This window comes from Bradyrhizobium sp. AUGA SZCCT0222, assembly GCF_018130205.1.
In the GTDB taxonomy this organism is placed as follows: domain Bacteria; phylum Pseudomonadota; class Alphaproteobacteria; order Rhizobiales; family Xanthobacteraceae; genus Bradyrhizobium.
Genome location: NZ_JAFCLX010000040.1, coordinates 1 through 56,637, shown reverse-complemented (window position 1 = coordinate 56,637; position 56,637 = coordinate 1). Strand labels below are relative to the sequence as shown.

At 63.5% G+C, this 56,637-nt stretch carries 53 protein-coding genes and 2 riboswitches (1 of these 55 only partly in view); of the genes, 30 read left to right on the top strand and 23 right to left on the bottom strand.

Features of this window, described 5'->3' with window-relative positions:
* From ybgF to ftsH, 4 genes are all read left to right on the top strand, one after another.
* On the top strand, positions 1 to 280 hold the final stretch of the coding sequence (gene ybgF, locus JQ629_RS27880; protein WP_249135315.1) for a tol-pal system protein YbgF. Its footprint begins 806 nt before the window's first position; only the last 280 of its 1,086 coding nucleotides appear in the window; its start codon lies off the left edge, out of view; its stop codon occupies positions 278 to 280.
* 1 nt (position 281) lies between these two features.
* A complete protein-coding gene (locus JQ629_RS27875; protein WP_212415338.1) occupies positions 282 to 1,106 on the top strand; it encodes an alpha/beta fold hydrolase in 825 nt (274 codons plus the stop codon).
* Positions 1,107 to 1,161: 55 nt separating this feature from the next.
* A complete protein-coding gene (gene tilS / locus JQ629_RS27870; RefSeq protein ID WP_212415337.1) occupies positions 1,162 to 2,190 on the top strand; it encodes a tRNA lysidine(34) synthetase TilS in 1,029 nt (342 codons plus the stop codon).
* Between the two features lie 258 nt (positions 2,191 to 2,448).
* Positions 2,449 to 4,371, top strand: coding sequence for an ATP-dependent zinc metalloprotease FtsH (ftsH, locus tag JQ629_RS27865; protein ID WP_192736823.1), 1,923 nt, complete (start codon positions 2,449 to 2,451; stop codon positions 4,369 to 4,371).
* Positions 4,372 to 4,610: 239 nt separating this feature from the next.
* On the opposite strand, the gene JQ629_RS27860 is transcribed toward ftsH, so the two are convergent.
* From JQ629_RS27860 to JQ629_RS27835, 6 genes are all read right to left on the bottom strand, one after another.
* Positions 4,611 to 5,660 (bottom strand): aromatic ring-hydroxylating oxygenase subunit alpha, encoded by a 1,050-nt coding sequence (locus tag JQ629_RS27860; protein WP_212415336.1) that lies wholly within the window; start codon positions 5,658 to 5,660, stop codon positions 4,611 to 4,613.
* Positions 5,661 to 5,667: 7 nt separating this feature from the next.
* Positions 5,668 to 5,865, bottom strand: a complete 198-nt coding sequence (locus JQ629_RS27855) for a hypothetical protein (RefSeq protein ID WP_212032890.1) — start codon at positions 5,863 to 5,865, stop codon at positions 5,668 to 5,670.
* 45 nt (positions 5,866 to 5,910) lie between these two features.
* Positions 5,911 to 8,277, bottom strand: coding sequence for a 5-methyltetrahydropteroyltriglutamate--homocysteine S-methyltransferase (gene metE, locus JQ629_RS27850; RefSeq protein WP_212415335.1), 2,367 nt, complete (start codon positions 8,275 to 8,277; stop codon positions 5,911 to 5,913).
* 105 nt (positions 8,278 to 8,382) lie between these two features.
* Positions 8,383 to 8,583: riboswitch (cobalamin riboswitch) on the bottom strand.
* Positions 8,584 to 8,602: 19 nt separating this feature from the next.
* On the bottom strand, positions 8,603 to 9,535 hold the full coding sequence (gene prpB, locus JQ629_RS27845) for a methylisocitrate lyase (protein ID WP_212415334.1): 933 nt from the start codon (positions 9,533 to 9,535) through the stop codon (positions 8,603 to 8,605).
* Between the two features lie 10 nt (positions 9,536 to 9,545).
* Positions 9,546 to 10,718 carry a bifunctional 2-methylcitrate synthase/citrate synthase gene (prpC, locus tag JQ629_RS27840; protein WP_212415333.1) on the bottom strand — a complete coding sequence of 391 codons (1,173 nt, stop codon included), beginning with the start codon at positions 10,716 to 10,718 and terminating at the stop codon, positions 9,546 to 9,548.
* 11 nt (positions 10,719 to 10,729) lie between these two features.
* On the bottom strand, positions 10,730 to 12,280 hold the full coding sequence (locus tag JQ629_RS27835) for an MmgE/PrpD family protein (RefSeq protein WP_212415332.1): 1,551 nt from the start codon (positions 12,278 to 12,280) through the stop codon (positions 10,730 to 10,732).
* A 175-nt stretch (positions 12,281 to 12,455) separates the two neighbouring features.
* Here JQ629_RS27835 and JQ629_RS27830 point away from each other — a divergent pair, with 175 nt between their 5' ends.
* The 3 genes from JQ629_RS27830 to JQ629_RS27820 all read left to right on the top strand — a co-directional run bounded on the left by JQ629_RS27830 (position 12,456) and on the right by JQ629_RS27820 (position 18,444).
* Positions 12,456 to 13,877, top strand: a complete 1,422-nt coding sequence (locus tag JQ629_RS27830) for a short-chain fatty acyl-CoA regulator family protein (RefSeq protein ID WP_212415331.1) — start codon at positions 12,456 to 12,458, stop codon at positions 13,875 to 13,877.
* Between the two features lie 154 nt (positions 13,878 to 14,031).
* Positions 14,032 to 14,252: riboswitch (cobalamin riboswitch) on the top strand.
* Positions 14,253 to 14,369: 117 nt separating this feature from the next.
* Complete coding sequence (locus JQ629_RS27825; RefSeq protein ID WP_212415330.1) at positions 14,370 to 17,285, top strand: ribonucleoside-diphosphate reductase subunit alpha; 2,916 nt, start codon at positions 14,370 to 14,372, stop codon at positions 17,283 to 17,285.
* Between the two features lie 28 nt (positions 17,286 to 17,313).
* Positions 17,314 to 18,444 carry a ribonucleotide-diphosphate reductase subunit beta gene (locus tag JQ629_RS27820; RefSeq protein WP_212415329.1) on the top strand — a complete coding sequence of 377 codons (1,131 nt, stop codon included), beginning with the start codon at positions 17,314 to 17,316 and terminating at the stop codon, positions 18,442 to 18,444.
* 10 nt (positions 18,445 to 18,454) lie between these two features.
* Here the strand turns inward: JQ629_RS27820 and JQ629_RS27815 are convergent, their stop codons facing one another.
* Entirely contained in the window at positions 18,455 to 19,972 is a 1,518-nt protein-coding gene (locus JQ629_RS27815) for a hypothetical protein (RefSeq protein WP_212415328.1), read from the bottom strand.
* Between the two features lie 197 nt (positions 19,973 to 20,169).
* Complete coding sequence (locus JQ629_RS27810; RefSeq protein WP_212415327.1) at positions 20,170 to 21,147, bottom strand: phosphatase PAP2 family protein; 978 nt, start codon at positions 21,145 to 21,147, stop codon at positions 20,170 to 20,172.
* A gap of 265 nt (positions 21,148 to 21,412) precedes the next feature.
* Here JQ629_RS27810 and JQ629_RS27805 point away from each other — a divergent pair, with 265 nt between their 5' ends.
* Together JQ629_RS27805 and JQ629_RS27800 are read left to right on the top strand one after the other, a co-directional pair.
* Positions 21,413 to 22,087: a TetR/AcrR family transcriptional regulator gene (locus JQ629_RS27805; RefSeq protein ID WP_192736811.1), complete on the top strand. Its 675-nt coding sequence runs from the start codon at positions 21,413 to 21,415 to the stop codon at positions 22,085 to 22,087.
* A gap of 125 nt (positions 22,088 to 22,212) precedes the next feature.
* Positions 22,213 to 22,638, top strand: a complete 426-nt coding sequence (locus JQ629_RS27800) for an OsmC family protein (RefSeq protein ID WP_212265604.1) — start codon at positions 22,213 to 22,215, stop codon at positions 22,636 to 22,638.
* A gap of 124 nt (positions 22,639 to 22,762) precedes the next feature.
* Here JQ629_RS27800 and pyk read toward each other — a convergent pair whose 3' ends face one another.
* The gene (gene pyk, locus JQ629_RS27795) at positions 22,763 to 24,199 is read right to left on the bottom strand and encodes a pyruvate kinase (protein WP_212415326.1); all 1,437 of its coding nucleotides are present in this window, start codon (positions 24,197 to 24,199) and stop codon (positions 22,763 to 22,765) included.
* Positions 24,196 to 24,780, bottom strand: coding sequence for a DUF1036 domain-containing protein (locus JQ629_RS27790; RefSeq protein WP_212032877.1), 585 nt, complete (start codon positions 24,778 to 24,780; stop codon positions 24,196 to 24,198). Before JQ629_RS27790 ends, pyk begins: the two co-directional genes overlap by 4 nt.
* 197 nt (positions 24,781 to 24,977) lie before the next feature.
* Here JQ629_RS27790 and JQ629_RS27785 point away from each other — a divergent pair, with 197 nt between their 5' ends.
* From JQ629_RS27785 to JQ629_RS27775, 3 genes are all read left to right on the top strand, one after another.
* On the top strand, positions 24,978 to 25,280 hold the full coding sequence (locus tag JQ629_RS27785; protein ID WP_212032876.1) for a DUF1244 domain-containing protein: 303 nt from the start codon (positions 24,978 to 24,980) through the stop codon (positions 25,278 to 25,280).
* Between the two features lie 312 nt (positions 25,281 to 25,592).
* Entirely contained in the window at positions 25,593 to 25,865 is a 273-nt protein-coding gene (locus JQ629_RS27780) for a DUF2312 domain-containing protein (protein ID WP_079600063.1), read from the top strand.
* 182 nt (positions 25,866 to 26,047) lie between these two features.
* A complete protein-coding gene (locus JQ629_RS27775; protein ID WP_212415325.1) occupies positions 26,048 to 27,814 on the top strand; it encodes an adenylate/guanylate cyclase domain-containing protein in 1,767 nt (588 codons plus the stop codon).
* An 86-nt stretch (positions 27,815 to 27,900) separates the two neighbouring features.
* On the opposite strand, the gene mepK is transcribed toward JQ629_RS27775, so the two are convergent.
* From mepK to JQ629_RS27750, 5 genes are all read right to left on the bottom strand, one after another.
* A complete protein-coding gene (gene mepK, locus JQ629_RS27770) occupies positions 27,901 to 29,556 on the bottom strand; it encodes a peptidoglycan L,D-endopeptidase MepK (protein WP_212415324.1) in 1,656 nt (551 codons plus the stop codon).
* Positions 29,557 to 29,823: 267 nt separating this feature from the next.
* Positions 29,824 to 31,992: a L,D-transpeptidase family protein gene (locus tag JQ629_RS27765; protein ID WP_212415323.1), complete on the bottom strand. Its 2,169-nt coding sequence runs from the start codon at positions 31,990 to 31,992 to the stop codon at positions 29,824 to 29,826.
* Between the two features lie 353 nt (positions 31,993 to 32,345).
* Positions 32,346 to 33,851, bottom strand: coding sequence for a sigma-54-dependent transcriptional regulator (locus JQ629_RS27760; protein ID WP_212415322.1), 1,506 nt, complete (start codon positions 33,849 to 33,851; stop codon positions 32,346 to 32,348).
* A 102-nt stretch (positions 33,852 to 33,953) separates the two neighbouring features.
* Positions 33,954 to 34,589, bottom strand: a complete 636-nt coding sequence (locus JQ629_RS27755) for a TerC family protein (protein ID WP_212415321.1) — start codon at positions 34,587 to 34,589, stop codon at positions 33,954 to 33,956.
* A gap of 126 nt (positions 34,590 to 34,715) precedes the next feature.
* Positions 34,716 to 35,051, bottom strand: coding sequence for a hypothetical protein (locus tag JQ629_RS27750; RefSeq protein ID WP_212415320.1), 336 nt, complete (start codon positions 35,049 to 35,051; stop codon positions 34,716 to 34,718).
* A 101-nt stretch (positions 35,052 to 35,152) separates the two neighbouring features.
* On the opposite strand from JQ629_RS27750, the gene JQ629_RS27745 reads away from it, so the two are divergent.
* The 14 genes from JQ629_RS27745 to JQ629_RS27680 all read left to right on the top strand — a co-directional run bounded on the left by JQ629_RS27745 (position 35,153) and on the right by JQ629_RS27680 (position 45,999).
* Positions 35,153 to 35,485, top strand: a complete 333-nt coding sequence (locus JQ629_RS27745) for a helix-turn-helix domain-containing protein (protein ID WP_212415319.1) — start codon at positions 35,153 to 35,155, stop codon at positions 35,483 to 35,485.
* Complete coding sequence (locus JQ629_RS27740) at positions 35,482 to 35,925, top strand: hypothetical protein (protein ID WP_212265616.1); 444 nt, start codon at positions 35,482 to 35,484, stop codon at positions 35,923 to 35,925. Before JQ629_RS27745 ends, JQ629_RS27740 begins: the two co-directional genes overlap by 4 nt.
* A 40-nt stretch (positions 35,926 to 35,965) precedes the next feature.
* Complete coding sequence (locus JQ629_RS27735) at positions 35,966 to 37,843, top strand: M3 family oligoendopeptidase (protein WP_212415318.1); 1,878 nt, start codon at positions 35,966 to 35,968, stop codon at positions 37,841 to 37,843.
* A 74-nt stretch (positions 37,844 to 37,917) separates the two neighbouring features.
* On the top strand, positions 37,918 to 38,505 hold the full coding sequence (locus JQ629_RS27730) for a dioxygenase family protein (RefSeq protein ID WP_212415317.1): 588 nt from the start codon (positions 37,918 to 37,920) through the stop codon (positions 38,503 to 38,505).
* A gap of 72 nt (positions 38,506 to 38,577) precedes the next feature.
* Positions 38,578 to 38,859, top strand: a complete 282-nt coding sequence (locus JQ629_RS27725) for an AbrB/MazE/SpoVT family DNA-binding domain-containing protein (protein ID WP_212415316.1) — start codon at positions 38,578 to 38,580, stop codon at positions 38,857 to 38,859.
* Complete coding sequence (locus tag JQ629_RS27720) at positions 38,856 to 39,242, top strand: type II toxin-antitoxin system death-on-curing family toxin (RefSeq protein WP_212415315.1); 387 nt, start codon at positions 38,856 to 38,858, stop codon at positions 39,240 to 39,242. The genes JQ629_RS27725 and JQ629_RS27720 overlap by 4 nt, the downstream gene beginning before the upstream one ends.
* Positions 39,243 to 39,322: 80 nt before the next feature.
* Positions 39,323 to 39,475 (top strand): aa3-type cytochrome c oxidase subunit IV, encoded by a 153-nt coding sequence (locus JQ629_RS27715; RefSeq protein WP_212032862.1) that lies wholly within the window; start codon positions 39,323 to 39,325, stop codon positions 39,473 to 39,475.
* 136 nt (positions 39,476 to 39,611) lie between these two features.
* On the top strand, positions 39,612 to 40,736 hold the full coding sequence (locus JQ629_RS27710; RefSeq protein ID WP_212415314.1) for a Re/Si-specific NAD(P)(+) transhydrogenase subunit alpha: 1,125 nt from the start codon (positions 39,612 to 39,614) through the stop codon (positions 40,734 to 40,736).
* A gap of 19 nt (positions 40,737 to 40,755) precedes the next feature.
* Positions 40,756 to 41,073: a proton-translocating transhydrogenase family protein gene (locus tag JQ629_RS27705; protein WP_009398926.1), complete on the top strand. Its 318-nt coding sequence runs from the start codon at positions 40,756 to 40,758 to the stop codon at positions 41,071 to 41,073.
* A 43-nt stretch (positions 41,074 to 41,116) separates the two neighbouring features.
* Positions 41,117 to 42,514, top strand: coding sequence for an NAD(P)(+) transhydrogenase (Re/Si-specific) subunit beta (locus JQ629_RS27700; RefSeq protein WP_212415313.1), 1,398 nt, complete (start codon positions 41,117 to 41,119; stop codon positions 42,512 to 42,514).
* A gap of 17 nt (positions 42,515 to 42,531) precedes the next feature.
* Complete coding sequence (locus tag JQ629_RS27695; RefSeq protein WP_212415312.1) at positions 42,532 to 43,338, top strand: alpha/beta hydrolase; 807 nt, start codon at positions 42,532 to 42,534, stop codon at positions 43,336 to 43,338.
* Between the two features lie 57 nt (positions 43,339 to 43,395).
* Positions 43,396 to 44,493, top strand: coding sequence for a calcium:cation antiporter (locus JQ629_RS27690; RefSeq protein WP_212415311.1), 1,098 nt, complete (start codon positions 43,396 to 43,398; stop codon positions 44,491 to 44,493).
* 31 nt (positions 44,494 to 44,524) lie between these two features.
* Complete coding sequence (locus JQ629_RS27685) at positions 44,525 to 44,809, top strand: cupin domain-containing protein (RefSeq protein WP_211999437.1); 285 nt, start codon at positions 44,525 to 44,527, stop codon at positions 44,807 to 44,809.
* A 230-nt stretch (positions 44,810 to 45,039) separates the two neighbouring features.
* On the top strand, positions 45,040 to 45,999 hold the full coding sequence (locus JQ629_RS27680) for a hypothetical protein (RefSeq protein ID WP_349631330.1): 960 nt from the start codon (positions 45,040 to 45,042) through the stop codon (positions 45,997 to 45,999).
* Positions 46,000 to 46,209: 210 nt separating this feature from the next.
* On the opposite strand, the gene JQ629_RS27675 is transcribed toward JQ629_RS27680, so the two are convergent.
* Together JQ629_RS27675 and rpsU are read right to left on the bottom strand one after the other, a co-directional pair.
* Positions 46,210 to 46,842: a tetratricopeptide repeat protein gene (locus tag JQ629_RS27675; RefSeq protein ID WP_212390245.1), complete on the bottom strand. Its 633-nt coding sequence runs from the start codon at positions 46,840 to 46,842 to the stop codon at positions 46,210 to 46,212.
* Positions 46,843 to 47,035: 193 nt separating this feature from the next.
* The gene (gene rpsU, locus JQ629_RS27670) at positions 47,036 to 47,344 is read right to left on the bottom strand and encodes a 30S ribosomal protein S21 (protein ID WP_192736788.1); all 309 of its coding nucleotides are present in this window, start codon (positions 47,342 to 47,344) and stop codon (positions 47,036 to 47,038) included.
* 263 nt (positions 47,345 to 47,607) lie between these two features.
* Between rpsU and aqpZ the strand changes: the two genes are divergently transcribed.
* Complete coding sequence (gene aqpZ / locus JQ629_RS27665) at positions 47,608 to 48,330, top strand: aquaporin Z (protein ID WP_212265624.1); 723 nt, start codon at positions 47,608 to 47,610, stop codon at positions 48,328 to 48,330.
* Between the two features lie 43 nt (positions 48,331 to 48,373).
* Here aqpZ and JQ629_RS27660 read toward each other — a convergent pair whose 3' ends face one another.
* Together JQ629_RS27660 and purE are read right to left on the bottom strand one after the other, a co-directional pair.
* Positions 48,374 to 49,474, bottom strand: coding sequence for a 5-(carboxyamino)imidazole ribonucleotide synthase (locus tag JQ629_RS27660; RefSeq protein ID WP_212415310.1), 1,101 nt, complete (start codon positions 49,472 to 49,474; stop codon positions 48,374 to 48,376).
* Positions 49,471 to 49,959: a 5-(carboxyamino)imidazole ribonucleotide mutase gene (purE, locus tag JQ629_RS27655; protein WP_212415309.1), complete on the bottom strand. Its 489-nt coding sequence runs from the start codon at positions 49,957 to 49,959 to the stop codon at positions 49,471 to 49,473. Before purE ends, JQ629_RS27660 begins: the two co-directional genes overlap by 4 nt.
* A gap of 150 nt (positions 49,960 to 50,109) precedes the next feature.
* Between purE and JQ629_RS27650 the strand changes: the two genes are divergently transcribed.
* Positions 50,110 to 50,790: a GGDEF domain-containing protein gene (locus tag JQ629_RS27650; RefSeq protein WP_212415308.1), complete on the top strand. Its 681-nt coding sequence runs from the start codon at positions 50,110 to 50,112 to the stop codon at positions 50,788 to 50,790.
* Between the two features lie 151 nt (positions 50,791 to 50,941).
* Here JQ629_RS27650 and JQ629_RS27645 read toward each other — a convergent pair whose 3' ends face one another.
* The 3 genes from JQ629_RS27645 to JQ629_RS27635 form a co-directional block, all read right to left on the bottom strand.
* Positions 50,942 to 51,193 carry a hypothetical protein gene (locus JQ629_RS27645; protein ID WP_212032854.1) on the bottom strand — a complete coding sequence of 84 codons (252 nt, stop codon included), beginning with the start codon at positions 51,191 to 51,193 and terminating at the stop codon, positions 50,942 to 50,944.
* 23 nt (positions 51,194 to 51,216) lie between these two features.
* Positions 51,217 to 51,429, bottom strand: a complete 213-nt coding sequence (locus JQ629_RS27640; protein WP_192736783.1) for a hypothetical protein — start codon at positions 51,427 to 51,429, stop codon at positions 51,217 to 51,219.
* A gap of 334 nt (positions 51,430 to 51,763) precedes the next feature.
* The gene (locus JQ629_RS27635; RefSeq protein WP_079538570.1) at positions 51,764 to 51,970 is read right to left on the bottom strand and encodes a YdcH family protein; all 207 of its coding nucleotides are present in this window, start codon (positions 51,968 to 51,970) and stop codon (positions 51,764 to 51,766) included.
* Between the two features lie 239 nt (positions 51,971 to 52,209).
* Between JQ629_RS27635 and JQ629_RS27630 the strand changes: the two genes are divergently transcribed.
* Entirely contained in the window at positions 52,210 to 52,395 is a 186-nt protein-coding gene (locus JQ629_RS27630) for a YdcH family protein (RefSeq protein WP_192736781.1), read from the top strand.
* Between the two features lie 101 nt (positions 52,396 to 52,496).
* Here JQ629_RS27630 and JQ629_RS27625 read toward each other — a convergent pair whose 3' ends face one another.
* Positions 52,497 to 53,600, bottom strand: coding sequence for an NAD(P)/FAD-dependent oxidoreductase (locus tag JQ629_RS27625; protein WP_212415307.1), 1,104 nt, complete (start codon positions 53,598 to 53,600; stop codon positions 52,497 to 52,499).
* 261 nt (positions 53,601 to 53,861) lie between these two features.
* Here JQ629_RS27625 and JQ629_RS27620 point away from each other — a divergent pair, with 261 nt between their 5' ends.
* On the top strand, positions 53,862 to 56,564 hold the full coding sequence (locus JQ629_RS27620) for a sensor domain-containing protein (RefSeq protein ID WP_212415306.1): 2,703 nt from the start codon (positions 53,862 to 53,864) through the stop codon (positions 56,562 to 56,564).
* The last annotated feature ends 73 nt before the right edge of the window (positions 56,565 to 56,637 follow it).

The window sequence follows — 56,637 nt, the reverse complement described above, 5'->3', positions numbered from 1 at the left end:
CGATCCCCTGATCGCGGATTCGCAATATTGGCTTGGCGAAAGCTTCTTCCAGCGCCAGCAATATCGCGATGCCGCGGAAGCCTTTCTCGGCGTCACCACCAAGTTCGACAAGTCCGCAAAGGCGCCGGACTCGCTGCTGCGGCTCGGCCAGTCGCTGGCGGCGCTGAAGGAGAAGGAAGCGGCCTGCGCCGCGCTTGGCGAAGTGACGCGGAAATATCCGCGCGCCTCGGCCGGCGTGAAGGCCGCCGTGGACCGCGAGCAGAAGCGGGTGAAGTGCTGAGGTGAGTTCCAATCATCGGATTGCGTCCGGCCGCGCCACGCTGGCCGCGGAAGTCGTCGGCAGCGGCGACCCTGTCGTCTTTCTGCACGCCGCCGTCTGCGATAGCCGCATGTGGCGCGCGCAACTGGATGGCGTCGGCGCTACCCATAAGGCTATCGCCTACGATCAGCGGGGCTTTGGCCAGACCCGCGCCGAAAAGCAGGACTATTCTGCAGTCGCGGATTTGATGGCGGTGATTGACGCCATGGGGAACGGCACGCCGGCGATCCTCGTAGGATGCTCGCGCGGCGGCGGAATCGCGATCGACGCGGCCCTTCGGCACCCATCAGATGTCCGCGCCCTCGTTCTCATCGCGCCCAACGTGACCGGCGCGCCCGAGCCGATCTATCCGCCGGAAATCAAGGGTGTGATGGCTGAGCTGCAGGAAGCCCAAGCGGTCGGAGATTTGGATCGGGTGAACGCGATCAAAGCTCGCCTTTGGTTGGACGGTCCGCTGGCGCCCGAGGGTCGTGTCACGGGCGAGGCTCGCCGGCTGTTCCACGACATGCACGCCATTGCGCTGCGGTCGCCGCCGACCGGGTCCAACCTTGATGTCGCGCCCGCCTTCCATCGTCTGGACGAGATATCGGCGCCATCGCTTGTGATCTGGGGTGACCTCGACTTTCCCTTCGTTCAAGACCGGTGCCGTCATGTTGCAACTACGATGCCGAACGGGTCGCGTCATGAGTTGGCCGGCGTCGCCCATCTGCCGAGCCTGGAGCGACCGGCGCACATCACGGGCTTGCTCACAGAGTTCATCAACCGCTGCTCCGGCCGTCGAGGATAGGCCATCCCGCATCAAGTGCGGGACAGCCCTCGCTTGAAAACGCTATGGTCGGCTCATGGCAGAGGACGACCATTGCGCGATCACGGCGAGCCAGGCGAAACTTCTGTTCGCCGACTGGAAGGCTGCGCCCGCGATCGTGCTCGCCGTTTCCGGCGGACCTGATTCCATCGCCCTGATGTGGCTCGCCGCGCGCTGGCGCCATGCCCTGACGCGCGGGCCGCGATTGATCGCGGTGACCGTCGATCACGGCTTGCGGGATGAAGCCGCGCGCGAGGCGCGTGAAGTCAAAAAGCTCGCCAGGCATCTCGATCTGCCCCATCGCACGCTGCGCTGGCATGGCGCCAAGCCGAACACGGGCGTGCCGGCCGCGGCGCGGGCGGCGCGCTATCGCCTGCTGGCGCAGGCCGCGCGCGCTGGTGGCGCGACCCATATCCTCACCGCGCATACCCGCGATGACCAGGCCGAGACATTGTTGATGCGGATGCTGCGTGGCAGCGGCATCGCCGGTCTGGCGGCGATGGCGCGGCAATCGGAACGCGACGGCGTGTGGCTGGCGCGGCCGTTGCTGGATGTCCCGAAATCGCAACTGATCGCGACATTGAACAAGGCCAGGATCGCCTTCGCCGATGATCCGACCAACCGCGACGTCAATTACACGCGGCCTCGTTTGCGGGCGCTGATGCCGGCGCTGGCGGAAGAGGGCGGCGATGCCAGAATCCTGGCGCGGCTGGCGTCGCGGCTGGCGCGGGCCAATGCCGCGCTGGAAGTGCTGGTCGATGGCGCCGAGCGCTATCTGGCGCTGAGGGACCGCCATGACGCCGCGCGTTTTGGCTTCGATGCGTCAGCCTTTGCGGGTCTGCCTGAGGAAATCCGGCTTCGGCTGCTGATGCGGGCCATCGACCGCGTCGGTCACGAGGGGCCTGCGGAACTCGGCAAGGTCGAGGCCCTGCTGACGGTGCTGGATCGGGCGGTATCGGAAGGCCAGCCGAGGTTGAAACAGACCCTCGCGGGCGCCGCAATCAGCCTGATTGGAGGTCGAATTCACGTCGAGCCGGCTCCCCCGCGTCGTCGCAGGCCGGGATGAGAGGCAAGCCCAAGCCTCGATATCCCGTCATAAACCGGCGGGGAGTCTTAACCACCCCCGAAAAACGCTGATTCTTACGCCATTATTTGACCGGGAATCGCGCTAGGATGCGTTAAATAGTCCTGCGTGGTTCCCTTGGCATCGACCCAGGCGCCACCTAGATTGTAAGCAGTGCTCCGGGGGTTTCTCACCTGACGACCCAAGGTTTACTGCCCAAGGACATAAGGCCGCGATCCGCGCGGCCACGAAGGAAGATCGATGAACGCCAATCTGCGCAATTTCGCCCTCTGGGTCATCATTGTTTTGTTGCTGTTGGCACTGTTCACGCTTTTCCAGAATCCGGGTCAGCGCGCGTCCTCGCAGGACATCACGTTTTCGCAGTTCGTAAGCGAGGTCGAAAAGAACACCGTCCGCGACGTCGTGATCCAGGGGCCGGAAATCCACGGCACCTTCACCAACGGCTCCAGCTTCCAGACCTACTCGCCGAACGATCCGTCGCTGGTCAAGCGCCTGGTTGATGCCAAGGTGAACGTCAGCGCGAAGCCGCCCGGCGACAACGTGCCGTGGTTCGTGTCGCTGCTGGTCTCCTGGCTGCCCTTTATCGCGCTGATCGGCGTGTGGATATTCCTGTCGCGCCAGATGCAGGGCGGCGCCGGCAAGGCGATGGGCTTCGGCAAGTCGCGCGCCAAGATGCTGACCGAGGCGCATGGCCGGGTCACCTTCGAGGACGTCGCGGGCGTCGACGAAGCCAAGCAGGATTTGCAGGAAATCGTCGAATTCCTGCGCGACCCCGGCAAATTCCAGCGCCTCGGCGGACGGATTCCGCGCGGCGTGCTCCTGGTCGGCCCTCCCGGCACCGGCAAGACGCTGATCGCGCGTGCGGTCGCGGGCGAAGCCAACGTGCCATTCTTCACGATCTCGGGCTCCGACTTCGTTGAAATGTTCGTCGGCGTCGGCGCCAGCCGCGTCCGCGACATGTTCGAACAGGCCAAGAAGAACGCGCCCTGCATCATCTTCATCGACGAAATCGACGCGGTCGGCCGCCATCGTGGTGCCGGTCTCGGCGGCGGTAATGACGAGCGCGAACAGACCCTCAACCAGTTGCTGGTCGAGATGGACGGCTTCGAGGCCAATGAAGGCGTGATCCTGATCGCGGCGACCAACCGTCCCGACGTGCTCGATCCCGCGCTGCTGCGCCCGGGCCGTTTCGACCGCCAGGTCGTGGTGCCGAACCCGGATGTCGTCGGCCGCGAGCAGATCCTCAAGGTCCACGTCCGCAAGGTGCCGCTGGCGCCGGATATCAACCTCAAGACCATCGCGCGCGGCACGCCGGGCTTCTCCGGCGCCGACCTGATGAACCTCGTCAACGAAGCCGCCTTGACCGCCGCCCGCCGCAACAAGCGCATGGTGACCCAGGCCGAGTTCGAGGAAGCAAAAGACAAGGTGATGATGGGCGCCGAGCGCAAGTCGCTCGTCATGACCGAGGAAGAGAAATTGCTGACGGCCTATCACGAAGGCGGTCACGCCATCGTCGGCCTCAACGTCGTCGCCACCGATCCGATCCACAAGGCCACGATCATCCCGCGCGGCCGTGCGCTCGGCATGGTGATGCAGCTGCCCGAGCGTGACAAGCTGTCGATGTCGCTCGAGCAGATGACGTCGCGGCTCGCGATCATGATGGGCGGCCGGGTTGCCGAAGAGCTGATCTTCGGCCGCGAAAAAGTCACCTCGGGTGCGTCATCCGACATCGAGCAGGCCACGCGCCTGGCGCGCATGATGGTGACGCGCTGGGGCCTGTCCGAGGCGCTCGGCACCGTGTCCTATGGCGAGAATCAGGACGAGGTTTTCCTCGGCATGTCGGTGTCGCGCACCCAGAACGCATCGGAGGCAACGGTTCAGAAGATCGATACCGAGATCCGACGTTTCGTCGAAGACGGCTACAACGAAGCGACGCGCATCCTCACCGAAAAGCGCGCCGACCTCGAAGCGCTTGCCAAGGGCCTGCTCGAGTTCGAGACGCTTTCCGGCGATGAGATCATCGACCTGCTCAACGGCAAGAAGCCGAACCGCGAGTCAGTGCTTGAGCCGACCACGCCGCGCGCGTCCGCTGTGCCGCCCGCCGGCAAGTCGCGCCCGCGCCCCGATCCGGATCCCGGCCTGGAGCCGCAACCGCAGGCCTAAGTGGGTTTGCACCTGGAATAGAAAACGCGGCGGTGACGCCGCGTTTTTTTATGGTGGCGTCCTGGTCCGGCGCCATGAGGATCAACGGCAAGACGTGGGAGCGGCTTGGTAAGCTGCCGACGGGGACTTGACACTCCGTCATTCCGGGGCGCGCGTCCTCGCGCGAACCCGGAATCTCGAGTTTCCCCGATGTGCAATTGCACATCTGAGGTTCGACGCTTCGCGTCGTCCCGGAATGACTACCGGGTCGGCTCCCCGCACTCCCGCAACAGTTTTCGCAGCGCGTGGATCGGCGGAAATACTTCCCTGTTCCAGTCGGCGCCTTGCGCGTCATGGGCGGCCTGTTCCATTTCGACGATGTCGCAATCCTCCGAAAAGACCCGGTTGGTGAACCAGGCCAGCACCGGCCAGCCGAGATCGAGGATGCCGGGAATTCTGGGCTTGCGCACCGACAGCACCACGAAGGTCCGGTTACGGCGCTGCGCGGCATCGATGGGCGTGTAGCCGAGCCATACGCTGAGAACCGGTGCGTCGCCCTTCGTCCACATCTGCAGGGTCTGGTAGGGATATTCGGTGCGCACCGTCATCAGGTCGCGCGCCGTGCCGGCACGGCCGCGCAGGCCGCCGACGATGACGGCCTCGCCAAGGGGCGGGTTCTCGCCAGGCCGGGCAAAACTGTAATCGACTTCCATCCAGCGTTCGCCGGCGCGGCTGCCGAGATAGCGCGGCACGACTTTTCCGGTGGTGCGCCGGTGCAGGAACTGATGGTTCATGTCCATCAAATTCTCATGCATGAAAGTGTAGTGGCAGGCGACGAGCTTGCCGAACCGCCGTGTCTTGTAGGCGTTATCAGCGGCTGCGCCGATCTGCGGCAAGGGGGCGGCGGCAGGCCCTGTGCCGGGCCATACGAAGATCAACCCGTCGCGTTCGAAGCAGGGATAACGGCGGACGCCGTTCGGCCTCTTGCCCTTGCCGAGATAGGGGACGTCGACGCAGTCGCCCGACGCGTCGTAGCGCCAGCCGTGATAGACGCAGCGTAGGGTGCAGCCATCGACCGTTCCCTTCGACAGCGGCACCTGGCGGTGCGCGCAGCGATCTTCAAGCGCGAAGATCGCGCCCTCCCTCGGGCGCACCAGCACGATCGGTTCGCCCGCAAACCGCGCCGCGAAAGTCTGGCCGGACTTCACCTCGTGCGACCATGCGACCGGATACCAGTGATCCGGATTAGCGCCAACCTTGCGAAGATCGACAGAACCTTCCGACCAGGCATTATCAGGCCTCACCGTCATCGCGTCGTTACACCTTTGCCAGCGGTCCGAGATGCAGCGCCATGATCTGTTCCGGCGTCTCGGTGACCTCGATGCGCTGGCCGTCGCCGCCGACGAAGGCGAGCACGGTGCGCTCGCCGTCGCGCCACATGCTGCCGACCAGCGCGATATTGATGTGGGTGGCCTGTCCCGTCTCGCACCTCGTGCATTCGATCCAGAAGCGCATGGCGTATCCTTTCAATGGTGCCGGGATGAGAGACGGGGTGGGCGTTTAAGCGAGCGCCCGCAATTCGCGCGCGGCGGCGACCATGTTGACCAGAGCGGGCCGCACCTCTTCCCATTTCCGGGTTTTCAATCCGCAATCGGGATTGATCCAGAGCTGGGCGTCGGAGAGCCGCAGCCGCGCCAGCTTGAGCAGGTCAGTCATCTCAGCGGTTTCAGGCACCCGCGGCGAATGGATGTCGTAGACGCCGGGGCCGATTTCGTTCGGATAGCGGTAGTTCCTGAAAGCGTCGAGCAGTTCCATCTTCGAGCGCGAGGTCTCGATCGAGATCACGTCGGCATCCATCGCGCCGATCGCATCGATGATGTCGTTGAACTCCGAGTAGCACATGTGGGTGTGGATCTGGGTGTCGTCGCGCACGCCCGACGAACAGATGCGGAAGGCGTCCACGGCCCAGTCGAGATAGGTCTTCCACTCCGACCGGCGCAGCGGCAGGCCCTCCCGCAGCGCCGCTTCGTCGATCTGGATCATCCCGGCACCGGCGGCTTCGAGGTCGGCGACCTCGTCACGGATCGCCAGCGCGATCTGGCGGCAGGCTTCGCTGCGCGGAATATCGTCGCGGACGAACGACCAGTTCAGAATCGTCACCGGCCCCGTCAGCATCGCCTTCATCGGCCGCTTGGTCAGCGACTGCGCATACCGCCACCACTCGACCGTCATCGGTTTCGGGCGCGACACGTCGCCGAACAGCACCGGCGGGCGGACGTAGCGCGATCCGTAGGACTGCACCCAGCCATACCCGGTGAAGGCGAAACCTTCGAGCTGCTCGCCGAAATACTGCACCATGTCGTTGCGCTCGAACTCACCATGAACAAGCACATCAAGCCCGATATTCTCCTGCCAGCGCACCGCGCGGGCGGTCTGGTTCTGCAGATAGAGTTTATAGGCGTCGTCGGTCAGCGCGCCCTTGGCGTGCGCGGCGCGGGCGTTTCGGACATCCGCGGTCTGAGGGAACGAGCCGATGGTCGTGGTCGGGAAGGCCGGCAGGTTGAAGCGGCTGTGCTGCACGCCGGCGCGGTCGGTAAACGCGCTGAGGCGGCGGCGCATCGCGCTATCGATGCCGGCGGCACGCGCCGCCACCCTGGCATCATGGATCCGCGGCGAAGCTTTGCGCGCGGCTGCGGCTTCATCGGAGGCCTTCAGGATGGCGTCGGCGTGGACGCGGCCGCGCGCCAATGCCGTTCCGAGCGCCGCCAGTTCCTCGATCTTCTGCACCGAAAACGCCAGCCAGCTCTTCACGTCAGGGTCGAGGCTGGTTTCCAGCGCGAGGTCGATCGGGACGTGCAGCAGCGAGCATGATGGCGCGAGCTGCACGCGGTCGCCGCCGAGCCTGGTGACCACAGATTCCAGCCGGTCGAGCAGCCGGCTCAGATCGGCGCGCCAGATATTGCGGCCGTCGATGATGCCGAGCGACAGCACGCGGTCCTTTGGAAAACCGGCGAGATCGTCGAGTTGCTCGGGCGCGCGCACGAGGTCGAGATGCAGGCCAGCGACAGGCAGGGCCATCGTGGTGTCGCGGTTGGCGCCGAGCCCGCCAAAGTACGTGGCCAGCATGATCTTGAGCTCAGGCACCGCCTTGGCGATTTCCGCATAGGCATAATGCAGCGCCTGCTGCGCGATGATGTCGAGATCGAGCACGAGACACGGCTCGTCGATCTGCACCCATTCCGCGCCGGCCTTGACGAGTTCGCGCAAGGTTTCGATGTAGACCGGCAGCAACCGGTCGAGCAGCGACAGCGTGTTGAACCCTGTATCCTTGCATTTGGCGAGCTTCAGGAAGGTCACGGGGCCGACCAGCACCGGGCGGGTCTGATAGCCGAGCGCCTTGGCTTCCAGATATTCCTCGATCGGCTTGCGCGAAGCTGACGTGAATACCTGATCCTTCTCCAGTTCAGGCACCATGTAGTGGTAATTGGTGTCGAACCATTTTGTCATTTCCAGCGCCGGTACGCCGTGGGCCGCGTCGTGGTGGGCGTGGCCGCAATCCGCATCATGCGCCGCGCCTTGGGCGCCGCGCGCCATCGCGAAGTAGGTGGCTAGCGGCACAGGTCCACCGTTCCAGCCGTAGCTTTTCGGAATGGCGCCGACCATCACGCAGGTGTCGAGCATCTGGTCGTAGAACGAGAAGTCGTTGGACGGGATGATGCTGACGCCAAGCTTCTTCTGGCGCGCCCAATTGGCCGCGCGCAGCCCGATGCCGGTCTCGAGCAGGGCTTTCTCGTCGGTCGTACCCGACCAGAAGCTCTCCAGCGCGAATTTCAGCTCGCGGCGCGGACCGATGCGCGGCGTGCCGAGCGAAGCGACGGGAAGTGAGGAGGTAGAATTTATAGAAGCAGTCGCATTGGAAACAGACATGGCTTAACCCCAAAAGTTGGGGGCAAAGGCCGAAGTGACACGTCTGGATTCCGGACGGTAGGGCGCGCGGAATCGCAACCGCACCACCGGGACACCCCGCCCGAGGACGTGTATGTTGTCGAGGCAGGTCTCCTGGCTCGCGGGTCAATGCTGCTGTCCGGTCTTCCCAAAACCTTTGCGGGTCTCAGTGACTTTGTTGGACAGCGGCTCGCCGCTTACAGTTGCGGGGGCAGCTCCGGCTTCACACCGGCTTCCCTCTTAGCTTCGGGAAAACCATCCCGAAGAACCACGACGGCTCCGGTTTATCGACAAGTGTGCATCCTAGTCAACGGATCATTTCGCGCTGCGGCATCCCCTCGGGGAGGATGGTCTGGACGATGGAGCGATCGAGCGCCTCGTAATCGTGCAGTTTGATGGTGTCGTAAAGTTCCGCGCGGGTCTGCATCCGCTCGATCATGTTGTGCGTTCCGCCGTCGCGCGCGATTGCGGCATAGAGTTGTTGCTGCACCTTGTTGGCGACGCGCAACGAGGATACCGGCCAGATCACCATCGCGTAACCCATCTGCTCGAACTCGGACGCGGTGAAGAATGGTGTCTTGCCGAACTCGGTCATGTTCGCAAGCAGCGGCACGCCGGCCATACGCTTGGCGAAAGCGCGAAACATCTCGGCGGTGTTGAGCGCTTCGGGGAATATCGCGTCGGCTCCGGCCTCCATGTACAATTTCGCGCGGGCAACCGCACCGTCCAGACCTTCGCTGGAAGCCGCATCCGTGCGCGCGATCACGACGAGGTCGCGGCGCGCCTTCGCGGCGGCGGCAACCTTGGCGGCCATGTCATGGGCATCGGCCAGCTTCTTGTCGTTGAGATGGCCGCATTTCTTGGGCAGCAATTGATCCTCGATGTGAACCGCACCGGCGCCGGCCTCCTCGAACACGCGCACCATGTGCATGACGTTGAGCGCTTCGCCATAACCGGTATCGCCGTCGACCAGCAGCGGCAGGCCGGCTGCGCGGGCGACCTGGCGTATGAAGAACGCAACCTCGTCGACGGTGATGATGCCAAGGTCGGGCAAGCCCATCGACGCCGTCATCGCGGCGCCCGACAGATAGAGGGCCTCAAAGCCTGCGGCCCTGGCCTGCAGCGCCGACATGCCGTTATGGGTGCCCGGCAGCCTCAGAATGCCGGGGCGCTGCAGCAGCGCGCGAAAACGGCGGCCTGCGGTCTGATGCGGGAGATCAGATGAAACGAGATAGGGCATTCATGTCTCCTTATGCGGCGCGCACGGACGAAGGCGGCAGGTCGCGCGCTTCCAGCGGGACGAAGGCGCGGTTGTCAGGACCGACATAATTGGCTGCGGGACGGATGATCTTGCTGTCGATCCGTTGTTCGATCACATGCGCCGCCCAGCCCGAGGTGCGCGAAATCACGAATAGTGGCGTGAACATCGCCGTCGGCACGCCCATCGCATGATAGGAAACCGCGCTGAACCAGTCGAGGTTGGCAAACATCCGCTTGGTCTCGGACATCACAGCCTCGATGCGGTCGGCGATCTCATACATGCGCGTACTGCCGCCATCGGCGCTGAGCTGACGGGCGACCTGCTTGATCACCTTGTTGCGGGGATCGGCGATCGTATAGACGGGATGACCGAAGCCGATCACGACTTCCCTGGCCGCGATCCGGCGGCGGATGTCAGCCTCGGCCGCATCGGGATCGGCGTAACGTTTCTGCACCTCGAACGCGACCTCATTGGCGCCGCCATGTTTCGGCCCGCGTAGCGCGCCGATGGCGCCTGTTATCGCCGAATAGATGTCGGCGCCGGTGCCGGCGATCGAGCGCGCGGTGAAGGTCGAGGCGTTGAATTCGTGCTCGGCATAGAGGTTGAGCGACGTATGCATTGCGCGCTCGTGCGAGGCGGACGGCGGCTTGCCGTGCAGCAAATGCAGGAAATGCGCACCGATGGAAGTGTCGTCGGTTTCGACCTCGATGCGGCGGCCATGATGGGCGTAATGGTGCCAGTAGAGCAGCATCGATCCGAGCGAGGCCATCAGGCGGTCGGCGATATCGCGGGCGCCAGGCGGATTGTGGTCATGGCCTTCGGGCAGCACGCAGCCGAGCGCGGAGACACCGGAGCGCATCACATCCATCGGATGCGCCGCCGCCGGCAATTGTTCCAGCGTGTTCAGTACCGCGCGCGGCAGGCCGCGCAGCGATTTCAGCTTGGCCTTGTAGTTGGCAAGCTCGCTGCGGGTCGGCAGGCTGCCATGCACCAATAGATGCGCGATCTCCTCGAATTCGCAGACACCGGCGACATCGAGAATGTCGTAGCCGCGGTAATGCAGATCGTTGCCGCTGCGGCCGACGCTGCACAGCGCGGTGTTGCCGGCGACGACGCCGGAGAGCGCGACGGATTTCTTGGGCGCAGGTTTTACGTCAGTCATCGCGTCCTCCCTTATGATGCCGCCGCGCGTCGCACAGAAGCTCGCGTGTCAGGCTGCCAATCGAAAATGCCGCGCTGGGGAGCTGCTCCCAGCCGCGAGGGCTCGACCGCAAAATTCAGCTCCGATAGCTCGCCGGGGCGCAGCGTTGGCAGCCGCTCAACGGCGGCGATAAAGCGGTCCTGTTCCGGTGCGGCAATCACGCCTTCCGCCAGCGTCCTGAACTTCCGGACGTAGTCCGGCCGCTTGAAGGGCCGGGCGCCGAGCGGATGGGCGTCGGCGACCGCGATCTCGTCGCTGATGGTCGATCCGCCCTTCAGCGTGACGACGACGCGGCCGCCAAAGGCTTTTTGCCTGGGGTCATGGCTGTGATAGCGCCGGGTCCATTCGGGGTCCTCGACGGTCGAGATCTTGCGCCAGAGCGCGATCGTCTCCGGCCGCGCCGCGCGCTCAGGCGCATAGGATTTCTCGTGATGCCAGCCGCCGTCTTCGAGCGCGACCGCGAAGATGTACATGATGGAATGATCGAGCGTCTCGCGGCTGGCCTTCGGGTCCATCTTCTGCGGATCGTTGGCGCCGGTGCCGATCACGTAATGGGTGTGATGGCTGGTATGGATGACGATGCTTTCGATTCCGGCGAGGTTGCCGATGTCAGGCCCCATCCGGCGGGCGAGGTCGATCAGCGCCTGGCTCTGATATTCCGCCGAATGTTCCTTGGTGTAGGTATCGAGGATGGCGCGCTTGAGTTCGCCTTTTTGCGGCAGCGGCACGGTGTATTCCGCCTTGGGTCCGCCGAGCAGCCACGCGATCAACCCGTCTTCGCCCTCATAGGCCGGTGACGGCGCGCCTTCGCCGCGCATGACGCGGTCGACGGCTTCGATCGCCATCTTGCCCGCGAACGCCGGGGCATAGGCCTTCCAGCTCGAAATCTCGCCCTTGCGCGATTGCCGCGTGGTGGTGGTGACGTGAAGCGCCTGCTGCACCGCCTGATAGATCGTCTCAGTGGGTAACCCGAGCAGCGCGCCGATACCGGCCGCCGCCGAGGGACCGAGATGGGCGATATGATCGATCTTGTGCTCGTGCAGGCAGATGCCTTTCACCAGACCGACCTGGATTTCATAAGCGGCTGCGAGCGCGCGCACGAGATCCTCGCCCGACGATCCGCAATGCTGCGCCACCGCCAGCACCGGCGGAATGTTGTCGCCGGGGTGCGAATAATCAGCGGCCAAAAACGTATCGTGGAAATCGAGTTCGCGCACGGCGACCCCGTTGGCCCATGCCGCCCATTCCGGCGAATAGCGCTGGCTGGACGGCAGTCCGAAGATCGTCGCGCCCGCTTGCTTTGGATGCGCCACTGCCTGCGCCCGCGCGGTGACCACCGGATGCCGGGCGATCGACGCGGCGGCAACCGCGGCATTGTCGATGATGCGGTTGCCGATCATCTCGGCCACCTCGTCCTCAATGCGGACCGGGTCCGCGGCGACGGAAGCGATCTTCCAGGCCAGTTGATCGGCGCGATCGAGGCGCTCGGCGGATTTGTAGGTGCGGACTTTGTGGTGCTTCACGGAACAGGCTTCCTCTGGGATTTGCGGGCAACAAGGACGTGGGCGGCTGCACGGCTTGAATTTCCGTTATAAGTTCGCAATATCCACAAGCGAGATAGCTAGGAAATGGCTGAAAAAGTGTAGTCTTGCGAAGATTTTTCGCGCGTTTGCAAAGTTTGCAAAGTCGAGGGGCCGAATGAAGAAAGCGTTCATGGGGCTGCGGCTGAAGCGCCTGCGGGAAGAACAGCGCCTGACCCAGGCGGCGCTGGCGCAACGGCTCGGCATCTCGCTGAGCTATCTCAACCAGCTCGAGAACAACCAGCGGCCGTTGACCGTGCAGGTGCTGCTGGCGCTCAACAGCGCGTTCGGGCTCGACCTGCAAGTGTTTTCCGAGGACGACGAGGCGCGGCTGATCGCGGATTTGCGCGAGGCGCTGTCGGACGCTGCCTTCGGCGAAACCATCGCGGCGGTCGAGCTTCGCGAACTCGCGATGAACATGCCGGCGGTCGGGCGCGCGCTGGTCACGATCCATCGCAAATATCGCCAGTCGATCGAGCAGGCCGGCCTGCTGGCGGCACGGCTGGGCGAGGACCGGCAGTCGGACGTGCCGGTGCTGCCTTCAACACCGTTCGAGGAGGTGCGCGATTTCTTCTATCTGCGGCACAACTACATCGCCGAGCTCGACGAAGCCGCCGAGGCCATCGCGCAGGCGATTGATTTTCCGATCGGGCAGATGGATACCGCACTGGCCGCTTATCTGGCCGACAGCCTCGGCGTAAAACTGGTTTTCGAGACGATCGACGATCTGCCTTCGGGCAATGAACGGAAATTCGATTCGCGAACCAGCACGCTCTATCTCGCGCCCGGTCTGCGGCCGGGACAGCGCGCCTTCCAGATCGGAACCCAGATCGCGATGCTGTCGTTCGACCGCGAATTGACCGCGCTGGTCGATGGTGCCGGTTTTACCAGCCAGGAGGCGCGCGGGCTGGCGCGGATCGGGCTTGCGAATTATTTCGCTGGCGCGCTGATCATGCCCTATGGGCGTTTTCTCGCGGCGGCCGAGCAGCGGCGTTACGACATCGAATTATTGGGATATCAGTTCGCGGTCGGCTTCGAGACCGTCTGTCACCGGCTGAGCACGCTGCAACGTAACGGCGCCCGCGGCGTGCCGTTCTTCTTCATTCGCGTCGACCGCGCCGGAAATATTTCCAAACGGCAATCGGCGACCGATTTTCACTTCTCGCGGGTCGGCGGCACCTGTCCGCTGTGGAATGTCTATGAAGCCTTTGCGAGCCCGGGGCGGATCCTGACGCAGCTCGCACGCATGCCGGACGAGCGGACCTATCTGTGGATCGCCCGCACGGTATCGCACGCCCGCGGCAAATACGGCGCGCCCACCAAGACGTTTGCTGTGGCGCTCGGCTGCGACGTACGCCACGCCGAGCGCGTGGTGTATTCGGAAGGCATCAATCTGAAGACTGCGAACGCGACGCCGATCGGGATGGGCTGCAAGGTGTGCGAGCGTCCGGATTGCGCGCAGCGCGCCTTTCCGCCGATCGGCCGCGCATTGCGCATCGATGAGACGCGCTCGCGCTTTGCGCCCTATGCCACGTCGTGACCTGGGGAGGGGTGACCCGGGGATTTGCGGGAAACTTCTTTCATGCGGCGGAAGAATCAGGTCCTGCTATCGCTCCGGCGTCTGCCCGCAGAAAATTTTCTGAGAATAGCGGGCATTGATCTTAACGCCCCATTGACACATTCCCACGAATATCACCACATGTAGATGTCACGGTCCGCTTGATCGCAAGATTTGGTGGCTAAGAGGGAAGCCGGTGAATCGCGCGAAAGTGCGAAATTCCGGCGCTGCCCCCGCAACTGTAAGCAGTGAGTCGCTCCCGATTTTTACGTCACTGATGCGCCGGCGCGCATTGGGAAGACCAGGAAGCGACGACGACCTGCGAGCCAGGAGACCTGCCGCGACACCGAAAAAAACGTCCACGGGCGGGGTGTCCCGGCGGTCGCTTGCAGATCCATGCCGGCGTTTGCCGTCGCGCATGCGAAGCAGCGTCCCCAAAGACATCCGGCCTCAACAACACCACGGGGTCTGCCGATGTCCGAATCTTCCGGTCTCATTTCTCTCGAAGCCAAAACCGCTCCCTTGTTCCAGTTGCGTCCCGAATCGCTCGCCGCGCCGGAAGCCGAACTTCCGATGCAGGTGATTCGTCGCAACGGCACGGTTTCGAAATTCGATGCCAGCAAGATCTCGGTCGCGATGACCAAGGCGTTCCTCGCCGTCGAGGGCCACACCGCGGCCGCCTCGCGCCGGGTGCACGAGGTGGTGGAACAATTGACCGCGGAAGTCGTCGGCGCGCTGTCACGCCGGATGAGCGAAGGCCGCACCTTTCATATCGAAGACGTGCAGGACCAGGTCGAACTGGCGCTGATGCGCAGCGAGCACCACAAGGTGGCGCGCGCCTATGTGCTGTACCGCGACGAGCGCACCAGGCAGCGCGCCGAGCAGGAGGCCGCCAAATCGGCCAAGCCTGCGGCAGGACCCGTGCTGCATGTGACGCTGGCGAACGGCACCAAGGTGCCGCTCGATACCGCGCGGCTCGCGCTGATCGTGGGCGAGGCCTGCGCCGGTCTTGATGGCGTCGACGCCGCGCCCGTCATCGCGGAAACCCAGCGCAATATCTACGACGGCATCAGCCAGGACGAGCTGGCTCTCGCCTCCGTGATGGCTGCGCGGACATTGGTGGAGCAGGAGCCCAATTACGCTTACGTGAGCGCGCGGCTGCTGCTCGACAAGCTACGCACCGAAGTGCTGTCCTACGTGCAGGGGGTGCCGACCAACGCCTCGCAGGCCGATATGGCCGGCCGCTACGGCGAATATTTCCCGGCCTATATCAAGACCGGCATCAAGGCCGAGTTGCTCGATCCGGATCTGGCGCGCTTCGACCTGAAGAAAATCGCCGCTGCGCTGAAGCCGGAACGCGATCTGGCGTTTCAGTTCCTCGGCCTGCAGACGCTGTACGACCGCTATTTTCTGCATGAAGGCGGCAACCGCATCGAGCTGCCGCAGGCGTTCTTCATGCGCGTCGCGATGGGACTTGCGACCCGCGAGATCGATCGCGAGGCCCGCGCGATCGAATTCTACGATTTGCTGTCGTCTTTCGATTTCATGGCTTCGACGCCGACGCTGTTCAATTCTGGAACGCTGCGGCCGCAATTGTCGTCGTGCTTCCTCACCACGATCGCGGATGATCTCGACGGCATCTTCAAGTCGGTCAAGGACAACGCGCTGCTGGCGAAATATTCCGGCGGGCTCGGCAACGACTGGACCCGCGTGCGCGGGCTGGGGGCCCACATCAAGGGCACCAATGGCGAAAGCCAGGGCGTGGTGCCGTTCCTGAAAGTCGCCAACGACACCGCCATTGCGGTCAACCAGGGCGGCAAGCGCAAGGGCGCGGTCTGCGCTTATCTCGAGACCTGGCATATCGACATCGAGGAATTCCTCGATCTGCGCAAGAACACCGGCGACGACCGCCGCCGCACCCACGACATGAACACCGCGAACTGGGTGCCTGACCTGTTCATGCAACGCGTCGAAACCGACGGCGAATGGACCTTGTTCTCGCCTGACGAGACGCCCGACCTGCACGACCTCTACGGCACAAAATTCGCCGAACGCTATGCCGCCTATGAAGCCAGGGCGGCGCGCGGTGAAATCCGCGTCTTCAAGCAGGTCCGCGCCACTGACCTCTGGCGCAAGATGTTGACCATGCTGTTCGAGACCGGGCATCCCTGGATCACGTTCAAGGACCCCTGCAATCTCCGTTCGCCGCAGCGTCATGCCGGCGTCATCCACTCCTCCAATCTCTGCACGGAAATCACGCTCAACACCTCCGACGACGAGACCGCGGTTTGCAATCTCGGCTCGATCAACCTGCTCAATCACATCCAGGGCGGCCGCCTGAACGAGGCGCGGCTGAAGAAGAGCGTGACGATTGCGATGCGGATGCTCGACAACGTCATCGACATCAATTTCTACACGATTCCGGAAGCGCGGCGTTCCAACCTGCGCCACCGCCCGGTCGGTCTCGGGTTGATGGGGTTCCAGGACGCGCTGCAGGCAATGCGGATCGCTGTCGCCTCCGATGCGGCCGTGACGTTCGCCGACACCAGCATGGAAGCGATTTCCTATTACGCGATCTCGGCTTCGGTTGATCTCGCCGCTGAGCGGGGACGCTATCCCTCGTTCGACGGATCGCTGTGGAGCCAGGGCATCCTGCCGATCGATTCGATCGAACTGCTGGCGGAGGCGCGCGGCGGCGTCGCGATGGACCGCTCCATGACGCTCGATTGGGGCAGCTTGCGCGAGCGCGTCAGATCGACCGGCATGCGCAATTCCAACGTGATGGCGATCGCGCCGACGGCGACGATTTCCAACATCTGCGGCGTCGCGCAGTCGATCGAACCCGCCTACCAGAACCTCTATGTCAAATCCAACATGTCCGGCGACTTCACCGTCGTGAACGAGTTTCTGGTGCGTGACCTCAAGGCGCGCGGGTTGTGGGACGAGGTCATGGTCAACGACCTCAAATATTTCGACGGCAGCGTCGGCTCGATCGACCGCATCCCTGATGATCTCAAGGCGCTCTACGCCACCTCGTTCGAGATCGACAGCGCCTGGCTGATCGAGGCGGCGGCGCGGCGCCAAAAATGGATCGACCAGTCGCAGTCGCTCAACCTCTATATCGCCAACCCGTCCGGCAAGAAGCTCGACGCGCTTTATCGCCTGGCGTGGACCCGCGGCTTGAAGACCACCTATTACCTGCGCTCGCGCAGCGCGACGCATGTCGAGAAGTCCACGCTCAAGGGCACCGACGGCAAGCTCAACAGTGTCGCCTCCGTGACGATGATGGCTCCAGCCCCAATCATCGTCCCGCTGGCCGCCACCGCGCCGGACCTGTCCGGTGCGGTGGCGTGCTCCATCGATAATCCCGAATGCGAAGCCTGCCAGTAAGCAGCAAGAAATATCAGGAATAAATCAAATGCTCGACTGGTCCGAACCTTCCGCGCCCGCATCTCACGCGCCGCCGTCCTTTGCGGCATCACCTCCTGCCGAGGCCGATCAAACCGGGCTCGGTACCATCGACCGCCGCGGTGGCCGTGTGTCGGTCGACGACAAGCGGATGATCAATTGCCGCGCCGACGTCAATCAATTGCTGCCGCTGAAGTACAAATGGGCGTGGGAGAAATATCTCGCCGGCTGCAACAATCACTGGATGCCGACCGAAGTCTCGATGCAGGCCGACATCGCGCTATGGAAGTCGCGCGACGGCCTCACCGAGGACGAGCGCCGCGCCATCAAGCGCAATCTCGGCTTCTTCGCGGCATCCGAGAGTCTGGTCGCCAACAACATCGTGCTGGCGATTTACCGCCATCTGACCAATCCGGAATGCCGGCAATATCTGCTGCGGCAGTCGTTTGAGGAAGCGGTGCACACCCACACCTTCCAGTACATCGTGGAGAGCCTGGGGCTGGACGAGGGCGAGTTGTTCAACATGTACCGCGAGGTGCCGTCGATTACCGACAAGGCGGCGTGGGCGCTGAAGCACACCCAGCATCTCGACGATCCCGACTTCAAGACCGGTACGCCGGAGGCCGACCAGGCATTCCTGCGCGACCTCGTCGCCTTCTATGTGATCTTCGAGGGCATGTGGTTCTACACGGGCTTTGCGCAGATCCTGTCGCTCGGTCGCCGCAACAAGATGGTCGGGATTGCCGAGCAATACCAGTACATCCTGCGCGACGAATCCATTCACCTGAATTTCGGCATCGACGTCATCAACCAGATCAAGATCGAGAATCCGCATCTGTGGACCAAGGCGTTCCAGGACGAGGTTCGTGACATGGTGCGCACCGCGGCCGAACTCGAAGCCGCCTACGGCCGGGACACCATGCCGCGCGGCTTTCTCGGGCTGAACGCGGCGCTGTGCGAAACCTACATGCACTTCATCGCCAACCGCCGCTGCGCGCAGCTCGGGCTGGCGCGGGTGTTCGACGAGACCGAGAACCCGTTCCCATGGATGTCGGAAGCGATGGACCTGAAGAAGGAAAAGAACTTCTTCGAGACCCGCGTCATTGAATATCAGAACGGTGGCGCGCTGACCTGGGAGTGAGAGCCGGGCGTCAGTTCGACGAGCCCGGCGCGGAAGATGGAGCGGCCCTGCGCTGATCGTCGCGGACGTGGATGACGGCAATGTCATCCGTGTACAGTCGTTTCCAGCCCGCGATATGATCCAGCACCTTGGTGGCCGGCAAATCCGGCCCCAGCAAGGTGGCGTCGATCTGATACTTGTCGAGCGTGGCGAGCAGTATGTTGACGTCCTTGGCGGTGACCGCGTCGAAATAGTCAAGGACGAACTGTTCGCCATAGAGTTCGGCGCGGCCGTCGATGAAGGCCTTGATGTCGCGAGACAGCAGATAGCCGCCAAACGGCGACGTGCTGAAGATGCGCTGAGCCTGCCGCTTCTGCAGGACGTCCACCGCTGCGACCGGCGTCTGGGACGGCAGGAACGAGAACGGGTGGTGCGCGATGAACACTTGCGTCGATGCCCATCCGGCCACCGCCACCGCGAGCGCGGCAAGCATCACGACAGGCGCCCGCGACTGCCCTTCCCGAACGGGCACCATCGCCGTGCGCAGCGTTCCCAACTGCTCGGCAAACGGCTTGGCCACGACCAGTGGTGCGATGAAGGCGAAGATTTCGATGTTCCGGGAATGCGACAGCGCCATCCAGAGCAGGCCGAGCAGCAGGATGATTCGCGGCACCGACAATGAGAGGCCACGATAGAAGCCGAGACCGATCAGGCCGAGCAGCGTGAATTCGAAAAAGCTCCAGGTGGCGAAATTGGCCGGCATCCATTCCCAGATCATGGACAGCAGCTTGCCGAGGCTGAGGATCTTTGCCGCGCCGATCAGCGTGTTCCAGCCATAGGGGGTGCAGCAGCACGCCGCGACGGCGGCAACACCGAACATCGCCCATTGAATCGTCAGCCTGACGCGGTCCTTGCGTTCGCAGGTCCAAAGCGCTTCCAGGCCAATCGGTCCGATCAGTGCCAGTCCGAGAACAAAACCGCCGTGCAGATTGGCCCAGATCGCAAGCACCGGCAGCAGCCACCATGACGGCGCGCTCCGGCGATCCGCGGCCGCCAGCAGCCCGCCGAGGAACGCGACCATGAACGGGAACGCCAGCATGTGGGGGCGTGCCAGGAAGTGGGTCGCCGACTCCAGCACCGCGAGCGTGACCAGCAGGATCGCGCGGGTGGGGTCGAGATAGTCGGCGAACAGGTACATGAAGATCGTGACCGTCGCCCCGATCGCGAGCGAGGTCAGGATGACCGGGCCGGCCCAGCCCAAAGATTCATAGGAAACGGCATAGAGCACCTGGGACAGCCAGGAGCTCGACATCCAGGGCTCGCCAAACCGGGTGAAGGTATGAACGTCGGTGTAGGGCACGGCGCCATGCTCGACGATCCATTGCCCGATCCTGATCTGCCAGAGCGTGTCGGAATCCCGCAGCAGGATTTCCCCGAGCGACAGGAAGATCAGATAGGCGACGAGCCCGGTCAACAGCGGAATCAGCACGCGCCCGAGGCTGCGGACACTGGCGCCATTAACAGTCGGATTGGCGAAGGAAATGGACATCGGATTTTGGCCGGCTCGTTGGTTTGACAGGCACGGCGTGCCGCAGGAACTTTCGCCAGCTGACCATGGCCGCGATACATTTTGGTGAATTGCGGGCTCACGCGCCTGACAATGACGATGTTTGGCGAAGAAGCCGTTAACCGGGCGGACAAGCGTTTTAGTCAGAATTTACCATCGCAAAGCGCGACGATGGCGGGCTAATCCAATGCCGGCACCAAGGCTACCTGCGGCGCGGCCTGTGCCTTCGACGACGCGGGCACCACGATGTTCACGAGATATTTGGCAAGGCAGATGCCGATCACGGCCAGCGCGACACCGCCGAACACGTCGATCATGTAATGGGCGCCGATCACCGGCGTCGAAGCGATCATCAGGATATTGAGGACGACGGCGGCCCCTCCGACATAGCGCACCGGCCAAAGCGCCCAGATGTAGAGCACGGCGGAAGCCGCGTGGAAACTCGGGAAGGATACGATGCCGGTGATCTTGAGCAATTCGAGATGCCGCAGCGAGCCGTCGCGCAGCGCCAGGATGTCGCGCAGCTGCGCCTGATACATCGAGGCATCCAGCGACGAGAATTGCGCAGGATCGATGTTGAGGCCGTAGTAAGTTCCGACCGCCGGCGTGAACGTCGAAATCAAGAGCGTCATGACCAGCGTCAGGCTGAACGCAAGCACGAACACCTGCAGCCGCACAAAACGCGATGTCAGGGCAAGGACCAGCGGGATCGCGACCAGGATGATCTTGATCAGGGTGTAGCTGCGCACCAGCAAAGCGCCCAGCCACTCACGGTCGTTGACGTATCGCGCGATCATTTCCGGATCCATGCCCATGGCGCGATCGATCGCGAGCAAGGCGCGGTCCTGCAGCGGCCAGTTGGTCACAGCAGCGACGTAGGTCAGCGGTCCCATGATCGTCGCGATCAACAGCAGCTGGGAAATCGCCCCCAGTGGAAAGATCAGCTTGGGATCCGCCTGATCGCCCTTGGCGAAGGCATGGAGGTAGGCGATCAGCGCCAATGCCGCTGATATCCCGAGAGTAACGGCCAGCGCGAGCGGTTTTATCGTGAAACCGCAGAGCGCGCCCCCGAGCAGCACCACGGCGCCCATGGCAGCAATCGGAATCCAGTTCAGCTGAAACAGCCGCCAGGCCGTGAAAGCGTTCGAATTGACCATGCCGCACCCTGCGAGGTTGTAGGGCACAGTTGCGCGGGAAGGCTTAATATTCGGGAAACGGCTATGGTTATCGGCCCACCAATTAGACGCTGCGTTCAGCGGGCATTTGTGTCCCATACCGTCATATTTGCTTCTTGTCTTCTGGCCTGAATAGTTGTTCAGTTCTTCAAAGCGATTGGGGACAATTGCTCAAAACATTGAAGACGCAGCGCGATCTTGCAACCCCTCCCGGGTGCGGACGCGCCCGGGGATGGGGAAGCGCGCCATGGTCTATCGGCGAACCCAGCAAGTGGTGAAACGGCTGGCGGCGCGGCGCAGCGCCATTCTGGCGGCGGCGCGGGACGCTGCGGCGGACGGCGGCATGGCGGCCGTGCAGATCGCCCCCGTGGCGGTCCGCGCCAATGTCGCGGCCGGAACCGTCTATCGCTATTTCCCGTCCAAGGCCGAACTGATTTCCGAATTGATCGCCGAAGTCTCGCGCGACGAATTGGCCGCGATCCGCCGCGCGGCGGAGGCGGCGCCCGGGCCGTCCTCGGCGCTGGCCGCGGCGGTCACGACGGTTGCCGTCCACGTGCTGTCACAGCGCAAGCTCGCCTGGGGGATTCTGGCGGAGCCGGTCGATGTCGACGTGTCGGCTTCGCGGCTCGCCAGCCGCCGCGAAATCTCCGGCGAGATCGCAGCAAGGATCGAGGCGGCCGTGCGTGCCGGACATCTGCCGGCGCAGGATACCGCGCTCGCCGCCACCGCGCTTCTCGGCGCATTGCACGAGGCGCTGGTCGGCCCGCTGGCCCCGGACAATATGGACGATTCCGCAAAACTGCGTGACGCCGTGCAGACCGTGACGCTATTGGCGTTGCGCGCGGTCGGTGTCATGGACGCCCGCGCCCGCGGCCTCGTGGTGCAGGCGGTGCTGCCGGCCAAGGCGCTGGTGGGCGCGTAGGGCATGATCGCTCGCGGCAAACGCGGAACGCGTTTGCGCTGATATCACCGGCAATTGACATCGCTCTGACGCAACCATCCGCCAGATTGGGCGTGATCGGTCATTCAGCGGTGAAGGAGCATTCCATGACGACGACATCAGGCTCGGCCAAATGGCAGGGCGGCATCAAGGACGGCAAGGGCGCGATCTCGACCAAGAGCGGCGCGCTGAACGACTATCCCTACGGTTTCGCCAGCCGCTTCGAGGGCAAGCCGGGCTCGAACCCGGAAGAATTGATCGGCGCCGCGCACGCCGCCTGCTTCACCATGGCGCTGTCGCTGATCCTCGGTGAAGCCAAGCTCACCGCCGAGCAGATGGAAACCAAGGCCGACGTCACGCTTGAGAAACAAGGTGACGGCTTTGCCATTACCTCGGTGCATCTGACGTTGAATGCGAAAATTCCCGGCGCCGACAAGGCGAAGTTCGAGGAACTCGCGGGTAAGGCAAAAGCCGGCTGCCCGGTATCGAAGCTGTTGAATACCAAGATCACGCTGGACGCGACGCTGCAGTGATCATGTCATTCCGGGGCGATGCGAAGCATCGAACCCGGAATCTCGAGATTCCCCGGGGCGCAATTGCGCCCCTGAGGTCTGGTCCTTCGGACCATCCCGGAATGACGGCGCTAAGGGTACGCCGTCATTTATCCGCTTTGCCTTCCGGCCCGACATAGGCGATGCGCACCATGTTGGTGGTGCCGGCGATGCCGAGCGGCACGCCGGCGACGATGATCACGCGCTGGCCCGCCTTGGCGAAGCCGTCGCGGAACGCAATCGAGCCGGCGCGATCGACCATGTCGTCCTGGTCGTGCGCGTCTTCCGCGACCACGCAATGCACGCCCCACACGACGGACAATTTGCGCCCCGTCACCAGGTTCGGCGTAATCGCCACCACCGGCGGCTTCGGCCGTTCACGCGCCACGCGGATCGCGGTCGAGCCCGAACTGGTCCAGCAGATGATCGCGGACAATTCCAGCGTCTCGGCGATCTGCCGCGCGGCATCCGCGATGGCGTCGCCGACGGTCTGCTCCGGCTCCGGCCGCTGCGCCGTCAGCACCGAGCGATAGGTCGGATCGCGCTCCACTTCCTCGCCGATGCGGTTCATGGTCGAGACCGCCTCGACCGGGAATTTGCCGGCGGCGGATTCCGCCGACAGCATGATGGCGTCGGCGCCCTCATAGACCGCGGTCGCGACGTCGGAGACTTCGGCGCGCGTCGGCACCGGCGCCTGGATCATCGATTCCAGCATTTGCGTTGCGATCACTACCGGCTTGCCGGCGCGGCGCGCCATCCGCGTCATTTGCTTTTGAAGACTGGGCACCCGCTCCAGCGGCAGTTCGACGCCAAGATCGCCGCGCGCCACCATCAGCGCGTCGGAGACCTCGAGGATTTCGCCGAGCCGGTCGATCGCCTGCGGCTTTTCGATCTTGGCCATCACGGCGGCACGGCCGCGGATCAGCCGCTTGGCCTCATTGACGTCCTCGGCGCGCTGCACAAAGGAAAGCGCGACCCAGTCGATCCCCGTCGTCACCGCCGCTTCGAGATCGGCGCGATCCTTCGGCGTCATCGCCGAGACCGGCAGGTCGGTGTCGGGCAGGCTGACGCCCTTGCGGTCCGACATCTTGCCGCCGATCACCACCCGCGTCACCGCGCGATCGGGCGAGGTTTCCTCGGCGATCAGCCGCACCTTGCCGTCGTCGAGCAGCAATGCGTGACCCGGCCGCAGCGCCGCCAGGATTTCCGGATGCGGTAGCTGGACGCGGCTGTTGTCGCCCGGTGCCTTGTCGGAATCCAGAACAAAACTCTGGCCGTTCTTGAGCTGGGTGGCGCCTTCATTGAACGAGCCAAGACGCAGCTTCGGTCCTTGCAGATCGACCAGGATGCCGATCGGCCGGCCGTAGCTGCTCTCGACATTGCGAATGGTCGCGACCAGTTCGCGCATCTTGTCGTGCGAGGTGTGGCTCATATTGATGCGGAACACATCGGCGCCGGCCTCGAACAGCTTGCGAATCATCGCGCTGTCCGACGATGCCGGGCCGAGGGTGGCGAGGATCTTGATACGACGGAGGCGCCTCATTGCTTGGGCGCCGAAGCTGGCGGCTGCCCGGATCCGCCTTGCGGCGGTCCGCCCGGCGACAGGCCCGGTACACCACCGGGACCGACCGTTCCCGGAATCCCCGGCACGCGCTGCTGCGCGGGTTGTTCATTGGCTTCGGTCAATTGCACGGTCCATGCTCTCTGTTCGCCGGTGTCGACCTCGAAGAACCCGGTGCGGTCAAAACCGCGCGCCAGGCAATTCTCGGTACCCTTGATGGTGAATTCCTTGTCACGCGAACACATGAAGGCCTGCCCCGACCATTCGCCGCCGCGGTCATAGTCCAGCGCGTAGATATAATAGAACCGTGCGACAAGCGTTCCGCGCAGCAGCGTCTCGCAACTGCGCGAGGAGACGTTCCACCAGCCCTCGGTGGTCCAGCCCTCGGCGTCCTTGTAGCCGAGCGCGATGCCGACCCGGCTCGAGGTGTTGTTGCAGAGGCGAAAGTCAGCAGCCGCCGAACTGTTCCACAGGCCCATCACCGCCAACGCCAGCGCCGGCAGGAGGCCGGTAGTCAGGCGAGCGGGGAAGGGGCGTGATGGCAGAGAATCTGTTCCGATCATATGGCGAAGCTATATCAAATCATTGACGATTTCGCTTGCCCGGCGGGAGCTGTCAACGCCCGGCAAGCGCGTTTCCCACGATGCGGGACGTCCGGATTCAACCCGATCCGCGATGGTTTGCGCGCCGATATGGCAAAATCTGTGACAATTCCCACCTGATATCAATATGCTCAGGAATAACCCTGCGGGACCAAGCCATGACAATTGACGACAAAACCAGAACAGAACTGGAAGCCGCCGTTTTCCGGCGCCTGGTCGAGCACCTGCGCACCCGGACCGACGTCCAGAACATCGACCTGATGAACCTGGCCGGCTTCTGCCGCAACTGCCTGTCGAACTGGATGAAGGAAGAGGCCGACGGCAAGGGCGTGGCGATCAGCAAGGATGAGAGCCGCGAGGCGGTCTACGGCATGCCCTATGAGACCTGGAAGTCGAAGTTTCAGGGCACCGCCAGTCCCGAGCAGCTGGAGGCGATGAAGAAAACCCATAGCGGGCATTGACGATTTCCACCTGTCGTCTTCTTTTCTCATTTCTTCGTCATGGCCGGGCTTGTCCCGGCCATCCACGTCTTTCGTGCGGCTAGACTTGTTAAGACGTGGATGCCCGGCAAAGGCGAGCGGAAGCGACGCCGTCCGTCAGACGGCTATGCCCGGGCATGACGAGTCTCCTGTGGGCGCGCTGTGGATGAGCGCGATGGTGCCTTGACGCAAGGCGCCGCACTCTTGAGGGTCAATCTCAGAAAGCGCCGCGCGGTAAAGCGTGCGGCGCTTGATCTTTCAGCCCTACCATTCAGTTCCACTCAGGAGTATCCGATGGCCACCTCTGCCGCCGCCGTCCAGGAAGAACCCGCGACGAAATTCGCAAAAGACCAGCTCAAGGCCATCGTCGAGCGCATCGAACGACTGGAAGAGGAAAAGAAGACGATCTCCGACGATATCCGCGACGTCTATGCCGAAGCCAAGGGCAATGGTTACGACGTCAAGGCGCTGCGCACCATCGTTCGCCTGCGCAAGCAGGACGCCAATGAGCGCGCCGAGCAGGAGACGATTCTGGAAACCTACATGCAGGCGCTCGGGATGCTGTGAGGCGCCAGCTAGAGCCCCGTTCCGATGGAATCGGAACGGGGCTCTGGATTCTTGGTTTGACGCGTTTTCTTGACGCGAACCGGCGTCCACTTCGCTGGAAAACGCTCTAGCAGGCACTTCCGGGGAAACCAGCTTGGGCCACGGCTCCGCCTCTGTTAGGCTGCCCGCAAGGGAACCTGGAAATGGACGTGCCTGGACCAGAGCGGAGGCTCGCAGCGGTCCTTGCCGCCGACATGGTCGGTTATAGCCGGCTCATGGAGGTTGACGAGACGGGGACGCTTGCCCGTCTCAAGACCCACCGGATCGAACTCATCGATCCGGTCATCACGAAGAACCATGGCCGCATCATCAAGACCACCGGCGACGGCATGCTGGTCGAATTCCGCAGCGTCGCCGATGCCGTGCTGTGTGCTGCCGAGATTCAGCGCCGGATGGCGCGGCGCAACGCCGACGTCTCGCCGGCGCGCTGGATACAATTCCGGATCGGCATCAATCTTGGCGACATAATCGTCGAGGACAACGACATCTTTGGCGACGGCGTCAACGTGGCGGCGCGTCTCGAAATGCTCGCCGAGCCTGGCGGCATCTGTGTCTCCGGCGCGGTGCGCGATCAGGTCGGTCAACGGCTGGATGACGTCGCATTCGAGGATCTCGGCGAGCAGAGCGTCAAGAACATCGTCCGTCCGATCCGCGTCTTCCGGGTTCGGCTCGACGCCGATCCGGAAGCCGCGCCAGAGGGCGCGAAGGACGCTGCGGTGGCGGCGCCGGCCTCCAAGAAGCCGTCGATTGCCGTGCTGCCGCTCGCCAACATGAGCGGCGATCCGGAGCAGGAATTCTTCGCGGACGGCCTCACCGAGGACATCATTACCGAGCTGTCACGGTTCCGCGATTTGCTCGTCATCTCGCGCAACTCGACGTTCGTGCACAAGGGCAAGGCGGTCAACGTGCGGGAGATCGCGCGCGAATTTGGCGTCGATTACGTCCTCGAGGGGAGCGTGCGCAAGGCGCGCGATCGCGTCCGCGTCACCGTGCAGCTGATCGACGCAGAAACCGACCAGCACGTCTGGGCCGAACGCTACGACCGCGAGCTTGAGGACATATTCGCCATCCAGGACGAGATCACTCATGCGATCGTCGCGACGCTCCCCGGCAGGGTCGAGGCCGCCAGGCACGACCGCGCAAAACGCAAGCCGACCGACAGCATGGCGGCTTATGAGTGCGTGCTGGCTGCCAAGGTGCGGCACCACCGCTCGACGCGCGAGGACAATGCTGAAGCGCAGCGCCTGCTCGACCGCGCCCTCGCGCTCGACCCGAACTATGCGCATGCCCACGCCTGGAAAGCATGCGTGCTGGGCCAGACGTGGGTCTATGGCTGGTGTGCCGATCGCGATGCGACCTTCGAGCAGGTGGCCGCGGAGCTGGAGGTCACGCTGGCGCTCGACGACAATGACAGCGACGTGCACCGGATTCTCGCCGCGCTGAACCTGAACCGTAACGACCATGACAAGGCCGCGTATCACCAGGAGCGAGGGCTCGCGCTCAATCCCAATTACGACCTTGTCGTGGTGCAGCAGGGCGAGCTTCTAACCTGGCTCGGGCGGCCGGAGGAAGGCATCGACTGGATCAAGAAGGCGATGCGCCTCAACCCATACCACCCGGAGCGCTTCTGGAGCCACCTCGGGCGCGCTTGCTACTGCGCCGAGAAATATGCCGACGCCATCGAGGCCTTCTCGCGGATCACGCGGCCCGACTACACCCATCATGCCTTCCTCGCAGCCACGTTTGCGCAAATGGGCAACGCGGTCGCGGCCGCTGCGCACGCGGCCGAAGTTCTAAAGTCGGAGCCGACATTCTCGGTGGCCGTTTACCTCGCTACCCAGCATTACAAGCACGCCATCGATCGCCAGCGTCATGAGGCTGGCCTGCTCAAGGCAGGCTTGCCGGCCTGACGCAGCCGAGCACGAACACGGTGATCACGGCGTAGGGGCCGCGCTCTCGCGAGGATGATTTCGAGACCGATGGAAGTTGTGCGCGCTTAACGCAGTGACGCCGTGCGCACGACGAAAGACTGCGTGGTGAGCTTGGCGGTCGCCGATCCGGTAAACCGGTCGGTGGTCATCCCCAGCATCGGATCTTCCGAGAAGCCCATCGTGATCGCGTACGGCGGCTTGACGAAGTAGCTGCGCATCAGCGTCATGTCGGTATCGCCCAGCACGGTCGTCGACATCGCGTTGCTCGCGCTCGGTGCCAGCATCACGACCCGCATCCAGACATCGTTGCCCTTGGCGGCGGCAAGCCGCGTCGAGGTCGAAATCACGCTGCCCTGGCCCTGCGATCCCCCTTGCGATCCCTTGGCGACGACGGTGTTGATTTCGGTGGCGGCAGCGGCGGCGTTGCGTGCCGGCCGCACGGTGCGCGGGATCGGCGCGGAGGCGGCAACCACGTTGGCGCGGTCAACCGGCGAGGAGGCGGCCGGCGCGTAGGCCAGCGCCTTGTTGAAAGCCTCGGCAACGCTGGCAGTCGGCTGCGGATCGGCGGCGCCGACGGCCTGACGGGCCCTGAGGGCCGCGAGCTGCACGGGGGTGGGCTGATTGGCCGTCGTCGGCGCATCGCCCCAGAAGCCGCGGGCGTTGATGATGTCGGCGGGTGTCTGCGGTTTCGGCTCGGCTGGCTTGTCGGCGGAAGCCTGCGCGGCCGGCTTGGATGGCTCCGGTTTGGATTTGGGCGCCGGAACGATCTGCGCATCAGCCGAGGCCAGCTGGATCGTTGCCGCGACCGGCTTTGCGCGCGGCGTCGGCACGATCTCGGCGGATTTGGTGTCGGCGGCCTTCGGGGCCGCGGCCACCACAGAAGGAGCGGGCTTCTCGTTCCTGACGGTGACGGGGGCGCCGCCCTCGTCATCCTCGTCACTGGATTTGCCGCCCTTGAACAGCGAGGCGAACAGGCCGGGCTTCTTGCCCACCGTTGCAGCGTCGTCGCCACTGCCGCGCTTCTCGATGTCGGCGCGGGCCAGTTCATAACCCTTCAACGGACCACCATTCGAGGGCAGGTGGACGGTGCGGCCATTGGGGAACACCCGGGCCAGCTGATCATGCGTCATGCGCGGCCAGTGACGGACGCTGCCGGTATCGAGATGAACGAACGGCGATCCCGAGGTCGGGTAGAAGCCGACGCCACCGCGCTGCAGGCGAAGTCCGGCGGCGCGGATCTGCTCGAGCGCAATGCCTGGGATGAAGAAATCCATCGCGTGGCCGAGCGTGTGCTGGCTGTGGCGGGCGACGCCGGACGAGCGGCGGCGAAGCATGGCATTGGTGGCGGGGGAGCGGTAGGCGGAGATGATCTGGATCGGCTGCTTGCCGTCGACGTCGCGGTAGACTTCCCAGAGGATGTCGAAGAGGTGACGATCCATCGTGGTCTGGTCCTGGCTGCGCCAGTCGCGGAGGAAGTGATTGAGTTTCTTCAGCGCCTCGTCGTCGTACCGCCCGTCGCGCTTGAAGGTGACGGTGAGGTCTTCGTTGGAGTGGGTGTGGTGGAAAGAAAGCGTGCGGGTCTCGTTCAGCGCGGTCGCGTCATGCACCGACCCGGCTCCGGCAAGGAGCAACAGGGAAGTCAGGCCGATTTGATATCCGGCCTTCGGCAGACGAAGCGAATTGAATTGGCGCGCGAAACCAGTCAGCACGTATGAGCCCACCCAGTCGACGAGCGATCACGGATCTCTTTCGCAAACCCCGGCGAAAGAGGGTGAACACTTTATTAAAGCGGGAGGGTTAACCGAAGTTTACCGACCCGCCCCCAAGTTAGGCTTAACCTAACCCGTTGACTGTGGCGAAAAAGTGCCCTGTGCCAAAACCGAGATGGATAATGGTTAACGTAAACGATCTCGCCAAAGCGGCGAGACCGTTGATTTTACTTAAAAATTTCGATAGGCGGCCCGGACCGGGGATTAAGACCCCGGGGATTAACGGGTGATCACCCGCCGCTGCTGCTGGGGTTGCGCTTGCGGCCGGCGGCCGACTGGCGCGGGGGGCGTGACGGATGGTCCGCCGAACAGCCGCTCGAAGAACGAAGGACCAGAGCTGCCGAAATCATTGTTGAAGGCGACGTTGGAGGGCAGTGACGCGCCGCTCGGCCGGACGTAGCTCGGGTTGGCATGGGCCACAACGTTCTCCAGGTCCCTGCTCCCGGAATTCTTGAGCAGCGGCAGCATCCTTGCGTCGCGGCCGTAGACGTCCCTGCGCAACTGCAGCTTGCCGGAATCATCCACGAACGCGGTCTGATAGGTGATGTGGACCGGGACCGGGGTCGGGAATTTCAGGTCGATCTCGCTGCGGCCATACATGCTGCGGATTTTTTCTGGCGTGTATTTGTCGTTCGGCATGACGATGTTGAGCAGCGTCGAGGCGTATTGATCCGGATTCTGCACCCGCATGCAGCCATGGCTGAAGGCGCGCTCTTCCTTGGCGAACAGGTTTTTGTCGGGGGTGTCGTGCTGATAGACCAGGAACTTGTTCGGGAAGTTGAAGCGGATCCGGCCGAGCGCATTGGCCTCACCCGGAGGCTGCGAGATATGGATCGAGCCGTCGCGGTTGCGTTCGAGCTTCAATCCCATGCGTTGCAGCACCGTCGGATCCTGCTGCAGCGCCGGCAGATATTCGTTGTAGATGATCGACGGCGGCACGTTCCAGGTCGGATTGACGGTGATGAACTTCATCGTCTCGGTCAGCATCGGCGTGGCGTGGTTTCCCGGCTTTCCGGTCACGACGCGGGTGGTCCAGACCTGGGCGCCGCCCTGCATCACCTTGAGCGTGAAGTCGGGGACGTTGAGGATGACATAGGCGTTGTTGAGCGACGGCACACCGAGCTGGCGCGGCAGCCAGCGCAAGCGTTCCATGTTGAGGATCACGGTGTCGATCTGGCGATCCCGCTTCGGGCTGTTGATGGCCTTGACGGTCTTGTCGTCGAGCACGCCGGTCGGCTTGAGGTCGGCGCTTTCCTGGAATTTGCGTACCGCTGCGGCGACCTTGGCATCGTATTTGGTGTCGTCGGGATTTTCGGTGACGCCGAGCTTGGCGCGCAGTTGCGGCACACGCGGATCTTCGGGGGCGGCCTCCGGCTGTTTCTTGGTCGCCGCCTTGAATGCGAGCGGAGCGCCTTCGGCGATCTGCACCACCGGGCCTTCGCCCTGACCGCGCAGTTCGGCGAGCTTGGCCTTCAAATCCTTGTAGAGCTTGAGTGGCGGGTTGTAGCCCTCGAGCGCTGCGGAAGCATCCTTGGCGGTCGAGATGTTGGCCAGAACTTCGGCCGGATCGGTCGGATGCTCGGGATAGAGGATGTCGGCGGCGACCTGCGACCAGTGCATCCGGCTGCTCTGCGCCTGGCGTGCATAGTCCAGCATGCTGGCGGTCAGCTTCAGTTCGGCGTCGGCCAGCTGGTCGGGCGAGGTGGCGGCTGCAAAATCCGGCACCGGATAGTCAGCGGGGTTGAGGCCGTCGGCAGCAGCGTCCTTCAGGCGCGCGACGACGCCCTTGGCGCCGGCGGTCAGTTTGCCGGCCTGCGTCCACTGCGGCGCAAATTCGCGGGCGCTGTAGAATTTTTCGACCGCGGCGCGCTCGCCCTTGCGATCGAACGTGCGCAGCGCCTTGCTGGCAAGCATGTCGCGCAATTTGTCGGCGACCGGCTGATCCGCCGGCGCGACACTGCTCGCGGCCTTCACCGGCTCCGCGGCAGGTGCTGCAGCCGTTGCGGGCGCAGGCGTTGCAGGCGTCGTGGTCGCGGTGTCGCCCTTGGGAGCTTCGATCTTGGGGGCGTCGGCCGCCGGCGCGGTGACGGTTTCGGCCGGCTTCGGATCGGGAATGGTTGCGGTCGTGCTCGGTGCGGGCGCTGCCGTCTTGGCCGGATCGGGCACTGACGCGGTGGTGTCGATCCTAAAATCGCTGGCGGTCGGTGGCGGAACGTTGGCCGGCTCGGGACGCGGAACTGCTGCATCGATTGCGAGCTCTGCAGCGCTGGCCCGGGGCGTATCGCTCTGACCCGCCAGTGCAGCAGTCGCGGACACCGCTAGGAAGGTTGCCGCGACGGCCATCAGCACGCGGTCAAATCCAGCACGGTTGGTCGAACAGTCACGCATCGTCACACCCCCCTTGGGCGGAACTGCCCCGGCATGGAGCAGTCCTTCAGGTATCGCTCGTCACAGCTTGCGCGAAAGCGCCGGCCTCGATCGCTTTAAGTCGGTACGCCTGCACGCAACGATTCAAACGCAGACGATACATGTGCCCCCTTCATGCAGCCAGCGCCATGGGGGCAACTCACGACAAACTGACCTCAAACCACCAGTTGCAATTCGGGTGGCGCGGTTTTGCCATGCCCCCTGACATTTGTCTGTCACCGGCAAGCCACGGTGCGAAGGTTCCCGAATCGTCGATGGCGCTCAAGCCTTTGCCACGGGAGCGCCACAATCGTCCGTGGCAGCTCAATTGCTGCTCAGTTGGTATTTTGCGCGCCCTCAGCCGGATCGTTGGCGGCGGCCTCATCGAGTTTGCGATAGAGCGTGGAGCGGCCGATCTTCAGCCGGCGCGCCACTTCCGACATTTGCCCGCGATAGTGCGAAATCGCGAAACGGATGATCTCATTTTCCATTTCCTCGAGCGGCCGCACCTCGCCCGCGGAGGTCAGCATCGCGAGACTGCCGGTGTTGCTCAGCGGCGCAATCGGTATCTCATTACCCGACACCATCGCAGGAGCCGTCGACGGACCGACGATCAGCGGTTCGTCGTGCAGAGCCTGGGTGTCCGTGTCCGGGACGATATGGTGGGCGGCGGCATGCGGGAAGTCCGACAGGCCAAGCTGGTCGCTCTCGCTCAGCACCACGGCGCGATACACGGTGTTTTCGAGCTGGCGGATATTGCCGGGCCAATCGAGCTGCGCCAGATGCGTCATGGCTTCACCGCTGATGCCGGTGATGGTGCGGTTCTCTTCGGCGCTGAACCGCGCCAGGAAGTACCGCAACAAATGCGGGATGTCTTCCCGGCGCATGCGAAGCGGAGGAATGGTCAGCGGCAGCACGTGCAGGCGATAGAACAGATCCTCGCGGAATGCGCCGTTCTTCACGAGGTCGAGCAGTTTGCGGTTGGTCGCCGAAATGATGCGGACGTCGACCTTCACCGGCTTGCGGCCACCGACGGCCTCGACCGTGCCTTCCTGCAATGCGCGAAGCAGCTTTACCTGGGCTGCAAGCGGCAGTTCGCCGACCTCGTCGAGGAACAGCGTGCCGCCGGACGCTTCGACGAACTTGCCCATGTGGCGTTCGGTGGCGCCGGTGAAAGCGCCCTTCTCGTGACCGAACAGGATCGATTCCACCAGATTGTCGGGGATCGCGCCGCAGTTGACGGCCACGAACGGCTTGGCCTTGCGCTCGCTGCTGCCGTGGATGGCGCGGGCAAACAATTCCTTGCCGACGCCGGACTCGCCTTCGATCAGCACCGGAATGCCCGATGAGGCGGCCTTCTGCGCCGTGCGCAGCACGCCTGCCATGGTTTCGCTGCGGGTGATGATATCGGCAAAGGTCAGCCGGCCTTCGCGGCTGTGACGGATGCGCTGCAATTCGCCCTTCAAGGCCTGCGTGTTGAGCGCGTTGCGCAGCGACACCTGCAGCCGTTCGAAGCCGGCCGGCTTGACGACGAAGTCCTGCGCGCCGGCGCGCATCGCCGAAACCACGTTGTCGATGCCGCCATGGGCGGTCTGCACGATGACGGGAACGGTCAATCCGGCATCACGAATTTTTGCGAGCACGCCGAGTCCGTCGAGACCGGGCATCACGAGATCGAGAACGACGGCATCGATCGCTTGCGCGTCGGGGGCGGTCAGCAAGGCCACGGCGGCGTCGCCGCTGTCGACGACGAGGGACTCATAACCGCACTTCTGCACCATGTTTTCTACCAGACGGCGCTGCACCGCATCGTCATCAGCAATCAGAATGGTAGCAGCCATGGTTTACCCCGTACGTTACGCCAACTGTATCGAATCGGGGCACTGTCGCCTATGGCGATTAACGCACACTTAATTGTTGGAGGGCGGCCTGTGTGAGAGCGGCTAGGCGTTGAGGTGTGGCCACACCTCCAGAACGCCGCGATAGCACATGTCGAAAGCCACATAGAGGATGATGGCGAGGCCGACATAGGCGATCCAGCGATGCTTTTCCAGCAGCCGCGCGATGAAGGTGGCGGCGAGCCCCATCAGCGCAATGGAAAGTCCCAGACCGAATATCAGGATCATCGGATGCTCGCGCGCCGCACCTGCGACGGCGAGCACATTGTCGAGCGACATCGACACGTCGGCGAGCGTGATCTGCCAGACGGCCTGGCCAAGCGTTTTCTGGCGGCCCGCACCGGCTGGTGTATCGATCGCTGCGGACGACAAACTCTGGAACTTCGGTTGATGCGACGTATGCAGCTCGCGCCACATCTTCCAGCATACCCAAAGCAGAAGAACGCCGCCCGCGAGCAGCAGTCCAATGATTTGCAGCAACTGAACCGTGACGGAAGCGAAGCCGATGCGCAGGATCGTGGCGGCCAATATGCCGATCAAAATCGCCTTCTTGCGCTGACCCTCGGGTAGCCCGGCGGCTGCGAGCCCGATGACGATCGCATTGTCGCCCGCGAGCACCAGGTCGATCATGATGACCTGGAAAAGCGCTGTCAGGTGTTGCGAGGTAATTAAGTCCAGCATGCGGGGCCACTCCGTTCAGGAGTCCAATCCGACATCGCAGTTCGCTTGAACTGCCAGAGGGGCCCGGGCTTGGACGTGCACAGTCAAAAAAAGACGAAAGGTCGATCTGCGGAAAAACTGTTCCCGCTACTCAGGTTGGTCCGCGATGAGCCTGATCATCTGGTCCGGCTCGATCAGAACGGACAGCACGACGCCGATGAAAGTCAGGCTGCCGGCGAGGTCGAACCACATGGTGCGGAACCGGTCGCGCCGGCACAGCAGCGCGAAGCCGGCCGTCGTCGCGCCGATCGCAAACAGCAGGGTGACAATCGCGGGCGTCAGCGCATCAACAGGCACGAGGTTGCGGATTCCGAGCGTCGCGATCAGTGCCACCAGGAGGATGCCGGCCATCAGCTCCTTGCCACGGGTGGTGTTTTCCTGGCCCTTGGTCCGGACAATCTGACTGCGATCTGCGATAGCCATGGATTATTGTCCTCCCAAAGACTCGCGAACTGAGGGAAACCGCGAGATTGTGGTAGGGAACATTGGCTGTTCCGGAATTCAATCTAGGTAGTTTAGTAATCATGAAACGAGCAAAACATCAAGATGTTTTCGCTGGACAGCTGCCGGGCAAGGTCGCCACGGAAGCCCGGCAATTGCGGAAACAGGCTGGGGATTGGCTCAAGCTGCGCAGGGCCGATGCCGGATTGTCGCAGGCTGATCTCGCCGCGCGGCTCGGTCTCAAATATTATACGTTCATCTCACAGGTCGAGAACGGGTTCAGCCGCGTTCCGACTGAAATCATGGGCGCGTGGGCCAGCGAGTTGGGTCTTGAACCGGCGGCGTTCGCTAGGCATCTATTAATGTACTACGAGCCGGAATTGCACCGGCTGCTGTTCGGAGCGGAAAGCAAATGAGCGTGGTTGCGTTCGAGCGCACACAGGAAACCGGCATCTGGAGCGAACGGGAACTCAATACAATCTGCGCGGCATTGCAGGCTGCGCTCGCGCCGTCGACCGGCCGCGAATGGGAAACCGGCACCACCGAAAAAGGCGATGCCCAGTTCTATCTGTTGGGTCCGCTTCCGGATCAGGCCTGCGAGCTGTGTGTGTCCCGGATCGGGGCGCGCTATATTCTGGAAGACGGATCGGGCCGGCTGCTGTTCGAGCATCGAAACCTCGATATCGTCGCGCTGCATGCGAGGGCGGCGGTCCCGTCCACGTCGTGGCTGATGGTCAAGGCGATCACGCTGTGGTGTGCGATTCGGAGCGCCTTCCACGAAAAACTCGAGCCGATGATCGCGGAGACCGAAGAGCTGCTGGTGCAGCTCGCGCCGCAGCTGGCAGCGTTCGCCTGATCGCCTCGTCAAAAATCATCACGCCAATTTGAAAGTGTTCATGAACGCGAAATCTGCGACATCCCGCGCCAGCAAGACGTCCCGCAAAACCGCAATCAGCAAGGGAACTGCCGTCCGCAAGGCCACCGCAGCCAAATCGAAGACCGGCAAATTGCCGGAATGGAATCTGGCCGACCTCTATTCCGGCATCGACGCCCCCGAAGTCGCGCGTGACTTGCAGGAGATGGATGCCGAATGCATCGCGTTCGAGACGGACTACAAAGGCAAACTGGCCGAAAACGTTGCAAAGGATAGTGGCGGGCAGTGGCTCGCCGCAGCGGTCAAGCGCTACGAGGCGATCGACGACCTCGCCGGCCGTCTTGGCTCCTATGCCGGCCTTGTCCACGCCGGCGACAGCGTCGATCCCGCGATCACGAAATTCTACGGCGACGTTTCGGAGCGGCTAACGGCCGCATCGGTGCATCTGCTGTTCTTCGGGCTCGAACTCAACCGCGTGGACGACGCCGTGATCGAGCGCGCGCTGCAGGCGCCCGAACTCGCCTACTATCGCCCGTGGGTCGAGGATCTGCGCAAGGACAAGCCGTACCAGCTTGAGGATCGCGTCGAGCAGTTGTTTCACGAAAAATCCCAGAGCGGCTATGCCGCCTGGAACCGGCTGTTCGACCAGACCATCTCCGGCCTGCGCTTCAAGGTCGGTGGCAAAGAACTGGCGATCGAGCCGACGCTCAATTTCCTGCAGGACCGCGCGCCGGAAAAGCGTAAGGCCGCGGGCCAGGCGCTGGCGAAAACCTTCAAGGAGAATGAGCGGACCTTTGCGCTCGTCACCAACACGCTCGCCAAGGACAAGGAGATTTCCGATCGCTGGCGCGGCTTTGCGGATGTCGCGGATTCCCGGCATCTCAACAACCGCGTCGAGCGCGAGGTGGTCGATGCGCTGGTCGGATCGGTCAGGTCGGCCTATCCGCGGCTGTCGCATCGTTATTACGCGCTCAAGGCCGGCTGGTTCAAAAAGAAGAAGCTGGCGCATTGGGATCGCAACGCGCCGCTGCCGTTCGCGGCGACCGGCACGATCGCCTGGCCCGAGGCCCGCAACATGGTGCTGACGGCCTATCGCGGCTTCTCGGTCGAGATGGCCGATATTGCCGAGCGTTTCTTCACCGACCGCTGGATCGACGCGCCGGTGCGCCCGGGCAAGGCGCCCGGTGCGTTCTCGCATCCGACCACGCCGTCGGCGCATCCCTATGTGCTGATGAACTATCAGGGCAAGCCGCGCGACGTGATGACGCTGGCGCATGAGCTCGGCCACGGCGTGCACCAGGTGCTGGCCGCCAAAAATGGAGCGTTGATGGCGCCGACGCCGCTGACGCTCGCCGAAACCGCCAGCGTGTTCGGCGAAATGCTGACCTTCAAGCGGCTGCTCGGGCAGACCAGGAATGCGAAACAGCGTCAGGCGCTGCTCGCCGGCAAGGTCGAGGACATGATCAACACCGTGGTGCGGCAGGTCGCGTTCTATTCGTTCGAGCGCGCCATCCACACCGAGCGCAAGAACGGCGAGTTGACCGCCCAGCGCATCGGCGAGATCTGGCTCAGCGTGCAGGGCGAAAGCCTCGGGCCGGCCATCGACATCCGTCCGGGCTACGAGAATTTCTGGATGTACATCCCGCACTTCATCCATTCGCCGTTCTACGTCTACGCCTATGCGTTCGGCGATTGCTTGGTGAACTCGCTTTATGCGGTCTACGAGAACGCCTCCGACGGCTTTGCCGAGCGCTACCTTGCGATGCTCGCGGCCGGCGGCACCAAGCATTATTCCGAACTGCTGAAGCCGTTCGGGCTCGATGCCAAGGATCCCAAGTTCTGGGACGGCGGGCTGTCGGTCATATCAGGCATGATCGACGAACTGGAAACGATGGGCTGACACACGCGGCGCGGCGACAAACTTCGGCCGTCGTCGCATCCCATCATGACGGCGACGTCAGGAGTGGAGCGCTCATGATCGACACGCCGACACGACGCGCAGTGCTTGGAGCGGGCGCCCTCGTGGCCGGTTCGCTGTTCGGGATCGAAAGCGGTGTTGCCCAGGCGCCGCTTCCACCCACGCCCGCCTGCCACGACGGCGAGGCGGCAACGCTGGCGCAGACCGAAGGGCCGTACTTCAAGCCTTCCTCGCCGGAGCGGATCGAACTGTTTGAAGAGGGGATGGCGGGGCAGCCGATCGAACTGGTCGGGCTTGTCCTTTCCCGCGACTGCAAGCCGGTCTCTGGCGCTTTGCTGGATTTCTGGCAGGCCGACGGCAGGGGGCAGTATGACAATTCCGGCTTCCGGCTGCGCGGTCATCAGTTCACCGATGCGGAAGGGCGCTATCGATTGCGCAGCGTCGTGCCCGGCGTTTATCCCGGCCGCACCCGCCACATCCATGTGAAGGTACAGCCGCGCGGCGGCCGCGTGCTGACCACCCAGCTCTATTTCCCGGGCGAATCGCAGAACCGCTCCGACAGCTTGTTCCGCAAGGCGTTGCTGGTGCGGACCGCCAAGAACGCTGGATGGCTCGCCGGGCGGTTCGACTTCGTGGTCGGCTAGGGCGCGCTGTAATACATCTGTTGAACAGGCGTCGAAGACATGTTATACACTCTGTATAACGGAGTCGGTAGCATGACCAAAACCCCTCGCGGCCTGAATGAAGCCTCCAGCGAATACAAAGTTGCAGATTCCGTCCTGCATATCCGGAAGATCGGCAATTCAGTCGGCGTGATCCTCCCGAAAGAGCTGCTCGCCCGACTCAATCTCAAGGAGGGCGACAAGCTGTTTCCAATTGAGCAGCCTGGCGGCGGCCTGATTCTGACCCCGCACGACCCGGATTTCGAGAAGGCGATGGAAGTCGCCCGGCGTGGTATGAAGCGCTATCACAATGCCTTGGCCGAGCTTGCCAAATGACCGAGCCGTTTTGGCTCACCCGCCAAATGGTTGTTGCGATCCACGATGAGCAACTCACGATTCACGGCGGCGCGAGCGGTTTGCGCGACCAAGGCATGCTTGAGTCTGCGCTCGACCGGCCGAAGAATCGATGGTCATACGAGCGGGCTGAGCTGGCCGAATTGGCGGCAGCCTATGCCTTCGGCATCGCGCGCAATCATCCATTCGTTGACGGCAACAAGCGTACTTCGCTGCTGGCGCTGTATACCTTCCTCGGCGTCAACGGCATCGACTTTGTCGTGCCGGAGGCGGAGGCGGCGGCCATCATCCTTTCCCTGGCCGCGGGCGAGGTCAGCGAGGAAAGCCTGACCCGCTGGATCCGGGATAATTGGCCTTCCGAATGACCCGATAGGCTTTGTCCCGTTGCCCTGCTGGCGGCTTTGCGGTAATTGCACGCCAGATCGTGGATTGACTGGGGATACCGATGGCAGACCATAGCGAAGTGGCCTACACGACCGCTGACGGCAACGATTATCCGGCCCATGAGCAGACCTATGAAGGGTTCATCATGCTGGTCAAATACGGCACCGTGGCCGTCGTCGTGATCGTCGCCCTGATGGGCTACTTCCTGACCTGATGCGTCGCCGGCTGCACCGCCCGGGCGGCGGTGACCAGAAAAATTTGCACGTTGCCCGGTCATGAAACCGGTATCCAACTAAGCGGAAATAACGCTAGTTTGCTTGCGCGCGCGCCCTCGCGCCGCCGGAGGCCCCATGAAGATTGCCGTTGCCAAGGAAATCGATCCGTCCGAACCGCGGGTGGCTGCTTCTCCCGACACCGTGAAGAAGTTCAAGGCGATTGGTGCCGAAGTGGTGGTGGAGCCGGGGGCAGGCATCAAGTCGGGCCTGCCGGATTCCGAATATATCGCGGCCGGCGCCACCATCAGTGCGGACGCGCTTGTTGATGCCGACATCATCATCAAGGTGAAGCGGCCGGAGGCCTCTGAACTCGGCCAATACAAGCGCGGCGCCCTGGTCATCGCCATCATGGACCCCTACGGCAACGAGGCGGCGCTCAAGACCATCGCCGACTCCGGCGTGTCTGCCTTCGCGATGGAATTGATGCCGCGTATCACCCGCGCGCAGGTGATGGACGTGTTGTCCTCGCAGGCCAACCTCGCCGGCTACCGCGCGGTGATCGAGGCCGCTGAGGCGTTCGGCCGTGCTTTCCCCATGATGATGACCGCAGCGGGCACGGTTCCCGCGGCAAAAGTGTTCGTGATGGGCGTCGGCGTTGCCGGCCTGCAGGCGATCGCGACCGCGCGCCGGCTTGGCGCCGTCGTCACCGCGACCGACGTGCGGCCCGCCACCAAGGAGCAGGTCGAAAGTCTCGGCGCCAAATTCCTCGCTGTCGAGGATGAGGAGTTCAAGAACGCGCAGACCGCCGGCGGCTATGCCAAGGAAATGTCGAAAGAGTATCAGGCCAAGCAGGCCGCCCTCACCGCCGAACACATCAAGAAGCAGGACATTATCATCACGACCGCGCTGATCCCGGGCCGCCCGGCGCCGAAGCTTGTCAGCGCCGACATGGTCAAGTCGATGAAGCCCGGCTCGGTCCTGATCGATCTGGCGATTGAGCGCGGCGGCAATGTCGAGGGCGCCAGACCGGGCGAGGTCGTTGATGCCGATGGCGTCAAGATCGTCGGCTATACCAATGTCGCCGGCCGCGTCGCACAGTCCGCCTCCAGCCTGTATGCGCGCAATTTGTTCAACTTCATTGAAACGATGGTGGATAAGACCACCAAGGCGCTCGACGTGAAGTGGGACGATGAGCTGGTCAAGGCCACCGCGCTGACCAGAGACGGCGCCGTCATCCATCCGAACTTCCAGCCTAAATAGCCAGCCTAGGAGAGCCGCCATGGATCATATTGCACAGGCCGTCGATCCCTTCGTGTTCCGGCTGTCGATCTTCGTCCTTGCCGTTTTCGTTGGCTACTTCGTGGTCTGGTCGGTGACCCCCGCGCTGCATACGCCGCTGATGTCGGTGACGAATGCGATCTCGTCGGTGATCGTGGTCGGCGCGCTGCTCGCGGTCGGCGTTCCCATGATCTCGAGTGGCTCAGGCTGGGCGCGCGGCTTCGGCTTCATCGCGCTGATCTTCGCTTGCGTGAATATCTTCGGCGGCTTCCTTGTCACCCAGCGCATGCTGGCGATGTACAAGAAGAAGGTAAAGTGAGCGGCGTGCACCTCGGGGTGGCGAAGACAATAGGGGACCTGAGATGAACGCCAATCTGGCTGCAGTATTGTATCTCGTGGCGGGTGTGCTGTTCATCCTGTCACTGCGCGGCTTGTCCAGTCCGGCATCGTCCCGCCAGGGCAATCTGTTCGGCATGGTCGGCATGGCGATCGCGGTCGCGACCACGCTCGCCAGTCATCCGCCGGCGGACGGCCTCGCCTGGGTGCTGGTGATCCTTGGCATCGCCATCGGCGGCGGCATCGGTGCCGTGATCGCGCGGCGGGTGCCGATGACCTCGATGCCGGAACTGGTCGCCGCCTTCCACTCGCTGGTCGGTATGGCCGCGGTGCTGGTGGCCGCCGGCGCGTTCTACGCGCCCGAAGCGTTCGACATCGGCAAGCCCGGGCAGATTCACGCCGCGAGCCTGATCGAAATGTCGCTCGGCGTCGCGATCGGCGCGCTGACCTTCACCGGCTCCGTGATCGCGTTCCTGAAGCTTTCCGGCCGCATGAGCGGCGCGCCGATCATCCTGCCGGCGCGCCACATCATCAACATCGCGCTGGGTCTGGCGCTGGTGTTCTTCATCTTCGGCCTGGTGCGGTCCGGCAGCGCGCTCGACTTCTGGCTGATCACGATCATCGCGCTGGTGCTCGGCGTGCTCATGATCATTCCGATCGGCGGCGCCGACATGCCGGTCGTGATCTCGATGCTGAACTCCTATTCCGGCTGGGCCGCGGCCGGCATCGGCTTCACGCTCGGCAATTCCGCGCTGATCATCACCGGCGCGCTGGTCGGCTCGTCGGGCGCGATCCTGTCCTACATCATGTGCCACGCGATGAACCGTTCCTTCATCTCGGTCATCCTCGGCGGCTTCGGCGGCGAGACCGCGGTGGCCGGCGGTGCCGGTGGCGAGCAGAAGCCCGCCAAACTCGGCTCGGCCGACGACGCGGCCTTCATCATGAAGAATGCGCAGAAGGTGATCATCGTGCCGGGTTACGGCATGGCCGTGGCGCAGGCCCAGCATGCGCTGCGCGAAATGGGCGACCTCCTGAAGAAGGAGGGCGTCGAGGTGAAGTACGCCATTCATCCGGTCGCGGGCCGCATGCCCGGCCACATGAACGTGCTGCTCGCCGAAGCCAACGTGCCCTATGACGAGGTGTTCGAACTCGAGGACATCAACTCCGAATTCGCCCAGGCCGACATCGCCTTCGTGATTGGCGCCAACGACGTCACCAATCCGGCGGCCGAGGACGACAAGACCTCGCCGATCTACGGCATGCCGGTGCTGCAGGTCTGGAAGGCCGGAACCGTGATGTTCATCAAGCGCTCGCTGGCGTCGGGCTATGCCGGCATCGACAATCCCTTGTTCTATCGCGACAACACCATGATGCTGCTCGGCGACGCCAAGAAGGTGACCGAGAACATCGTCAAGGGGATGTAACCCGCTCACGGGAAGTCATGACCGTCCTGAAATGGCTGCTGATTGTCGTTTCGGTCGGGTATGCCTGCGGGCTTGCCGCGCTGTTCTTCTTGCAGCGCTCGTTCCTGTTTCCGATTCCCACCACCGAGCGCATCTCGCCGCAGGCGGCCGGTTTTCCGGAAGCCGAAGAGCATGTGCTGGCCACCGCGGACGGTGAGAAGGTCATCGCCTGGCACGTTCCGGCCAGGCCCGGCCGTCCCGTCATTCTCTATTTCCACGGCAACGGCGATTTCCTCGCCGGCTTCTTCGGCCGCTTTCGTGAGCTGATTGCCGACGGTACCGGTGTCGTCGCGATGTCCTATCGCGGCTATGCCGGCTCCAGCGGAAAACCGAGCGAGCGCGGATTGCTGCAGGATGCGGCGGCGGCCTATGCCTTCACGACGGCGCGATACAGCGCGGACAGGATCGTGGCCTGGGGCTTTTCGCTCGGCACCGGCGTCGCGGTGGCGCTGGCGGCGGAACAACCGATCGGCAAGATCATTCTGGAGGCGCCCTATACATCGCTTGCCGACGTTGGCGCTGCCGCATTTCCGATCTTCCCCGTTCGTTGGGCGATGAAAGATCCATTCCATTCCGACCGGCGCATCGCCGGGGTGAAGGCCCCGATGCTGATCCTGCACGGCGCGCGAGATGCCACCATCTCGATCCGATTTGGCGAGCGCCTGTTCGCGCTCGCGCATGAGCCCAAGACGTTCGTCAGGTTCCCCGACGGTGGCCACAACGATCTCGACGCTTACGGCGCGACGGCAGCAGCGCGAAAATTCATCAACGCCGCAAAAGGCTGACGACGGCGATGGTTTACTGCATAGTCGGACCGCAATGATTTCGAGGATTTTGACCGCATGAGCGCGCACGGCCCGATGCCGAAATCGTCGTGGATTTTCCCCGCATTGGCGGTAGCGCTGTTCGTGGTCGCCACCGCGCTCGGGCTGACCTTCACACCGACGGCCGGCGGTTTGCTGTTCGCGGCGCTGCTGCTGGCGATCCTGTTCGGCACGGTGTTTGCCGCCGTGCATCACGCCGAGGTGATCGCGGAACGGATCGGCGAGCCCTACGGCACGCTGTTATTGACGCTGGCAGTCACGATCATCGAGGTCGCGCTGATCGCGACCATCATGCTCGGCGACAAACCGGTGCCGGCGCTGGCGCGGGACACGGTGTTCGCGGTCGTCATGATCGTGTGCAACGGCCTGGTCGGCCTTTGTATCTTCATCGGCGGGCTGCGCTATCGCGAGCAGGATTTTCAGGTTTCCGGCGCCAATCTGTATCTCAGCGTGCTGTTCGTGATGGCGACCATCACGCTGATCATGCCCAACTACACGCTGACGGCGCCGGGACCGATCTATTCGGCGGCCCAGCTCGGCTTTGTCAGCGTCGTCACGCTCATTCTCTATTGTGTGTTTCTCTATACCCAGACCATCCGGCATCGCGACTATTTTATCAACGATGCCACGGGAGACGCGGGCGACGGGGCGCTGCTATCGAACCGGATGCTGGCGTTGAGCATTGCGCTGCTGCTGCTCGCGCTGCTGGCGGTGGTGCTGTTGGCCAAGAAATTCTCAGTTGTGGTCGATTTAGCCATCGCCCGTGTCGGCGCGCCGCCGGCTTTCGCGGGCGTGCTGGTGGCGTTGTTGATTCTGCTGCCGGAAAGCGTCGCCGCCATTTCTGCCGCCCGCAAGAACGACCTGCAGAAGAGCATCAATCTCGCGCTCGGCTCGTCGCTGGCGACCATCGGGCTGACGATCCCCGCCGTCGCCGTTGCCGCTTACGCGCTCGACAAGCAATTGGTGCTCGGCCTCAACACGCAGGAGATGGTGCTCTTGGTGCTGACCTTCGTCCTCAGCATGCTCACCTTCGGCACCGGACGCACCAACATCCTGTTCGGGCTGGTCCACATGGTGGTGTTCGCCGTATTCCTGTTCATGGTATTCGTGCCGTAGTTCCCTTGTCGTTCTCTGGAGTTCATCCAAAATGCTCAGCGCCACGTCAGACGTTCAGGTCGACACCCCGGAAGTTCGCGTCACCGAGTGGCGGCTGGCGCCGGGCAGCGCCACCGGACACCACACCCATGGGATGGACTACGTCATCGTGCCGGTGACCGCGGGCGAAATGACCATCGTGGCGCCGAACGGCGAACGCTCGAAGGCGCAGCTCGCCGTCGGTAAATCCTACTTCCGCAAGGCGGGCGTCGAGCACGACGTGCTCAACGAAACAGCAACCGAGATCGTGTTCCTGGAGGTCGAGCTGAAGCCCTGACCGTCCGTTATCGGCAGCGCCGCAACCGACCCATTTCGGCCGCAGGTCCTGACAAGCCGTTAATAGTGCGGCTCCCGGAACGTCCCGCAACAAGGGCCCGGCGGGGTCGCCTTAGGGCGGTAGAAACGGAACCTCATGAGGATCTGCACAATTGCCACCGATCCGTCGCAGTTGATCCCTCAATATGCCCAGAAGTTCCCGCATCAAACTGGTCGCGGGGAGTGGCCGGCATGCTGAAGAAGTATATTTCGAAATTCACGATCGACATCCTGCCTTCGGTGGCAGCGACCGTCATCGGGGCTTACATCGTCAATCATTACATCGTCACCAGGCCGGGCACGGACGCCCCTGTCGCCGCCGCCGTATCGGCTGCCGACCCCAAAGCTCCAGCCAAGGCCGCAGAAACCGGCAACCCGCCGACGGCGGGCGTCAGGGCTAAGGGGATTTCCGAAAAAGCCCTCCTCGAGAAGACCGCGGCCGAACGGCCGGCGGTGGTCGAGAAGGTTGAAGCCAAAGCGGATGTGAAGGCGGACGTGAAGCCTGATGTAAAGGCTGACGCGAAGTCCGCCGACGCGCCGGCCGAGACCGCGAGCGTTCCGGCCGAGCCGCGCGCCACCCGCGCCGCGCCGCGCGAACGCGAGAAGGAAAAGATCAGGGTCGTGCTGCCGTCACCGGTGCAGCCCGTGGCGCCGGCCGTCGCGGCCGCGCCGCCGGCGCCTGTTGCCGCGCCGCCGGTCGAAACCGCTGTTGTGCCGGATGATCGCCGCGACGCCAACGACCTCGCGCGCGCTGCAATCGAGCGTCTGCGGGTCAACAATGATGGTTCGCCGCGTGCACCCGAAGTGGTGCGCACGCCCGAAGCTCAGCGAGTAGAGACCCCGCGGATCGAGACGCCACGAAGCGAGACGCCGCGGGTCGCGGCCGCGCCGGCGCTTCGCCCGCTGCCGCCGCCGATCTCGGTCTCGACGCCTTCGGGAGCGGAGAGCTTCGATCAGGGCAGGCCGCCTTACGCAGCCAATGCGTCTGTCGATCCGCGCCGCCCGACGCCGCCGGCCGAAATTCCGGTCTCGCGTCCGCTCGATTTGCGGGCCGATGTGCCGGAGCCGTCGGTGCGCGAGCGTACCACGGCCGTAGCCGAGGACGTGCTGTCGGCGGCGAAGTCGGTGTTTCACGCCGTCCTGCCGAAATAATCCATCGTGTCTTCTCGTGCCCCGGACGCAGGCATCGCCGCGACCGGGGCCTCTGCTTTGCATGGGGTTGTTTTCGCGATTTTGCGTCGAGAGCCGCGTTCCGATTGAATCGGATCGGGGTTCTGGATTCCTGATTTGACGCGTTTTCTCGACGCGAACCGGTATACACCCCCGGATCAAGTCCGAGGGCATGCTTCGCGGGAAAACGCGCTACCCGCCGGTGCGGGCCAGGCCGCTGCGTGCGGCTTCGTCCTTGGGGCGGATTGCAATGGCGCGGCCATAGGAAGCGGCCGCCTTGGCCTTGTCGCCGAGCCGTTCATAGGCCTGCCCGCGGGCTGACCACGCCGGTGCGCTATTGGGATCGGCCTGCACCGCCTCGTCGAGGTCGGCGGCCGCTTCCTTGGCCTTGTCGATCGCAAGATAGCTTGTTGCGCGGCCGAGCAACGGTTCGACCTTCTGCGGCGTCAGGCCGTTGGCGGCGGTGAAATCCTCGATCGCCTGCTGGTACTGTTTCTCGCCTTGATAGATCAGCCCGCGGCCGTAGAGCGCTTGGACGTTGTACGGATCGAGAGCGAGGGCGCGATCGAATTCCGCCAACGCCTCTTCGTTCTTGCCGGACTTGGCGAGCACCTGGCCGCGGGTGGCATAGCCTTGCGAGTCGCTGACGCTGCGCGCGCTGATATTGTCGGTCGGTTTCTGCGCCACGGGCTGCGGCTTTGGGCTGTCCGCGCCCCACGATCCCAGGTCGAACGAGCAGCCGCCAAGCGGCATCGTCAGCAGCGCGACCAGTACGACCGTACGGCGCACGCCACGAGAAAACGAACAGGAGGCCGGAATGGCCATATGGCGGAATGCTCGCGCGTTCATGGCGCATAGGTAGCCCGGCACACCGCAAAATGCATCGGTCAAAATAGCCGCAACCGGCGGACCGAACCCGTCAGGCCCTCGGATCGACAAACAAAAAACCTAAAGAAAAACCCAAAGAAAAAAGCGCAGGCCGGGGCCCGCGCTTTCCAATTCAAATCTGCTCGGTCGTTCAGCGCGGTCCGCGCGGACCTGCACCCGGGCCGCCACGACCGCCACCGGGACCACCACGGTCGCCACCGGGGCCAGCACCGAACACCGGCTTCGGCTTCATCGGCAGCAGACCTTCGCGCTGCAGCTTCTTGCGAGCCAGCTTGCGCGCGCGGCGCACGGCTTCGGCCTTTTCACGGGCCTTCTTCTCGGAGGGCTTTTCGTAATGGCCGCGGAGTTTCATCTCGCGGAAAATACCCTCGCGCTGCATCTTCTTCTTCAGCGCCTTGAGGGCTTGATCGACATTGTTATCGCGGACGAGAACCTGCACGCGGCATCCTCTTTCAATTGATCGGATAGGAATTCTGGTAAAGCGAAGAGCTGGCGAAAGGCCTAGCCCTTAACCTGAAGGCGGGCATTTACCAGACAAAACCTGTGATGTCCACCTGTGAAGCGAACAGCCGGACCAAGTTAAGCCATGAAATGCGGCAAATCTGACGCGGTTCGGCCCTGATTTGGGAAGTTATGTGCCCAGACCGAGGCTGTTCCCGGAGTTTTTGAGCAACCCGGCAGCAACAATCTGGGGAGACAACCATGGATACGAAGAAATATGCCGCCGAGGCCATCGGCACGTTCTGGCTGACATTTGCGGGATGCGGCAGCGCCGTCATCGCCGCCGCCTTTCCGCAGGTGGGTATCGGACTGGTCGGGGTGTCCTTTGCGTTCGGACTGAGCGTCGTCACCATGGCCTATGCGATCGGCCATGTATCCGGCTGCCATCTCAATCCGGCCGTCACGGTGGGGCTTGCCGCAGGCGGGCGCTTTCCAACCGGGCAAATCGCGCCCTACATCATCGCGCAGGTGATCGGCGCCGTTGCGGCGGCGGCGCTGCTTTATGTGATCGCGAGCGGCGCTGCCGGTTTCGACGTCACCAAGGGTTTTGCGTCGAATGGCTATGACGCGCATTCGCCTGGCAAGTACAGCATGGTTGTCTGCTTCATCACCGAGGTGGTGATGACCATGATGTTCCTGTTCATCATCATGGGCGCGACCCATGGCAAGGCGCCGGCGGGCTTTGCACCGCTGGCGATCGGATTGGCGCTTGTCATGATCCACCTCGTCAGCATTCCCGTCACCAACACCTCGGTGAATCCGGCGCGCAGCACCGGGCCTGCGCTGTTCGTGGGCGGATGGGCGCTGGCGCAGCTCTGGCTGTTCTGGGTGGCGCCGCTGATCGGCGGCGTGCTGGGCGGGGTGATCTATCGCTGGCTCAGCGAGGAGCCCTCCGGCGTCGTCGAGGGCCGCAAGTCGGCATAGCGCGAGGCCGCCTAGCGCAAGCCTGCGTGATGCGGGCTTGCTGCTATTTCTTGCGCGGCGACACTTCGGTGACGTGACCCATCTTGCGGCCCGGCTTCGGCGCGCCCTTGCCGTAAAGGTGCACGGTGGCGCCGGGAACCGTCAGCCACTGTTCGTAGCCGAGGATGTCGTCGCCAATCAGGTTCGTCATGGTGACCTCGCCATGACGGACCGGTTTGCCGAGCGGCCAGCCGGCGATGGCGCGGATGTGCTGCTCGAACTGCGAGATCGAGGCGCCGTCCAGCGTCCAGTGTCCGGAATTATGCACCCGCGGCGCGATCTCGTTGACCAGCACTTTCGGCCCGCCATTTTCCGCTACCACGAACATTTCGACCGCGAGCACGCCGACATAGTTCAGCGCTGTTGCGATCTGCTCGGCGATGCCGCGTGCCTGCGCCGCCAGCGCATCCGATATCTGCGCCGGCGCGCGCGAGATTTTCAGGATGTGGTCGCGGTGCTCGTTTTCGGTGACGTCGAAACTCTCGACCTGGCCGTCGACCGAGCGCGCAGCGATCACCGAGATCTCGCGTTCGAACGGAATGAAGGCCTCGAGGATCGCCGATTTGGTGCCGAGGTCTTCCCAGACCCGGGTGAGATCGTCGCCATCGCGGATGATCGCCTGGCCCTTGCCGTCATAGCCGAAGCGGCGGGTCTTGATCACGGCGGGCAGGCCGATCTTCTTGATCGCCGCCCGCAGGGTTTCCACCGACGACACGTCGGCATAGTCGGCGGTGCCGATACCGAGGCGCTTCACAAAATCCTTTTCGACCAGCCGGTCCTGCGTGGTCTCGAGGATCTTCTGGGTCGGCAGCACCGGACGGCGCGCCGCCAGCACCATGGCGGTGGCGGCCGGCACATTCTCGAATTCATAGGTGATGACGTTGACGTCGTTGGCGAACAGTTCGAGCGCCTCGACATCGGCATATTCCGCGCAGGTGGCGTTCAGCACCACGTCGAAGGCCGGCGAATCCGGATCCGGTGAAAACACCTGGCAGCGAAGGCCGAGGCGCGCGGCGGCCATCGCCAGCATCCGGCCCAGTTGCCCGCCGCCGAGAATTCCGATGGTGTCGCCGGGCTTCAGCTTCACATTGTTGGAAGCCGTCACGCCAAGCCCTCCGGCCGCTCTTTGACCGCATCGGTCTGCTCCTTGCGCCAGGCGGCCAGGCGCGTCGCCAGCGCCGGATCGTGCAGCGCCAATACGCTGGCGGCGAGCAGGGCGGCGTTGATCGCGCCGGCCTTGCCGATCGCGAGGGTGCCGACGGGGACGCCCGCGGGCATCTGCACGATCGAATAGAGCGAATCGACGCCGGACAGCGCCTTGGATTCGACGGGAACGCCGAACACCGGGAGTTCGGTCAGCGCCGCCGCCATGCCCGGCAGATGCGCCGCACCCCCGGCACCGGCGATAATGATCTTGAAGCCGGCCGCCTTGGCGCCCTTGGCGAAAGCAAACAGCCGGTCGGGGGTGCGATGGGCCGAGACAATGCGTTTTTCGCAGTCGACCCCGAGCGCCGCCAGCGTGTCGGCGGCGTGGCGCATGGTCTCCCAGTCCGACTGGCTTCCCATAATGATGGCGATCGGTGCGGTCATTTCGTCAGTTCTATCGGGAATCCAGAAACATAGGCCGATTATAGGGGTGGCCCGGGCGTCATCCAAGGCATGGCAAGGGATTAGGAATGGACTATCCTGTCTTGGTGAATCCGGGCAAGCCTTGATACGCATGCCTGCACAGGGAAGGTCATGAAGAAGAAAACCAGGGCAGCGGCTGCGGGAACCGCAAAACGCCCGAAAACGGCCCCGGCAGGACGAAAACCCGCGCCGCGCGGGATCCGCAAGTCCGCAAGCCCGTCCCCGGCTCCGTCCGTTGACCCCAAATCGACGATCCGCCGGCTCAAGACGCAACTGGCGCGGGCTCGGGCACGAATCGAGGAGCTGCAGGCCTCGGCCGATACCGACTTCCTGCTGGATATTCCGAGTCGGCGCGGTTTTGAGCGCGAATTGCACCGCGCGATCGCCTTCATCAAGCGTTACCACGCGAGCGGCGCCCTGATCGTGCTCGACGTCGATCGCCTGAAGCCGATCAACGACGCTTTCGGTCATGCCGCCGGCGACGAGGTGCTCAAGGCCATCGTGAAGACGCTGCTGGCCCACGTGCGCGCATCTGACGTGATCGGCCGGCTCGGCGGCGACGAGTTCGCGCTGCTATTGTGGAATCTCAGCGAAACCGATGCCAGGGCCAAGGCGGCGTTGCTGGAGGGGGCGATCGATCGCCTCACCTTTGTGTTTGGTGGCAGCACCGTTACTGCGGGCGCCTCCGCCGGCGTCGCGATCCTCGGTCCTCACGCGGAATTGGGCCGCACGCTGGAAGAGGCCGATAGCGCGATGTATGTCCGCAAGGCGCAACGGCGGCATGAGGCGTGAACGGAGTTCGTAGGGTGGGCAAAGGCGCGCACTTGCGCCGTGCCCGCCATCTTTGATCATCGCACTGAATGGTGGGCACGCGGAGCCTGTCATCGGGCGCGCATTCGCGCGACCCGTTGGCTTTGCCCACCCTACGAATGCTCGCAAACGGTCAAAGCCCGCTCAAATCTTCCGGCACGTTGCCGAACTTCCGCAGCAATTGCGCGTCGCCGAATTCGCCGATCATGGGATCGCCGCTGCGGCTGAACGCGACTGCGCCGATGCTGCCGGGGGCTCGCGACAGGATCTCGGCGCGGCGCAGCGCGGTGGTCGGACTCTGGCACTCCTCGGCAGCGCCAGCGACCGGCGAGCCGTCATCGTCCTGCAGGAATGGCAATGCAACGTAATAGGTGACATCGGCCATCATTGTCGCTCCGGTTTTGCTGCTCAGGCAGCAGTGCTGCTGGTGCGCAAGGTTTGGGTTGGCACGCAGCCGGCGGATATCGCCGCCTGCAGTTCCTCCAGCTCGGCTTCCAGATATTCGTTGGCCATGATCAGCGCCTTGATGGTCGAGCGCAGATTGCCGTCGCACATCGCGATCGCCTGATCGCAGGCTTGCTCGTAGCGGCTGTTGTCGGACAGGGACGGTGGTGCGGACATGACAAAACTCCCTTTGCTGGCGGCAGGGAGATATGTTCCTCTTTTGTTCTATTAGAGTCAAGCAAAGAGCGTGCGCGAAAATTCGTTTTCCCGTGCTCAACCGGCTGCCGGCGACGCGATCGCGGCCCTGAAAATTCGTGGCAACCGCGGCGCCTTGTGGATGTCGGGGAAAAGGGATTTGCCGCAGGCGGGCGGTCTTTGGCTATAGCCCCACCGTTCCGAAAAAAAACTCGCACCGGCCGGGCGAACGGATCGGCGGCAGCCAGGTTGCGGCTGTTCATCGTGGTGCGGCTTGTCCACTGCGGCTTCCGGCGCCAGCGTGATCAGCCTGCGATCAGGCAATGATATCAGGCGTGATCTGGTCTTCGATGAAGGCGATGCGGTCGCGCAATTGCAGTTTGCGCTTCTTCAGCCGCTGCAGCCGCAGCAGATCCGGCGCAGGCGACTGATGCAGCGCGTCGATCGCCGCATCGAGATCGCGATGCTCCTGCTGCAGCCGGGCAAGCTCGTTTTCGAGCTCGCGCTCATCTTCGTTGGTCATGGCGTACGCTTACTGCAAAAGCACGATGAGGTTGTAGACGGTTTGCGAAGCCGCCAGCGAAATATCGTCCCTGCGGGCCCGGTCCGCAAGCTGACCCGGTTCCATAGTCACGATTGGTTACAGATAAATCCGAAAAAATGAGAGGCCCGATTCTGGATAGCCATCGACAGATTCGGCGGCTGGTGTACACTCCTTCGTCCGGATCGAATCTGAGGTTTCACCCACCGAGGAGATTTCGTATGGCTCTACAGGCGCATCTTGTTGAACTTGAACGTAAACACAAGATCCTCGAAAACGAATTGCACGAAGCGCTCGTGCACCTTTCCACAGACGACCTGCACATTGTCGAGTTGAAGCGTCGCAAGTTGATGGTCAAGGACGAGATCGAGCGGTTGAAACAAACCGCCAGCGATACGGTCCACTAAACCGGTCTCCAGCAGAATAGCGAAACGTAATTCACCGTCGGATGGGCGCTGATGCGCTCATCCGCATAGGTTGTATTGCGAAATTATCTTGTATTTATCGCTTACTGCTCTGCCAGTTCACCAACATGATCAGCGATCGCCAGGGACGACGTCAGTCCCGGCGATTCGATGCCGAACAGGTTGATCAGTCCAGTGACGCCGTGCGCGCGCGGTCCCTGGATCAGGAAATCCTGCGTGGCAACCGCAGGTGGCACGATCTTCGGCCGGATTCCGGAATAGCTCGGCATCAGCGCCCCGTCCGGCAGCGTCGGCCAATAGCGCCGGATCGCGGGATAGAACCTGTCGGCACGGGCCGGGTCGACGGCGTAGTCGATGCTCTCGACCCACTCCACGTCCGGACCGAAGCGCGCCTGTCCGGCCATGTCGAGGGTGAGGTGCACGCCAAGCCCACCGGGCTCCGGCACCGGATATATCAGCCGTGAAAACGGCGCCCGCGCGCTGCAGCTGAAATAATTGCCCTTGGCGAGATACGCCGGCGGTATCAGCTCGATCGGCATGCCCTCGATGCTGCGCGCGACTGAAGGCGCGCCCAATCCCGCTGCGTTGATCAACAGATTGCATTCCAGAACCATCGGCGCATCGCCGCCCGTCTCGATTTCAATCCTGCCCGCGTTTGCCCGGGCGCGCAGCAGCGGCGTGTAAAACGCGTAGGCGGCACCAGCTTCCTCGGCATCGCCCATCAGCGCCAGCATGTAGGCGTGGCTGTCGATAATGCCGGTCGACGGCGAAAGCAGGGCCGCGTCGCAATTGAGCGCCGGCTCCAGTGCGCGCGCCGCTTCGCCGGTCAGAAGCTGCATGTCGTCGACGCCATTGGCTTCGGCATGGGCGCGGATCGATTGCAGCTTTTCGGTTTCCGCAGGTGTCGTCGCGACGATCAGCTTGCCGCAATTGCGATGCGGGATGCCGTGGTCGCGGCAATAGTCGTAGAGCGCCCGCTTGCCACTGACGCACATCTGCGCCATCAGGCTGCCGGCGCGGTAATAGATACCGGCGTGGATCACTTCGCTGTTGCGCGATGAGGTGATGGTGCCGATGCCCTCGGCCGCCTCCAGCACGATGACTTCGCGGCCGTACTGGGCGAGACGCCGCGCGATCGCGAGCCCGATCACCCCCGCTCCGATGACGACGCAATCAACCTTGTCCATGTACGCTTCAGGCCCGGAAATCTGGCGCGGGATCACGCCCGCGACGCGCTTGTTTTATTATCGTTTCGTTCAGAAGTATGCCCCAACAACCCGTTGGATTGCCTCGACATATGCCCTGAGGTCCCATCCTGTTAGTGAAGCATTAATCATGTCAGGGCAATTGCCGTAATTTGAGTCGCATTTTCCGGTTGCAAGGGTAGGCGTTTACCCGATCCAAACCCGTCAAGCCAGACACTCCACCGGGAAATCCGCGGGTGAATGATGGCTGGCAAGAATTGGCAGGCAGGCGGGAGGGATTCGATTCCGGCGCTGGCCCTCGTGTGTCTGCTCGCCACCTCTGCGTCGTACGGGTTGGCATGGGCCGCGCCGCCCGTTTCCGGCGGCTCGGCGCCGTCCAGCTATTCCGGCGAACTCGACCCCAACATGATCTGGGAGATGCTGATCGGCGGCATCGTGGTCGTGTCATTTCTGGCAGCGGCCGGGCTGTGGGTGCTGTCGGCGCTGCGCCGGGTCAAGCGTTCGCAACTCCGGCGCAGTGCGTTCGTCAGCTCAGCCCTGAACAATCTCAGCCAGGGCGTGGTGATGACCGACGTCCGTCAGCGCATCATCTACTGCAACGACCGCTATCTCGAAATCTATGGCCTGGTCCGCGCGGACATTCCCCGCAACATGACCGGGCCGGAACTGCTGGAGGTGCGGCGCAAGCGCGGCGCACTGGATGTCAGCGTCGACGAATTCTATGCCCAGGCCGCCACCGCGGACGGCCTGATCACCGAACTGCCAAACGGCAAATCGGTTCTGGTCAAGTATTTCCGCCTGCCGAATGGCGGGTCGGTCGCGACCCATGAGGATTGCACCGCGCAGCGCAAACTTTCGCGCAAGCTGGCATCGACCACGCAGTTCCTGGAATCGGTGCTCGACAACGTTCCGGTCTGCGTCGCCGCCAAGAACATCGAGGACGGCCGCTATATTTTCGCCAACCGCGCGTTCGAGCGTTTCTCGCGCTTCTCGCGCGACCATATCGTCGGCAAGCGCGCCGACGAGATATTCCAACCCGAAACCGCACGCACCATCGACACCGCGGACCAGTCGGCGCTGAAGGCGCCGGAAGGTTACCACCGCAGTGAGTTCGAGGTCGAGCGCGGCTCCGAGAAGCGCGTCCTCGCTTCCAACCGCGTGATCGCACGCGATGAGAACAACCAGCCTGAATTCCTGATCGCACTGTTCGACGACGTCACCGACCGCCGTTCGTTGTCGCGCGAGCTGGAGAGTACCAAGAAGTTCCTCGAACTCGTGGTCGACAACATTCCGGTCTCGCTGATCGTCGAGCGCGTCTCGGACGGAAAATACCTGCTCGCCAACCGCAGCGCCGAAACCATCCTCAACCGCCGCCGCGAGGACGCCACCGGACTGACGGCGGCCGATATCTTCAATCCGCGCGAAGCCAAGCTGATCATCGCGCGCGACGAGGCGGCGATCAAGAAGCGCGGCCTTCTGACCGAGGAGCACCCGATTTCGACCAAGGACGGCCTGCGGCTGTTCCTGACCCGCCGGATGACGGTGCTCGATGATGCCGGTGAGCCGCAATATCTGATCAAGACCCATGAGGACGTCACCGATCGCCGTCAGACCGAGTCGCGGATGGCGCACATGGCCTATCATGACGGCCTGACCGATCTGCCGAACCGCGCCGCCTTCCTGCAGGCGCTGGCCCAGATGATCGAGGCCTGCGAGGGTACCGAAGAGGAATTCGCGGTGCTCTGCATCGACCTCGACGGGCTGAAGGAAGTGAACGACGTGTTCGGTCACGCGATGGGCGACAAGGTACTGACGGAGGTCGCCCAGCGCCTGCAGGACTGCGCCCGCGGCGGCGTGGTGGCCCGGCTCGGCGGCGACGAATTCGGGTTGATCATCGACGGCAAACAGCCCTCCGCGGGCATCGCGCTGGCCGAGCAGGTCGCGATCGCGCTGGCGAAGGAATTCCAGATCGACGGCAAGCCGGTTCGGGCCGGTGCCACCACGGGCATCTCGGTATTTCCGCACAACGGGTCGGACGCGGCAGCCCTGCTCGCCAATTCCGGCGCGGCGCTGTTCCGGGCGAAAGCAAAATCGCGCGGCTCGATCAGCGTCTTCGAGCCCGAGATGGACCAGCAGATCCGCGACCGCCGCGTGCTGCATCAGGACCTCTCGGTCGCGATCAAGAACGGCGAATTGTCGCTGTACTATCAGCCGCAGGCCGCTTCGGGTCCGACGGTTGCCACCAGCGAAGTGATCGGCTTCGAGGCGCTGGCGCGCTGGATGCATCCGGTACGCGGCTTCGTGTCGCCCGGCGATTTCATTCCGCTGGCGGAAGAAAGCGGCCTGATCGTCGAAATGGGCGAATGGATCCTGCGCGAAGCCTGCCGGGAGGCGGCCTCCTGGCCGGTGCCGATGCAGATCGCGGTCAATTTGTCGCCGGCGCAGTTCATGCACGGCGATGTGGTCAGTCTGGTGCATTCGATCCTGCTCGAAACGGGGCTGGCTCCCGATCGGCTCGAACTCGAAATCACCGAAGGCGTGCTGATCGAGGATTTCGATCGTGGCCTGGCGCTGCTGCGGCGGCTCAAGGCGCTCGGCGTGCGCATCTCGATGGACGATTTCGGCAGCGGCTACTCCTCGCTGAGCTACCTGCAGGCGTTCCCGTTCGACAAGATCAAGATCGACCGCGCCTTCGTCATGCATCTCGGGCGCAACCCGCAATCGGCCGCGATCGTGCGCGCCGTCATCGACCTCGGCCACGGCCTCGAAATGTCGATCGTCGCCGAGGGCGTCGAAACCCAGGAACAACTCAGCTTCCTGTCGGAAGAGGGCTGCGACGCGGTGCAGGGCTATTTCATCGGCAAACCCCTGCCGATCGGGCAATACGCTGCGCTGGTCGGGCGCAACGTCATCAACGGTATCGAGTCCACGCGCAAGACCGGCTAGGTGGTGTGGACACTAGCGCATCCACAGAACGATGGCTGCGAGAGTGACGACGGCCCGGTAATTCCGGGCCGTT

Coding starts and splice junctions, on each gene's coding strand:
- JQ629_RS27720 (WP_212415315.1), top strand. CDS start 38,856: ATGACCGAGCCGTTTTGGCTCACCCGCCAAATGGTTGTTGCGATCCAC.
- JQ629_RS27675 (WP_212390245.1), bottom strand. CDS start 46,842: ATGGCCATTCCGGCCTCCTGTTCGTTTTCTCGTGGCGTGCGCCGTACG.
- JQ629_RS27745 (WP_212415319.1), top strand. CDS start 35,153: ATGAAACGAGCAAAACATCAAGATGTTTTCGCTGGACAGCTGCCGGGC.
- JQ629_RS27785 (WP_212032876.1), top strand. CDS start 24,978: ATGACAATTGACGACAAAACCAGAACAGAACTGGAAGCCGCCGTTTTC.
- metE (WP_212415335.1), bottom strand. CDS start 8,277: ATGTCTGTTTCCAATGCGACTGCTTCTATAAATTCTACCTCCTCACTT.
- JQ629_RS27725 (WP_212415316.1), top strand. CDS start 38,578: ATGACCAAAACCCCTCGCGGCCTGAATGAAGCCTCCAGCGAATACAAA.
- JQ629_RS27645 (WP_212032854.1), bottom strand. CDS start 51,193: ATGGCCGATGTCACCTATTACGTTGCATTGCCATTCCTGCAGGACGAT.
- JQ629_RS27820 (WP_212415329.1), top strand. CDS start 17,314: ATGCTCGACTGGTCCGAACCTTCCGCGCCCGCATCTCACGCGCCGCCG.
- JQ629_RS27620 (WP_212415306.1), top strand. CDS start 53,862: ATGGCTGGCAAGAATTGGCAGGCAGGCGGGAGGGATTCGATTCCGGCG.
- JQ629_RS27680 (WP_349631330.1), top strand. CDS start 45,040: ATGCTGAAGAAGTATATTTCGAAATTCACGATCGACATCCTGCCTTCG.
- tilS (WP_212415337.1), top strand. CDS start 1,162: ATGGCAGAGGACGACCATTGCGCGATCACGGCGAGCCAGGCGAAACTT.
- JQ629_RS27775 (WP_212415325.1), top strand. CDS start 26,048: ATGGACGTGCCTGGACCAGAGCGGAGGCTCGCAGCGGTCCTTGCCGCC.
- JQ629_RS27805 (WP_192736811.1), top strand. CDS start 21,413: ATGGTCTATCGGCGAACCCAGCAAGTGGTGAAACGGCTGGCGGCGCGG.
- purE (WP_212415309.1), bottom strand. CDS start 49,959: ATGACCGCACCGATCGCCATCATTATGGGAAGCCAGTCGGACTGGGAG.
- JQ629_RS27735 (WP_212415318.1), top strand. CDS start 35,966: ATGAACGCGAAATCTGCGACATCCCGCGCCAGCAAGACGTCCCGCAAA.
- JQ629_RS27830 (WP_212415331.1), top strand. CDS start 12,456: ATGAAGAAAGCGTTCATGGGGCTGCGGCTGAAGCGCCTGCGGGAAGAA.
- prpB (WP_212415334.1), bottom strand. CDS start 9,535: ATGCCCTATCTCGTTTCATCTGATCTCCCGCATCAGACCGCAGGCCGC.
- JQ629_RS27760 (WP_212415322.1), bottom strand. CDS start 33,851: ATGGCTGCTACCATTCTGATTGCTGATGACGATGCGGTGCAGCGCCGT.
- JQ629_RS27750 (WP_212415320.1), bottom strand. CDS start 35,051: ATGGCTATCGCAGATCGCAGTCAGATTGTCCGGACCAAGGGCCAGGAA.
- JQ629_RS27690 (WP_212415311.1), top strand. CDS start 43,396: ATGAGCGCGCACGGCCCGATGCCGAAATCGTCGTGGATTTTCCCCGCA.
- JQ629_RS27855 (WP_212032890.1), bottom strand. CDS start 5,865: ATGCGCTTCTGGATCGAATGCACGAGGTGCGAGACGGGACAGGCCACC.
- JQ629_RS27755 (WP_212415321.1), bottom strand. CDS start 34,589: ATGCTGGACTTAATTACCTCGCAACACCTGACAGCGCTTTTCCAGGTC.
- JQ629_RS27810 (WP_212415327.1), bottom strand. CDS start 21,147: ATGGTCAATTCGAACGCTTTCACGGCCTGGCGGCTGTTTCAGCTGAAC.
- aqpZ (WP_212265624.1), top strand. CDS start 47,608: ATGGATACGAAGAAATATGCCGCCGAGGCCATCGGCACGTTCTGGCTG.
- JQ629_RS27800 (WP_212265604.1), top strand. CDS start 22,213: ATGACGACGACATCAGGCTCGGCCAAATGGCAGGGCGGCATCAAGGAC.
- JQ629_RS27640 (WP_192736783.1), bottom strand. CDS start 51,429: ATGTCCGCACCACCGTCCCTGTCCGACAACAGCCGCTACGAGCAAGCC.
- JQ629_RS27740 (WP_212265616.1), top strand. CDS start 35,482: ATGAGCGTGGTTGCGTTCGAGCGCACACAGGAAACCGGCATCTGGAGC.
- prpC (WP_212415333.1), bottom strand. CDS start 10,718: ATGACTGACGTAAAACCTGCGCCCAAGAAATCCGTCGCGCTCTCCGGC.
- JQ629_RS27650 (WP_212415308.1), top strand. CDS start 50,110: ATGAAGAAGAAAACCAGGGCAGCGGCTGCGGGAACCGCAAAACGCCCG.
- JQ629_RS27710 (WP_212415314.1), top strand. CDS start 39,612: ATGAAGATTGCCGTTGCCAAGGAAATCGATCCGTCCGAACCGCGGGTG.
- JQ629_RS27635 (WP_079538570.1), bottom strand. CDS start 51,970: ATGACCAACGAAGATGAGCGCGAGCTCGAAAACGAGCTTGCCCGGCTG.
- ftsH (WP_192736823.1), top strand. CDS start 2,449: ATGAACGCCAATCTGCGCAATTTCGCCCTCTGGGTCATCATTGTTTTG.
- JQ629_RS27790 (WP_212032877.1), bottom strand. CDS start 24,780: ATGATCGGAACAGATTCTCTGCCATCACGCCCCTTCCCCGCTCGCCTG.
- pyk (WP_212415326.1), bottom strand. CDS start 24,199: ATGAGGCGCCTCCGTCGTATCAAGATCCTCGCCACCCTCGGCCCGGCA.
- JQ629_RS27685 (WP_211999437.1), top strand. CDS start 44,525: ATGCTCAGCGCCACGTCAGACGTTCAGGTCGACACCCCGGAAGTTCGC.
- JQ629_RS27715 (WP_212032862.1), top strand. CDS start 39,323: ATGGCAGACCATAGCGAAGTGGCCTACACGACCGCTGACGGCAACGAT.
- JQ629_RS27700 (WP_212415313.1), top strand. CDS start 41,117: ATGAACGCCAATCTGGCTGCAGTATTGTATCTCGTGGCGGGTGTGCTG.
- JQ629_RS27625 (WP_212415307.1), bottom strand. CDS start 53,600: ATGGACAAGGTTGATTGCGTCGTCATCGGAGCGGGGGTGATCGGGCTC.
- JQ629_RS27815 (WP_212415328.1), bottom strand. CDS start 19,972: ATGTCCATTTCCTTCGCCAATCCGACTGTTAATGGCGCCAGTGTCCGC.
- JQ629_RS27705 (WP_009398926.1), top strand. CDS start 40,756: ATGGATCATATTGCACAGGCCGTCGATCCCTTCGTGTTCCGGCTGTCG.
- JQ629_RS27765 (WP_212415323.1), bottom strand. CDS start 31,992: ATGCGTGACTGTTCGACCAACCGTGCTGGATTTGACCGCGTGCTGATG.
- JQ629_RS27825 (WP_212415330.1), top strand. CDS start 14,370: ATGTCCGAATCTTCCGGTCTCATTTCTCTCGAAGCCAAAACCGCTCCC.
- JQ629_RS27730 (WP_212415317.1), top strand. CDS start 37,918: ATGATCGACACGCCGACACGACGCGCAGTGCTTGGAGCGGGCGCCCTC.
- JQ629_RS27630 (WP_192736781.1), top strand. CDS start 52,210: ATGGCTCTACAGGCGCATCTTGTTGAACTTGAACGTAAACACAAGATC.
- JQ629_RS27695 (WP_212415312.1), top strand. CDS start 42,532: ATGACCGTCCTGAAATGGCTGCTGATTGTCGTTTCGGTCGGGTATGCC.
- JQ629_RS27780 (WP_079600063.1), top strand. CDS start 25,593: ATGGCCACCTCTGCCGCCGCCGTCCAGGAAGAACCCGCGACGAAATTC.
- JQ629_RS27860 (WP_212415336.1), bottom strand. CDS start 5,660: ATGACGGTGAGGCCTGATAATGCCTGGTCGGAAGGTTCTGTCGATCTT.